We start from the raw sequence: 56182 nt of genomic DNA, 5'->3' as shown, positions 1-56182 counted from the left end.
ACCTCCTCGGGCAGCGGATACGCCGCTGGCCCGGCGATCGGCTACCCGTCCAACGCGGCCAGCGCACCCCGCAGTTCAGTTCGGAGGTGGGGGGCGGGACGGCGCGGGGCGCTCAGTCCTCACGCACCGCGGCCGGGTCCTCGCTCCGGTCCCGCCGCTGCTCCGGGCGGGCCGGGCGATGATCGTGGGGGCGTGGCCGGGTGGGTGGGGGGTGGTCGCGCCGAGGACCTGGCAGCGGGCGAGGCCGTGGTGGGCCCAGAGGGAGGCGGTCCAGGCGCAGAGGAGGGCGTCGATGAGGTCCTCGCGGTGCTTGTAGTCGACCGACTTCCGGGGTGAGGGCTCGGCGAGGAGCCGTCCGGAGTCCTCGTGTGAGTCGAGCAGAAGGGGCGGGCGGGCCGTGGCAAGGCCGTGCAGGCGCGCGATCAGGCCGTCGCACTCCCGCGCCCGCGCCTCCTGCCACACCGCGGCGGGTACACCCCTGAGCGGCCGCTTGTACCTCGGCCGCTCCTGGTCGTAGCCGAGCTCCGCCGCGCCGACCAAGGTGGTGTACGGATAGCACTCGGAGAAGAACCGGCCATCCGACGGGGGCCCGTCCCGGCCGTCGTCGTAAGTCCAGCCGGCCGCCTCCAGCCTCTTGCGCAGATCCAGCCCGGCCAATCGCGGAGACCCCTGGTTGGTGCTGTTCGCGCTGACCTTCCAGCGGCCGTACCGCTGCCCCACCTCGCGCTCGCAGAGGCGCTGACCAGTGGGGTTGTCGACGACCAGCGGGGCATCGACGAAGGCGAGGCCCGGTCTGCCGCCGGCCGTGCGGAGGATCCACTCCAGCGTCTCCTCGGTCCCGAACGTCCAACCGCAGTCGATCACCGTCCCCGTCCGGTCGATCGCGGCGACCCCCGTCTCGTTCGGCTTGGTCCCGCCCTGCTGCGCCCAGGCCAGATCGACGCCGATGAACAGTCCTGTCTCCATGAACCCGTACTACCGGAAATGACGAATCCCCGCGATCCGTGGAGGATCGCGGGGAATTCGGCTGGTGTCCGAGGGGGGACTTGAACCCCCACGCCCGATAAAGGGCACTAGCACCTCAAGCTAGCGCGTCTGCCATTCCGCCACCCGGACAGGGTGTGTGTCGGGCGGGGTGTTCCCCGCGGCGACAGAGACAACTCTACCAGGGGTTTGGGGTGGGGTTCACCTGTGTTTTCGGTGGTCAGGGGGGTGGGGGCCCCGCGGAGGGGCCCCCGGGCCGGAACGGCAGGGTCAGTCGCCGCAGCGTTCGCGCAGGGAGTGCAGGTGCGCGCTGGAGCGGCGGGCGAAGGAGAAGGAGTCGCCGGGGTTGTCGTGCTCGGCCTGCCAGTGGTGGTAGCGGCGGCCGCCGCGGGTGGCGGAGGTGACCTTGGAGAGGAAGCGCTTGTAGTCGATGTCGCCGTCGCCGACGTCGCTCATGCGGTAGCCGTCGCGGGTGGTCTCGTCGCGGACGCCGTCCTTGACGTGGAAGAGCGGGTAGCGCTTCGGCTGCTTGAGGACGTAGCGCAGCGGGTCGAAGGGGGCGGGGGTGCCGTCGACGCGCTTGCCGAAGCGGAACTGGCCGCAGTAGGCCCAGTAGATGTCCATCTCCAGGTAGACGAGGTCGGGGTCGGTCTCGGCGAGCAGCACGTCGTAGAGGCGGACCTTCGGCTTGTCGGTGGCGAAGGAGAACTCCTCGGCGTGGTTGTGCTGGTAGAACTTCATGCCGCGCGCCTTGGCGGCCGCGCCGTAGGTGTTGAAGTCCTCGGCGGCGCGCTTCCAGCCGTCGACGGTGGAGCCGTAGCGCCAGGGGCCCGACGCGGTGCCGATGTGCGGGAGGCCGAGGGCCTCGGCGTCGTCGAGGACCTTGGTGAGGTTCTGGGCGAAGCTGTAAGCGTTGGGGTTGCTGTCGTCGGCGTAGTTGACGTGGCTGCCGATCGGGGTGAGGCCGTTGTCCTTCGCGAGCTGCCTGATCTGCGCGAGGGTGATGGGGCCGGCCGAGCCCTGGGTGTAGCCGGCGAGCTCGATCTCGTCGTAGCCGTAGTGCCGGAGCTCGGCGAAGACCTTCGCGAAGCCGAGCGTGGAGACCTTGTCGCGGAGGCTGTAGAGCTGGATCCCGAGGCGGCCGGGCGGCAGGACGGGCTGGGTCCTCCCCCGCCCGCGGCCGCTGTCCGCGGCGGCGGTGCCCATGGAGAGCATGGCGGCCGCGGTGGCGCCGGCGGCGACCCCCAGGACGTTGCGGCGGCTCAGTCGGGCGGCGAGTTCGGGATCGTGCGGGGCGCGGCTCATGCGGTGCTTTCTCCCTGGATCGGATGGCAGTGCTGAACGGTGGCTTTCCTGGTCACGGGCGGATTGTCAGTGGCACGTGGTTCAGTGGAACCAGTCCCTCTCAAGGGCTCGCGGAAAGGCCCGCGAGGCTCAGGAGCAGGGCTTTCACATCGGTGGCCGCGACGCGGCCCTCGACGGCACGGGGGGTGGAGCAGAGGATGAGCGGACCGTCTTCGTCGCGCTCGGGCAGCCGGCCGTGGCTCCCCCGAATAGGCGACGGGTCGAGCGGTACGACGGCCATCCGGTAGCGCATGCCGAGCTTCTTGCGGGCCAGCGCCTTCGCCGCCTTGACCTTCACGTACGGGTCGCGGGGGTCCATGAACAGCTCGACGGGGTCGTAGCCGGGCTTGCGGTGGATCTCGACGAGCCGGGCGAAGTCGGGCGCCCGTTCGTCGTCGAGCCAGTAGTAGTACGTGAACCACGCGTCCGGGGCGGCGACGGCGACCAGCTCGCCGGAGCGGGGGTGGTCCAGGCCGTGGGCCTTCTTGCCCTCGTCGCCGAGGATCTCGCCGACGCCGTCGAGGCCGTCGAGCACCTCGCGGACGAGATCGAGGTCCTCGGGCCGGCGGACGTAGACGTGGGCGAGCTGGTGGTCGGCGACGGCGAAGGCGCGGGAGGTCATGGGGTCGAGGTACTCCATGCCGTCCTGGGTGTGGACCTCGACGAGGCCGGCCCGGCGCAGCGCCCGGTTGATGTCGACGGGGCGGTCCACGCGGGTGATGCCGTACTCGGAGAGGGCGACGACGGTCCGGCCCTCGCGGGCGGCGTCGGCGAGGAGCGGGGCGAGGGCCGCGTCGAGGTCGGCGGCGGCCCGGTGGGAGCGCGGGTCGTCGGGGCCGAAGCGCTGGAGGTCGTAGTCGAGGTGCGGGAGGTAGGTGAGGGCGAGGTCGGGGCGGCGGGTGTCGAGGAGGTGGCGGGTGGCGTCGATGATCCACTGCGAGGAGACGAGGTCGGCGCCGGGGCCCCAGAAGTGGAAGAGGGGGAACGTGCCGAGCTTGTCGGTGAGCTCGTCGTGGAGGGCGGGGGGCCGGGTGTAGCAGTCGGGTTCCTTGCGGCCGTCGGCGTAGTAGACGGGGCGCGGGGTGACGGTGAAGTCGGTGTCGGCGCCCATGGCGTACCACCAGCAGATGTTGGCGACGGTGTAGGCGGGGTGGGCGCGGCGGGCGGCGTCCCAGAGCTTGTCGCCCTCGACGAGGCCGTTGTGCTGCCGCCACAGCAGGACCTCGCCGAGGTCGCGGAAGTACCAGCCGTTGCCGACGATGCCGTGCTCGGAGGGGAGGGCGCCGGTGAGGAAGGTGGACTGGGCGGCGCAGGTGACGGCGGGCAGGACGGTGCCGAGGGCGGCCTGCGAGCCGGTGCGGCCGAGCGCGGTGAGGTGCGGCATGTGGGCGAGGAGCTGCGGGGTGAGGCCGACGACGTCGAGGACGAGGAGGGGGGTGGGGGCACCCGGGGCGGGGGCACGCGGGGCGGGGCGCGGGTCCCCGAACGGGTCCGCGGTCGGGTCCGTGGTCGCTTCCGTGGGGCTCATGGCAGCTCCTTCAGGCCGAGGTCGGTCAGCAGGTCGCGGGCGAGGGTGAGTTCGGCGGCGATGCCGTCGGCGAGCTGCGGCCGGGAGCGGGGGCGCAGGGCGGCGGGGAGGGCCTGCCAGGTGTAGGTCTCGACCTCCAGGTGGCGGGTGACCGGGTGCGGCCCGCCGACCAGGTGGGCCAGCACCTCGCGCAGGACGGGCAGCGTGGAGGTGAGCGGCGGGGCGGGGGGTGCGTGGAGGGGGACGTGGAAGTGGGAGCGCCAGGGGGTGGCGTCGGGGAGCGTGTCGGGGGTCAGCGCCTCGCCCAGGTCGTCGGTGCCGCGCAGCCCGGCCGCCGTGCGGGTGCGGGTCTGGTGGAGGAAGCGGGGCTCGTCGAAGGCGGCGAGCGCCTCGCGGACCTCGGGCAGGTGGGGGTGCTCGGCGTGCAGGGCGGCCGACAGCTGGATCTTGGGGACGGTGAGTCCGGCCGCGGCGACGGCGGCGAGTGCGGGGCCGGGGTCCTCGAAGGAGGTGGCGAGGTGGCAGGTGTCGACGCAGAGGCCGATCCGCGGGTGTCCGACGGCCGCGAGCGGGCCGAGGGCGTCGGCCGTGGTCTCGACGGTGCAGCCGGGTTCGGGTTCGAGGCCGACCCGGATGGACCGGCCGGTCAGTTCGGCGAGCGCGTCGAGCCGTTCGCCGAGGGTGCGAAGGGCGGTGTGCGCGCGGTCGGCGGACCGCTCGTCGTAGGGGGTGCGCCAGGCGAGCGGGAGGGTGGAGATGGTCCCCTCCGTGACGTCGTCGGGGAGCAGTCCGGCGAGGAGCCGGGCGAGGTCGGTGGTGTGCCGCAGGCGCTCGGGGTCGGTCCAGTCCGGCTTGTACACGCGGTACTTGACCTCGCCCGCGCCGAAGCCCTCGTACGGGAAGCCGTTGAGGGTGACGACCTCCAGGCCGCGCCGGTCGAGCTCGGTGCGCAGGCCGCGCAGGGCGGAGGGGTCGGTGACCAGCGCCCGGGCCGCGTCGCGGGCGAGCCAGAGGCCGATGCCGAGGCGGTCGCGGCCGAGGCGGCGGCGGACGGGCTCGCAGTGGTCGCGGAGCTGGGCGAGGACGCCGTCGAGGGTCTCGGCGGGGTGGACGTTGGTGCAGTAGGCGAGGTGGAGGGTGGTCCCGTCGGGGTGGCGGAAGCGCATGGGGGCCTCGCCTCACTCTCCGCCGCGGAGGATGGAGTTGCCCTCGTGGAGGGCGGGGGCGTCCGAAGCCGCGACATCGAGCCGGAGCCGGCCGCTGAGCCCGTAGAACTCCACCGGGTTGCGCCACAGCACCCGGTCGACCTCGTCGTCGGTGAAGCCCGCCTTGAGCATCGCGTCGCCGACCTTGCGGGTCTTCAGCGGGTCGCTCTTCCCCCAGTCGGCGGCCGAGTTGACGAGGACGCGCTCCGGGCCGTGCTCCAGGAGGATCGCGACCATCCGGTCCTCGTCCATCTTGGTGTCGGGGTAGACGGAGAACCCGAGCCACGCCCCGCTGTCGATCGCGGGGCCGACGGTCGTCTCGTTGAGGTGGTCGACCAGGACGCGGTCGACGGGCAGCGCGGACTCCCGGACCACGTCGAGGGTGCGGCGCAGGCCGGCGAGCTTGTCGCGGTGGGGGGTGTGGACGAGGGCGGGCAGGCCGTGGTCGGCGGCGAGCTGGAGCTGGGCGGCCAGCGCGTGGTCCTCGGCCGGGGTCATGGAGTCGTAGCCGATCTCGCCGACGGCGACGACGTTGTCCTTGACGAGGTAGCGGGGCAGGTCGGCGAGGACGGGGGTGCAGCGGGGGTCGTTCGCCTCCTTGGGGTTGAGGGCGAGGGTGCAGTGGTGCGCGATGCCGTACTGGGCGGCGCGGAACGGCTCCCAGCCGAGGATCGCGTCGAAGTAGTCGTGGAAGCTCGCCGGGGAGGTGCGCGGCTGGCCGAGCCAGAACGCGGGCTCCACCACGGCCCGCACCCCGGCCGCGTACATCGCCTCGTAGTCGTCGGTGGTGCGGGAGGTCATGTGGATGTGGGGGTCGAAGATGCGCATCAGGAAGCGGTCTCCTCGCGGGTTCCGGAGCCGGGGGCTCCGCTGACGGCCAGGACGTGGGGCAGGTCGTCGGGCACCGGGCGGCCGGCCGCGGTGCGCTCGGCGGCGAAGTCGGAGAGCATGCGCGCGAGTTCGGCGTCCCCGGCGGCGCGTCGGTCGAGGTCGGCGACGGCGGCGAGGCGGACCCCGGTGAACAGGCACTTCAGCACGGCGTGCCGCCAGGCGTGCGGGTCGAGGTGGGCGGCGGCGTAGGGGCCGACGGCGGCGGCGACGAGGGTGGTGTCGTTGGTGCGCAGGGCGTCCTCGACGAGCGGGACGGCGTCGGCGGTCGTGACGAGGGCGGGGAGCGCGGTGAGGACGGCGCGGCGCTCGGCGGGGGTGCCCTGGTGGTAGAGGGTGGTGAGCGTCGCGGGGTCGGGGCGGGCCTCGGCGAGGATCAGGACGCGGACGTCGTCCTCGAGCCGGGGGTCGGTGGCGCGGCCGGCCGCCGCGAAGGAGAGCTGCCAGGTGGGCAGGCCGACGGACGCCTCGGTGAGCGCGGCGTCCAGCCAGGAGACGGCCTTCTCGTCGAGGGCGGCCTCCACCTCCGCGCGCTGCTTCACCATGGCTGGGCTCCCTTCAGGAAGGCGATGGACGTGCGGGCCAGCTCGGGGCCCGCGTGCGAGTGGCGGGGCAGCTCGACGGTGGTCAGTCCCCGGTAACCGGTGGCCGCGAGGGCGTCGAGGACGGGCGGGAAGTCGATCTCGCCGTCGCCGAACGGCAGGTGCTCGTGGACGCCGCGCCGCATGTCCTCGATCTGCACGTGCCGGATCCAGGGGGCGGCCTCGCGGATCCGGTCCGCGGGGGCGGGCTCCTCGACGCACTGCAGGTGGCCGATGTCCAGGGTCAGGCCGAGGACGTCGGGGGGCGGGTCGCCGAGCAGCGCGCGCAGGTGGTGGAAGTCGGCGGTGGTGGCGAGGAGGTGGCCGGGCTCGGGCTCGACGGCGAGGGGTACGCGGGTGGCCTGCGCGGCCTCGACCACGGGCGTGAGGGACTCGGCGAGGCGCTTCCACGCCGTGTCGGTGTCCGTGCCGTCGGGTGTGACGCCGCTGAAGCAGTGCAGGGCGTGGGCGCCGAGGTCGGCGGCGACGCGGACGGCCTTCAGGAGCAGGTCGATACGGGTGGTGCGGGCGGCGGGGTCCTCGTCGAGGAGGGTCGGACCGTGCTTGCGGCGGGGGTCGAGGACGTAGCGGGCGCCGGTCTCGACGGTGGCGGTGAGGCCGTGGTCGTGCAGGAGCCGGGCGACGGCGGCCGTGCGGGCGGGGAGGTCGGGGGCGAGGGGGTCGAGGTGCATGTGGTCGAGGGTGAGGCCGATGCCGTCGTAGCCGAGGTCGGCGAGGAGGGACAGGGCGTCGGGGAGGCGCAGGTCGGTGAGGCCGTTGCTGCCGTAGGCGTAGCGGAGGGGGTGGGGGGAGGTCATGTGGCGCTCACCTTTCGGAACAGGCGGCGGGCGACGGGGGTGAGGGTGAGGAGGGCGGCGGCGGTCAGGGGGCGGCCGGAGCGGGCGGTGAGGGCGGCCTGGAGGGGGATGAGGGCGCGGATGCCTCCGCTGACGGCCTGCTGGGTGAGGTGGGGGGAGGGGTGGAGGGCGGCGTGGAGGTAGGGGCGGGCGGCGGTGGCGGTGTACAGCGCGGCGGTGGCGGCGGCTCCGTGGAGGGGGTTTACGAAGGAGGTCGCGGTCGTGCCGCGGGCCGTGGGGGGCGGGCCGAAGAGGGCCGTCGTCGTCTCACGCGCCGCGGGGGGCCTCGCGGTGACGGCGGCGATCGCGCCCGCCAGCACGAGGGCGGCGAGCGGGGTTCGCGAGGAGCCGCCGGTCGTCTCGTGGCGGGAGATCGCGGTCACCGCGAGGGTGTGGGCGGCGACGACCGCCGCCGTGCGGGCCGTCGGAGAACGGACGCCCCTGCCGGTGGCCGCCGCGCCCAGCACCACGTCCAGCCCCCGCGCCGCCCCCATCGCCGCCGGCCCCCATGCCGTCCGCTTCAACCCCAGGTCGTAAGCCCACACCGTCGCCGCCAGCGCGCCCGCCGTCACCGCCGCCGGGCGGCCCGCCCGGGAGGCGAGGGCGATACCGGCCGCCGTGAGCGCGCCCGCCGCGAGCAGGGCGGAGGTGGGGCGGACGCGGCCCGAGGGGAGGGGGCGGTGCGGGCGGTCCACCGCGTCCTCGGCGCGGTCGGCCCAGTCGTTGAGGGCCATGCCCGCCTCGTAGAGGCAGACGGACGCGGCCGCGGCGCAGAAGGTGCCGCGGTCGGGACGGAGGCCCACGGAGGCCGCGCCGGCGAGCGCGTCGCCGGGGACCGTCAGGATCGCCGGAACGCGGAGGAGTTCGAACCAGGCGCGGAGGCTCACGCGGGGGCCTCCCCGAGGCTCGCGGCGAAGGCGACGAGGGCCGCGTACTGCTCGCCGAGGGCCGCGGGGCCGCCGTCGGGGTCCTTGAAGTAGAAGCCGAGGGCGGGCAGCGGGCCGGTGAGGCCGGTCTCGTGGGCGCGGGCGAGGAGGCGGGCGAGGTCGAGGACGAGCGGGGCGGCGAGGGCGGAGTCGCAACCCTGCCAGGTGGTCTGGAGGGTCATGCGGGAGCCGAGGAAGCCGTCGAAGGCGATGTGGTCCCAGGCGGTCTTCCAGTCCCCCATCGCGGGGACCTCGTCGATGTGGACCTCGCCCTCGGGGGCCGTGCCGAGGGTGTCGGCGAGGACGCGTTCCTTGCCGGCGTTCTTCGCGGCGGCCGCGGCGGGGTCGGCGAGCGCGGCGCCGTCGCCGCCGCCGAGGAGGTTGGTCCCGGACCAGGCGCGGACGGTGAGGGCGCGCTGGGCGAACATCGGGCCGAGGACGGAACGGAGGAGGGTCTGGCCGGTCTTGCCGTCGCGGCCGGCGACGGGGACGGCGTACGGGCCGGCCAGGGCGGGGTGGTGGAGGCCCGTGGAGGGGGTGAAGTTGGCGTAGGCGGCGCCGGCGCGGAGGGCGGCGGCGGCGTAGAGGGAGCTGGTGGGGAGGCGGGGGGCGTCGGGGGCGGGGGCGGGTTCGGTGGAGCCGACGTTGATGACGACGCAGCGGGCGAGGGCGCGGCGTTCGACGAAGTCGGTGATGTCCTGGGCGAACGCGGCGATCAGGTCGTCGTCCGTGCGGGTGTCGCCGGCGGCGGGGCCGCCGGGGCGGATCTCCGCGTCGGCGGCGGCGAGTTCGGTCGCTACGGCGGCGGGGAGGCCGTGCGGGAGTACGCCGGAGGCGACGAGTTGTTCCGCGCGCTTGGGCAGCGGGCAGTTGGCCACGTCGTGGCCGCCGAAGACGAGGGACGAGAGGGGTGGGAGGTTCGCCCCGGCGAAGGGGGTGGTGGCCGTTGCCATGCCGGTGGGTGGGGCGAGGCCGGCGACGATGGCCGCGGAGCCGGCGACGGTGGTGGTGGCGACGGAGCCCCTGGCGCCGATCAGCCATATTCCGGTGGGTGGGGTCGGCATGGGGGCCTCCTGTCGTGGCGGTGGTGCGGGTGCGGTGGTGCGGGTCGTGGTCGCGGTGCGGTCGGTGGGCCCGCTTCGCGGGAGTCGCCCCCCCGGCCGCCCCTTCCCCAAGTCCCTCGGGCGGGCGCCGTTCCGCCTGCCGGCGGGTACCGGGCTCCGCCCGGTGGCCTCGAACTTCCCCAAGCTCTCGGCTTCGCTCGAGCAGGGGAGACCCCATCGCCGGGTTGCGGTTTTTTGCGGCTCGGGGCGGGGGATGGCTTGCGGCTCGGGTCAGGAGATGGGTTGCGGCTCGGAGCGGAAGCCGGGTTGCGGCTTGGGTCAGGAGAGGGCTTGCGGCTCGGGTCGGGAGACGGGTTTGCAGCTCGGGGCGGGAGATCGGTTGCGGCTCGGGCTGAGGAGGTGGCCGCCGGCCCCCCGTGCCGGCGGCGTGCGCGGGTGGCAGGCGTAGCCCGCCCGCCACCCGCCGGTGTCCGGCCGCTAGTCCAGTTCCCTCAACTGGATGTCGCGGAAGGACACCTGGTCACCGGCTCCGTGGTTCTGGAGGCCGATGTAGCCGTCGGTGAGGCTTCGTTCCGGGTCCTTGTTCGTGAAGTCGTTGATCTTGACTCCGTTGAGGAAGACCTGGAGGCGTTCGCCCTGGACGCGGATCTCGTAGGAGTTCCACTGGCCGGGCGGCCGGAGGACCTGGTCGCGGGCCTTGGTGTTCGCCGACTTGAAGGAGTAGACGGACCCGGTGGTGCGATCGGCCGCGTCGGTCGCGTCGATCTGGATCTCGTAGCCCTTGGTGACGGCCGACCAGGGGTCGTCGGAGGCGGGGAAGCCCACGAAGATCCCGGAGTTGTCGTCGCCGGCCATCTTCCAGTCCAGCTTCAGGGAGTACGACGAGAGCTCCTTCGCCTGGTACCAGAGGAGCCCCATGCCGCCCTCGCTGTGCAGCGCGCCGTCCTTGACGGAGAAGGTGCCGGGGCCGGCCTGCTTCCAGCCGTCGAGGGTGGCGCCGTTGAAGATCGGGCGGTGGCCGGTCTCGGGCCTGCAGTCGGACTTCACCAGGCCGGTGGCGTACTGGAGGCCGCCGAGGAGGTGCTGCCGGAAGGCGGGTTCGGCGTAGGACTCCTTGGTGTGGCCGCCGCCGGTGTAGAAGGCGCGGCCGCCCTGGTAGGTCTGGCACCAGGCGATCGGGTGGTCGCCCTTCATGGTGCCGCCGGTGTAGGTGGTCTCGTCGAGGGTGGCGAGGACCTTGGCCTGGTCACGGGGGTTGGTGCGGTAGTTGTACCACTCGTCGGTGCGCTCCCAGGCGTCGTCCAGGTGCGCGGTGGCGGGGTGGTCGTGGTCGTGGACGCGGACGGTGGCCTTCTGGATGGCCGGGTGGGAGTCGAAGTAGGCGCCGACGAGGCCGCCGTAGAACTCCCAGTCGTACTCGGTGTCGGCGGCGGCGTGGACACCGGCGTAGCCGCCTCCGCCGGCGACGTAGTCCTCGAAGGCCTTCTGCTGGGCGGCGTCGAGGACGTCGCCGGTGGTGGAGAGGAAGACGACGGCGTCGTACTTGGCCAGGTTGGTCGCGTTGAACTGCCCGGCCTCCTCGGTCGCGTCGACGGTGATGCCGGCGGGCGCGCCGATCTCCTTCAGGGCCGCGACGCCGGCCGGGATGGAGTCGTGGCGGAAGCCGGCGGTCTTCGAGAAGACGAGGACCCGCTTGCCGCCCTTGAAGGGCTCGGAGGAGAACTCGAAGTCGTCGAGGTCGTAGAGCGCGCCGTCGCCGCCCTTGAAGACGAGGAAGAGTTCCGTGGTCTTCCCGGGCAGGGCCCGCAGGGGCACGTCGACGTCCTGGAAGGTGTCCCAGCCGCCGGTCTGCGGGATGTACGCGGAGCCGTGCAGGGGGCCGGTGGGCGAGCCGGTGCGGATCTCCAGGTAGCCGCCGGCGCCGCCGGAGGAGACCCGGGCGGTGACCTTCTTCGCGCCCTTGAGGAGGTACGGCGTGAAGCTGATCCAGTCGCCGTCGCTGATGTCGCCGACGGTCTTGCCGCCGTTGGCCGTGCCCTTGTCGTAGGTCTTGATCCCCTGCTGGCGGCTGAAGTGCTCCGCCTGGCGGTGCTTGGGCTGCAGGATGATCTCGTCGTCGCTGGTCAGCGGGTCCTGCCCGCCGCCGCCGTTGTCGGTGTACTCGGCGTTGAGGACGCCGAAGACGTTGGCGTTGGGGTCGTGCTCGCCGTCGGAGGGGGCGGTGATGGTGCCCTCGCAGCCCTTGGCCTCGCTGAGGACGTGGCCGTGGCTGTCGTGGCCGAGGCTGTAGCGGACGGTGACCTTCGAGCAGTCGATCGTTCCGTCCTCGGGGTCGGTGACCGTCACCTTGAAGGGGATCGGGTCGCCGAACTTGAACAGCGTGCCGTCGCCGGGCGAGGTGACGGTGACCTTCGGCGCGGTGTTGCCGACGACGATCCGCACGTTCGCGGAGCCGCTGCGGCCGTCGGGGTCGGTGGCGGTGACGGTCGCGGTGTAGGTGCCGTCGGTGCGGTAGGTGTGGGAGGGGTTGGTGCCGGTGCCCTTCTTTCCGTCGCCGAAGTCCCAGGCGTAGGTGAGCGGGTCGCCGTCGGCGTCGGTGCCGGTGGCGGTGAACCTCACGCCCAGCGGGCTGGGCCCCGAGGTCTTGTCGGCCTTGGCCTCGACGGACGGGGAGCGGCCGCCGGTGGCGTTCTCGATGCGGTAGAGGCCGGAGTTGTCGTCGCCGCCGAACCAGGCGGTGCCGTAGTCCAGGACGTAGAGCGCGCCGTCCGGGCCGAAGGCCATGTCCATGATCTGGGTGCCGGTCCAGGGGAACGGGTTGATCTTGGAGACGGTGCCGTCGGCGCCGTGCTCGATGCGCTTGATCCAGCGGCGGCCGAACTCGCCGGCGAAGAAGTCGCCGTCGAACTCCTCAGGGAACTTCACCTCGGAGTCGAGGTCGGCGTCGTAGCGGTAGACGGGGCCGCCCATCGGGGACTCCGAGCCCTCGCCGAGCTCGGGGACGGAGCCGCCGTCGTAGGGGATCCACGCCTTCTGGGCGGGCGGGAGGTCGGTGAGGCCGGTGTTGTGCGGGGAGTTGTTCTTCGGGGCGGCGCAACTGAACGCCTCGCCCGAGGCCTTGGTGGCGAAGTCGTAGTCGACGTACGGCTCGTTGTTCCCGACGCAGTACGGCCAGCCGAAGTTGCCGGGCTCGGTGACGCGGGCGAACTCGACCTTGCCGGCCGGTCCGCGCTTGGCGTCCGCGGCGCCGGCGTCCGGGCCGTAGTCGCCGACGTAGACGGTGCCGGTGGGCTTGTCGACGCTGATCCGGAACGGGTTGCGGAAGCCCATCGCGTAGATCTCGGGGCGGGTCTTCTCGGTGCCGGGCGCGAAGAGGTTGCCGTCGGGGACGGTGTACGAGCCGTCCGCGGCGACCTTGATCCGCAGGATCTTGCCGCGCAGGTCGTTGGTGTTGCCCGAGGTGCGCTGGGCGTCGTAGGCCGGGTTGCGGTTCGGGCGCTCGTCGATCGGGGTGAAGCCGTCGGAGGCGAACGGGTTGGAATCGTCGCCGGTGGAGAGGTAGAGGTTGCCCTCGGCGTCGAAGTCGATGTCGCCGCCGACGTGGCAGCAGATGCCGCGGGTGGCGGGGACGTCGAGGACCTTCTTCTCGCTGGCGTTGTCGAGCGTCCCGTCGGCCTTCAGGGTGAACCGGGAGAGCCGGTTGACGCCGTCGAACGGCTCGAAGGTGCCGGCGGGTCCGTCGTTGGGCGCGTCCCCGGAGGGGGTGTCGAGCGGCGGGGCGTAGTACAGGTAGATCGCCCGGTTGGTGGCGAAGTCCGGGTCGACGCCGACGCCCTGGAGGCCTTCCTCGTCGTGCGAGTAGACGGGGATCTTGCCGGCGACGGTGGTGGTGCCGTTCTCGTCGGTCAGGCGGAGCTCGCCGTCGCGGGAGGTGTGCAGGACCTTGCGGTCGGGGAGCACGGCGAGCGACATCGGCTCGCCGACCTCCACCTCGCCCTTGGCGAGGGTGACCTGCTGGAAGTCCTCGGCGGCGGCGGGCGCCTCCGGGTCGTGGCCCGGGTGGCCGGGGTGGGCGGACACGGCCGGGGTGGCGAGGACGAGCGCGAGCCCGGTGAGGAGGGCGACGGCCCGGGCTCGGGTGGTACGGGTTCTCTTCCTGCTGTGCACGAAACTCCTCCGGGGTGGGGCCGGTGGTACGGGCGGGGCGGGATCGAACGGGTGGAACGGGTGCGGTGCACCGTGACACGTCGTGACGGAACGTGACGGGCGGATGCTGCGCGGGGACCGATCAGTGGGGTACAGGTGTGCGCCTCTGGGACGTTAGACCTGTTGATCCGAACCGGAAAGCCCTTGCGCAGGGATCGGGTTCAACTTTTTCCCGGCCCAGGACAAAGCCGGTTCCGGGCACGGCGGAGCGGCCCGGCGGCGGTTTCCCGCCGGGCTGCTCCAGGCCCCTGCTCCTCCCGGGGGGTCCGCTACTCGCCGCCCCCGAACGCCGCGTCGAACGACGTCGTGGGCCGCTCGAAGTCGAACGCCTTCAGCCTGGCGAGCGCCTCGGGCGCGCCCTGCAGGCGGTCCATGCCGGCGTCCTCCCACTCCACCGAGATCGGCCCGGTGTAGTCGATCGCGCCGAGCATCCGGAAGACGTCCTCCCAGGGCACGTCGCCGTGGCCCGCGGAGACGAAGTCCCAGCCGCGCCGCGGGTCGCCCCAGGGCAGGTGGGAGCCGAGCCGGCCGGTGCGGCCGTCGAGCCGCTTGCGGGCCTCCTTGCAGTCGACGTGGTAGATCCGGTCGCGGAAGTCCCAGAGGAAGCCGACCGGGTCGAGGTCCTGCCAGACGAAGTGGCTGGGGTCGAAGTTGAGCCCGAAGGCCGGCCGGTGGTCGACGGCCTCCAGGGCGCGCTGGGTGGTCCAGTAGTCGTAGGCGATCTCGGAGGGGTGCACCTCGTGGGCGAAGCGCACGCCCTCCGCGTCGAAGACGTCGAGGATCGGGTTCCACCGGTCGGCGAAGTCCTGGTAGCCGCGGTCGATCATGCCGGGGACGACCGGCGGGAACATCGCGACCAGGTGCCAGATCGCGGAGCCCGTGAAGCCGATGACGGTGTCGACGCCGAAGGCCGCGGCGGCCCGCGCGGTGTCGGCGATCTCGGCCGCGGCCCGCTGCCGTACGCCCTCGGCGTCCCCGTCGCCCCAGATGCGGGACGGCAGGATCGCCTGGTGGCGCTCGTCGATGATCGCGTCGCAGACGGCCTGGCCGACCAGGTGGTTGGAGATCGCCCAGCACTTCAGGCCGTACTTGTCGAGAAGCTGGTGCCGGGAGTCGAGGTAGGCGGGGTCGGCCAGCGCCTTGTCGACCTCGAAGTGGTCTCCCCAGCAGGCGAGTTCGAGGCCGTCGTAGCCGAAGTCGCGGGCGAGCCGGCAGACCTCCTCCAGGGGGAGGTCGGCCCACTGGCCGGTGAAGAGGGTGAAGCGGCGTGCCATGGCGGGCGGCCTCCTAGAGCGGCGGGACGGGGGTGTAGACGCTGTTCTTCTGGGCGCTCTCCTCGACGGCGGCGAGCACCCGCTGCACCTGGAGGCCGTCGGCGAAGGTCGGGGCGAGCGCCTTGCCGGCGGCGACGGCCTCGACCAGGTCGCGGGCCTGGTGGACGAAGGTGTGCTCGTAGCCGAGCCCGTGGCCCGGCGGCCACCAGGCCGCCAGGTAGGGGTGCTGGGGTTCGGTGACGAGGATGCGCCGGAAACCCGCCTCCGCCGGGTCGGTCGTGTGGTCGTGGAAGGCGAGCTCGTTGAGGCGTTCGAGGTCGAAGGCCAACGAGCCCCTCTCGCCGTTGAGTTCGAGCCGCAGCGCGTTCTTGCGGCCGGTGGCGAAGCGGGTGGCCTCGAAGGAGGCCAGCGCGCCCGAGGCGAGGCGGCCGGTGAACAGGGCGGCGTCGTCGACCGTGACCGGCCCCGTCCCGCTGCCCCCCTCCCCCGCGAGCCCCGCGGAGCTGCCGCTGAGCAGCGGCCGCTCCCGGACGAACGTCTCGGTGAGCGCGGCGACCCCGGTCAGGTGCTCACCGGTGAGGTACTGGGCCAGGTCGACGATGTGCGCGCCGAGGTCGCCGAGCGCACCGGAGCCCGCCTTGTCCTTCTCCAGCCGCCAGGTGAGCGGGAAGGCCGGGTCGACCAGCCAGTCCTGGAGGTAGGTGACGCGGACGTGCCGCAGGGCGCCGAGCCGCCCGGCCTCGACCAGGGTGCGGGCGTAGGCGAGGGCCGGCACCCTGCGGTAGTTGAACCCGACCATCGCGATCTGGCCGCGCGCCGCCGCCCGCTCGGCGGCCTCGACCATGGCCTCGGCCTCCTCCACGGTGTTGGCGAGCGGCTTCTCGCAGAGCACGTGCTTGCCGGCGTCCAGGGCCGCGATCGCGATCTCGGCGTGGGAGTCGCCGGGGGTGCAGATGTCGACGAGCTGCACGTCGTCGCGGGCGATCAGGGCCCGCCAGTCGGTCTCGGCCGCCGCCCAGCCGAGCCGGTCGGCGGCGGACCGGACGGCCGTGGCGTCCCGTCCGCACACCGCGGCCAGTCTCGGTTCGAGCGGCAGGTCGAAGACGCGCCCGGCGGTACGCCAGCCCTGGGAGTGGGCGGCGCCCATGAAGGCGTACCCGACCATTCCGACGCCCAACTGCTGTTTCCCGGTGGTCACTTCTGACATACGGCGTACTTCCTCCTCCTGGATACCGGACCCGTGCGGCGAGCGCCGCCGGCCTACTTGAAGCCGGTCGGCATGTACTCGTCGACGTTGGTCTTGTCCACGACCGCCGAGAACAGCGTGATGCTGGAGGGGATCTCGAACTCGGCCATGCCGCCGACGCCCTTGCTCTGGCCGAGGGCCCGGGCGAGGTCGATGGCGGAGGCGGCCATGGTCGGCGGGTAGAGGACGGTGGCCTTGAGCACGCCGCTGTCGGCCTTGATGAGGTCGAAGGCGGACTTCGCGCCGGCGCCGCCGACCATGAGGAAGTCGTCGCGGCCCGCCTGCTCGATGGCCCGCAGCGCGCCGACGCCCTGGTCGTCGTCGTGGTTCCACAGCGCGTCGAAGCTCTTCTGCGCCTGGAGCAGCTGGGCCATCTTGGCCTGGCCGGACTCGACGGTGAACTCCGCGGCCTGGCGGGCCACCTTGGTGATGTTGGGGAAGTTCTTCAGGGCGTCGTCGAAGCCCTGGGTGCGCTGGCGGGTCAGCTCCAGGCTGTCGATGCCGGCCAGCTCGACGACCTTGGCGCCCTTCTTGTCCTTGAGCTTCTCGCCGATGTAGAGCCCGGCGTTGAGGCCCATGCCGTAGTTGTCGCCGCCGATCCAGCAGCGGTAGGCCTGAGGGGAGTCGAAGACGCGGTCGAGGTTGATGACGGGGATGCCGGCCTGGGTGGCCTTGAGGCCGATCTGGGTCAGCGCCTTGCCGTCGGCGGGCAGGATGATCAGGACGTCGACCTTCTTGTTGATGAGGGTCTCGATCTGGCCGATCTGCGCCTGGGTGTCGTTGGAGCCCTCGGTGATGTCGAGGGTGACCTCGGAGTACTTCTCCGCGCGCTGCCGGGCGTTGACGTTGATCGCGTTGAGCCAGCCGTGGTCGGCCTGCGGGCCGGCGAAGCCGATGGTGACCGCCTTGCCGGGCTTGTCGTCGGCGGCGACCGGCTGGTTCTCGGGGGCCTTGTCCCCGTTCCCGGAGTCCTTCGGCTCGTTGGAGGTGCACCCGGCGAGCAGGGCGCCCGCGCCGACGGCGGCGGTGCCGAACAGGAGTCCCCGGCGGCTCGTGATCTCTGGCATCTCAGTGGGTCCCTTCACTGCTTCACTGCGAACTGGTGGAGGAGGTGCGGCGCTGGACCAGGACGGCGGCCACGATGATCGCGCCCTTGGCGATCTGCTGGACGTCGCTCTGGAGGTTGTTGAGGGCGAAGATGATGGTGATGGTGGTGAAGATCAGCACACCGAGGACCGAGCCGACGATGGTGCCGCGACCGCCGCTGAGGAGCGTCCCGCCGATGATGGCGGCGGCGATGGCGTCGAGTTCGTACAGGTTGCCGTTGGTGTTCTGGCCCGCTCCGGCGTGGACGGCGAGCATGAAGGCGGCGATGCCGCAGCAGAGGCCGGACAGGAGGTAGAGGTAGAGGCGCTGGCGGCGGACGTCGATCCCCGCGAGCCGGGCGGCCTCCGCGTTGCCGCCGACGGCGATGGTGCGGCGGCCGAAGGTGGTGCGGTTCAGGAGCAGCCAGCCGACGAGGGTGACCGCGGCGAAGATGATCACGAGCGGCGGGATGCCGAGGATGTAGCTCTCGCGCCGGCCGAGGTCGAGGACGGACTCGACGGTGACCATCTGGGTGGTGCCGCCGGTGATCATCAGGGCGAGGCCGCGGGCGGAGGCCAGCATCGCGAGGGTCGCGATGAAGGGGACCATCCCGCCGTAGGCGATGAGCACGCCGTTGACGAGTCCGCAGCCGAGGCCGACGAGGATCGCGGTGAGGAACATGCCCGCGAAGCCGTACTCCTGGGTGGCGACCGTCGTCGCCCACACGGAGGCGAGCGCGACGATCGCGCCGACGGACAGGTCGATGCCGCCGCTGGTGATGACGAGGGTCATCCCGACGGTGACCACGCCGATGACGGACGCCTGGACGAGGATGAGGCGCAGGGTGGAGCTGTCGAGGAACTGGTCGGGCTGGGTGATGCCGCCGATCAGGGCGAGGGCGGCGAGGACGCCGAGCAGCGAGAGGTTGCGGGCGTCGAGGCGCAGGCCGAGCGCGGGGCCCTTGCGCTCCGGCGGGGCCTTGGGGGCCGGGGCGCCGTCGGTGTCGCGCGGCTCCTTGGTGAGCCGGTCGGCGGCGGCCGGCGCGGGCTGCGTGGGCTGCGTCATGACGTCGGGCTTCCTTCCAGTACGAGGTCGAGTACGCGGTGTTCGTCCAGCTCGTGGGCGGGCGCCTCGTGGACGACCCGGCCCTCGCGCAGGACGAGCACCCGGTCGGCGAGGCCGAGGACCTCCGGCACCTCGCTGGAGACGAGGAGCACCGCGAGCCCCTCGTCGGCGAGCCGCCGCACCACGGCGTAGAGCTCGGCGCGGGCGCCGACGTCGACGCCGCGGGTGGGCTCGTCGAGGAGCAGCACCCGGCAGCCGCGCAGCAGCCAGCGGGCGAGGACGGCCTTCTGCTGGTTGCCGCCGGACAGGGTGCGGACGGGGGCGTCGGGGTTGTCGGGCCGCAGGGACAGCTCGCGGATGGCCGTGTGGGCGGCCCTGCGCTCGCCGGACCGGTCGAGCCAGCCGCCGCGGGAGAAGCGGCCGAGGGTGGAGACGGAGACGTTGCGGGTGACGGACTCCAGCATCAGCAGGCCCTGCGCCTTGCGCTCCTCGGGCGCGAGCCCGAGCCCGGCGTCGACGGCCGAGCGCACGCTTCCGGCGCGCAGGGCGCGGCCGCCCACGTAGACCTGGCCGGAACTGGGCTTGCGCGCGCCGTAGATGGTCTCCAGGATCTCCGAGCGCCCGGAGCCGACCAGACCCGCGAGTCCGACGATCTCGCCGGGGCGGATCTCCAGGTCCAGCGGCTCGAACTCGCCCTCGCGGGACAGGCCTTGGGTCCGCAGGACGGGCTCCTCGGCGCGCTCCCGGGCTGCGGGCCGCTCGGGGAAGACGTACTCGACGTTCCGCCCCGTCATCATCGCGACGATCTCCTTCGTCGGCGTCGACTCTGCGGGGAGTCCGACGGCGACGGCCCGGCCGTCCTTGAGGATGGTGACCCGGTCGCCGATGCGGCGGATCTCCTCCAGGCGGTGGGAGATGTAGACCACGGCGACCCCGTCGGCGGTGACGTCGTCGACGATCCGGAACAGGTTGTCGACCTCGTCCGGGTCGAGGGCCGCGGACGGCTCGTCCATCACGATCAGCCGGACGTCGTGGGAGAGCGCGCGGGCCATCGACACGATCTGCTGGTGCGCGGCGGAGAGGTCGCCGACGAGCCGGCCGGGGTCGATCTCCGGGTGCCCGAGCCGCTTGAGCAGCAGCCGCGCCTGCTCCCTGCCCTCGCGGCCCTTGACCACGAACCCGGCGGCGGTCGGCTCGTGGCCGAGGAAGATGTTGTCGGCGACGGTCAGCCCCTCGACCAGGTCGAGTTCCTGGTAGATGGTCGCGATCCCGAGCCGCATCGCCGCGATGGGGGACTTGAGCTGCACGGTCTCGCCCCGCCAGGTGATCGTCCCGTCGTCGGGCTGGTGCGCCCCGGCGAGGACCTTGATCAGGGTGGACTTGCCGGCCCCGTTCTGGCCGAGCAGGCAGTGCGTCTCCCCCGGCCTGACCTCGAGGTCGACGCCGTCGAGGGCGCGGACGCCGGGGAAGGACTTGGTGATGCCGGTCATCGTGAGCAGAGGTGTGTCGTCGGGCGCTGGTGCCATGGCGGTTCCCTCGGTACGGCTCGGGCGGGGCGGACGGAACGGGGGCGTGCGGTCGGTTCCGGGCAGGACGGAGCTCGGCGCGGCCCGTGCGCGGGACCGCGGCGCGAGTGGGGGGGGCGGGCCACCGCGCGAAGGGCTGGCGGTGCCGTCGAAGTGGCGCTGGGTGAGGACGGGTTACGGGTCGGCTCGCGGGAGCGGTGCGGCTCGTTCGGGGCGGACGGAGCGGGACGTGCGGTCGGGTGCGGCTCGGCGGGTGGCGCGGTTCAGGCGACGGTGCGGCTCGGACGACTGCGGCTCGGTACGGGCGGTGCGGGGTGCCGTGGTGCGGGGTGCGGATGGTGCGGCGTGCAGGTGGTGCGCGGTGCGGGTGTCACGTGGCGCGGGTGCCACGCGGTTCGTGCCGTGGTGCAAGTGGTGCGCGGTGCGGTTCAGGCGTGGTGCGGTGGTGCCACCGGCCGGTTCAGGCCGGCGAGAACAGGTGGTCGCTGATGAGCCGGGCCGCGCCCGTCACACCGGCGACCTGCCCCAACTCCCCGAGCACGATGGGCAGGTTGCCCGTCGCCAGGGGCAGGGACTGGCGGTAGACCTGGGTGCGGATCGCGGCGAGCAGGGTGTGGCCGAGGCCGGTCACCCCGCCGCCGATCACCACCAGGCCGGGGTTGAAGAAGGAGACCAGACCGGCGATCACCTGGCCGACGCTGTTGCCGCCGGCCCGGATCAGCTCGATCGAGGTGGGGTCGCCCGCCGCGGCGGCCACGGCCACGTCGGCGGAGGTGAGCAGGCCGCCGCGCTCCTTGCGCTGCGCCAGCTCGTCGGAGAGCCCGGCGGCGACCGCCGCCTCGGCGTCCCGCGCGAGCGCGGCGCCGCTGAAGTGGGCCTCCAGGCAGCCCTTGTTGCCGCAGTTGCAGAGCCGGCCGTCGGGGTCGACCTGGATGTGCCCGATGTCGCCGGCACTGCCGGTCGCGCCCCGGTGGACGTGGCCGTCGACCACGATGCCGCAGCCGATGCCGGTGCCGATCTTCACGCACAGGAAGTCGTTCACCGAGCGGGCGACACCGGCGTGCATCTCGCCGAGCGCCATCAGGTTCACGTCGTTGTCGACCATCACCGGGCAGCCGAGGTCCTGGCTGAGCGCCTCGCGGACGGGGAAGCCGTCCCAGCCCGGCATGATCGGCGGGGCCACGGGCACGCCCTCGGGGAAGCGGACCGGTCCGGGGACGCCGATGCCGGCCCCGTCGAACCCGCCCTCGGCGATCCCGGTGGCCTTCAGCTTCGCCGCCATCGCGAGGACCTGCTCGAAGACCGCGACCGGGCCCTCGCGGACGTCCATCGGGTGGTTCAGGTGGCCGAGGACCTCCAGCTCCGCGTTGGTGACGGCGACGTCGATCGACGTGGCGCCGATGTCGACGCCGAGGAACCGCAGGCTGGGCGCGAGGCGGATGTTGTGCGACCGCCGTCCGCCGCGCGAGGCGGCCAGCCCGTCGGCAACGACCAGGCCGGTCTCCAGCAGCCGGTCCACCTCCACGGCCAGCTTCGACCGCGACAGGTCGACCTGGTCGCCCAGCTGCGCCCGGGAGTTGGGACCGCCGTCGCGCAGCAGGCGGAGAAGACGCGCCTGGTGCGCGTTCGCGGGTCGAGCCGTCATGCGCCTCACGCGTCCCCTCCCGCCGTCATCGGCAGTTCCTGAGCTTTCGCAGGGGAACGTAGCAGCGGTTGTCGGCGCTGGGAAGAAGTTGCGTGGGAATCGCCTCCAACTTTTCCCACAGACAGGACAAAGACGGGGGCGCGAGAGCGGCTTCGAGCGTGCGCGGGCGCACGGCTCCCGCGCGCGGCGCGCGCCCTACGGGCAGGCCACGACCTGGCCCGCGTAGGAGAGGTTGCCGCCGAAGCCGAAGAGGAGGACGGGCGCGCCGGTCGGGATCTCGCCGCGTTCGACCAGCTTGGAGAGGGCGAGGGGGATCGACGCGGCGGAGGTGTTGCCCGAGTCGACGACGTCGCGCGCCACCACCGCGTTCACCGCGCCGATCCTCTTCGCCACCGGTTCGATGATCCGCAGGTTCGCCTGGTGCAGCACGACCCCCGCGAGCTCCTCCGGCGTAACCCCGGCCCGCTCGCACACCTTGCGCGCGATCGGCGGCAGCTGCGTCGTCGCCCAGCGGTAGACCGACTGCCCCTCCTGCGCGAACACCGGCGGGGTGCCCTCGATCCGCACGCAGTTCCCCATCTCCGGCACCGACCCCCACAGGACCGGCCCGATCCCCGCCTCGCCGCACGCCTCCACGACCGCCGCGCCCGCGCCGTCCCCGGTCAGCACGCACGTCGTGCGGTCCGTCCAGTCCGTGATCCCCGCCATCTTGTCCGCGCCGATCACCAGCGCGCGCGCCGACGAACCCGCCCGGATCGCGTGGTCCGCCGTCGCCAGCGCGTGCGTGAAGCCCGCGCACACCACGTTGAGGTCCATCACCGCCGGCGACGGCATCCCCAGCCGGGCCGCGACCCGGGCGGCCGTGTTCGGCGAGCGGTCGATGGCCGTCGACGTCGCCACGATCACCAGGTCCACGTCCGCGGCCGTCAGCCCCGCGTTCGCCAACGCCTTCGCCGCGGCGTGCGCGGCGAGCTCGTCCACCGGCTCGTCCGGCCCGGCGACGTGCCGCGTCCGGATGCCGACGCGGGTGCGGATCCATTCGTCGGTCGTGTCGACCAGCTTCGCCAGGTCCTCGTTCGTGATCACCTTGGCGGGCTGGTAGTGGCCGAGTGCGGCGATGCGTGAGCCGGTCATACCGAGCCCCCCTTGTGAGGTGTGGACGGGATGGATCTCCCAGTCTCGTCAGCGACCGGCGGGTAACGGGGCGCGACCCATGCCAATATTTGGGCGCGGCTGTTGTCGGTTCCCGACCGGGGGACGCACTTGCGTGCGGGTTTCCGTGGCGGGGCGGGGCCCAGGTACGGGTGTGGAGCCCCGCCTCCGAGGTAGGGGGAGGATGGGACGGGTCGGGGTCGTGGCGGAGAGGTGCGTGACATGGGTCGGGTGACGGAACGGCGGCGCGTCGTACGGATACGGGACGGCGCGGTCAGCACCCGTCCGGACACCCTCGTCGCCGAGGAGCCCCTGGAGATCCGCCTGAACGGCAGGCCCCTCGCCATCACCATGCGCACCCCGGGCGACGACTTCGCCCTCGCCGCCGGCTTCCTCGCCAGTGAAGGCGTCCTCGCCGCGCAGGACGACCTCCGGTCGATCACCTACTGCGCGGGCGCGACGGAGGACGGCGTCAACACCTACAACGTCGTCGACGTCCGCCTCGCGGACCACGTCCCCGTCCCCGACCTCACCCTGGAACGGAACGTCTACACCACCTCGTCCTGCGGCCTCTGCGGCAAGGCCAGCCTGGACGCGGTCCGCACCACCACCCGCTTCCCGCTCCACGACGACCCCCCGCTGCGCCTGACCCCCGCCCGGCTCTCGCTCCTCCCCGACCGCCTGCGCGCACACCAGCGCGTGTTCGACCGGACGGGCGGCCTCCACGCCGCCGCCCTCTTCGACGCGGACGGCGAACTCCTCGACGTCCGCGAGGACGTCGGCCGCCACAACGCCGTCGACAAGATCGTCGGCCGGGCGCTGCAGGACGGCCGGCTGCCGCTCGCCCGCTGCGTCCTGATGGTCTCCGGCCGCGCGTCGTTCGAGCTCGCGCAGAAGGCGGTGATGGCCGGCATCCCCGTCCTGGCCGCCGTCTCCGCCCCCTCCTCCCTCGCCGTCGACCTCGCCGCGGAGACCGGCCTCACCCTGGTCGGCTTCCTGCGCGGCACGTCGATGAACGTCTACGCGGGCGAGCACCGGATCGACCTCGGGGCGTGATCCGGGGCCCGCGTCCGTGCCGGCTCAGCGGCGGAAGCCGCTCGCGTCGAACGCGACCCGGATACGGGTGATCCGCCCGTCGACCACCCGCGTCCAGTTGGCGACCGGCACCGGGTCGGCGACGGTCGTGTGCAGCACGAACCAGGTCAGGACGTCGGCGCCGTCGGCGAAGACCTTCTTCACGTCGACCTTCGTCGTGATGCCCGCGAGCCCGGTGAAGCCCTTGACCGCCTCCTCGGCCCCGTCGGCCGTGCCGAGCGGGCCGACGAAGGTGACGTCGCCGGCGAGCAGGGCGCGGTAGGCGTCGATGTCCTTCGCCTGCCAGGCGGTGAAGTAGGCGGCGGCCACGTCGGCGGGGTTGCTCTGCTGTGTCGTCATGACTCCAGGCTCCGCGGGCCCGCGCCATAAGTCCAGGAGCTGGATCTGCTCCCGGCTAGCATCAGTGGTTATGGAGCTCCGGCAGCTGGAATACCTCGTCGCCGTCGCCGAGGAGGGCGGCTTCACCCGAGCCGCCGAGCGGCTGCACGTCGCCCAGCCGGGGATCAGCGCGCAGATCCGGAAGCTGGAGCGCGAGCTCGGTGAGGAGCTGCTCGACCGGGGCGGGCGGACGGTCGTGCCGACGGAGGCGGGCGCGGCGGTCCTGCCGTACGCGCGGGCCGCGCTGGCGGCGGTCCAGGGGGCGCGTGCGGCGGTCGAGGAGCTGACGGGCCTCGTGCGGGGGCAGGTGCGGATCGGGACCATCACCTCGCTGGGGCCGACCGTCGACCTGACCGGGCTGCTCGCCGCGTTCCACAAGGCGCATCCGGCCGTCGAGATCGGGCTCGTCGAGGACACCTCGGACCGGCTCGTGGAAGCGGTGCGGGCGGGGCGGCTGGACCTGGCGGTGGTGTCGGTGCCGGACGAGGCGGAGCCGCCACGGGGGGTCGCGTGGCGGGTGGTCTCGCGGGAGCGGTTGGTCGCGGCGGTGCGGCACGGGCATCCGCTGGCCGTCGGCGGCACGGTGCCGCTGGCCGGGCTCGTCGGGCATCCGCTGATGTGCCTGCCGCACGGGACGGGGCTGCGGACCGTGCTCGAGCGGGCGGTCGCCGCGGCGGGGCTCGACGTGCGGGTCGCGTTCGAGGCGGGGGACCCCGGGACGCTGGCGCGGTTGGCGGTGGAGGGGTTGGGGGTGGCGGTCGTGCCGGAGTCCCTCGCGCGGTGGCATGCGGACACGCTGCACACGTGCGTGCTGGTCGAGCCCGTGCTCCACGGCCGGCTCGCGCTCGCCTGGCGCGCGGAGGGCCCCGTCTCCCCCGCGGCCCACGCCCTCGCCCGCGCGGCCCGCACCCGCGTCCCCCCGGCCCCCTGACCGCGCCTGCAGGGGGCTCAGCCCTCCGCCGGGACTCCGGGCGACGGCTTCGGGGCCGGCGCCGGGACCTCGGCCAGTTCGGAGAGGGCGCCGCCGGGGGAGACCACCGGGTCCGGCGCGTCGCCCGCGGTGATCGTGCCGACCGACCCCGTCAGGGAGGCCACGCCGAGCAGGGCGACGAGGACCGCGCCCGCGCTGGCGGGAACGCGGGCCCGGCGGTGGCGGGGCCCCGGCGCCGGGGCGGGAGGGGCGGCGGGCCGAGGCGCGGAGGCGGCGGGGGTGGCGGGGGCCGGGGTGGCGGCCGCCGGCACCGCGGAGAGCGCCTGGGCGCACGCCTGCGCCGAGGGGCGGTCGTCGGCCTCCAGCGCGGTCATGGCGCGGAGCAGCCGGACGAGATCGGAGGGCACCCCCGCGGGGAAGGCCGGCGGCCGGTGCATCCGGGCGATCGCGGCCTCCAGGGGCGCCCCGTGGTACTCCAGCTCCCCCTTGAGGCATTCGAGGAGGACCAGCCCGAGCGCGTAGACGTCGGCCGCGGGCCCGGCGGGCTGCCCGCGGACCTGCTCGGGGGCGAGGTACGCCGCCGTGCCGATGAGCGGCCCGGTGGCGGTGCCGGCCAGCCCCGTACGGCGGTCGACGGTGCGGGAGATGCCGAAGTCGGCCAGATGGGGGCGGCCGTCCTCGTCGAGGAGGATGTTGGCGGGCTTGACGTCGCGGTGGACGACACCGGAGGCGTGGACGTGCGCGAGCGCGGAGGCGAGCGCGGCCCCGAGGGGGCGGACCTCGTCGGGTGTCAGCGGGCGTTGGAGGATGCGGCGGCGGAGGGTGGAGCCCTTGACGAGCTCCATCACGAGGTAGGGCTTGCCCTCGTCCTGCCGCCCTGAGTCGTGGACGGCGACGAGACCGGGGTGCCGGACGCGGGCGAGCAGCTCGGCCTCGTCGGTGAAGCGGCGCTCGGTCTCGCGGTCGGTGACGCGGTCGCCGCCGGGCCGGAAGATCTTGACGGCGACGGGCCTCCGCTGGCGGAGGTCGAAGCCCTCGTGCACGTCCGCGTCGCCGCCCTGCCCGATCAGCCGGTCGATCCGGTACCGGCCGCCGACGGTGTTCGCGGTGAGCCCCTGGTCGGGTCGCAGCGCCCACTGCCGGACCTTCACGTCACCACTCCCTGGTTCAGCCGTTCCGTTCCGCGCCCCCTCCGGGCGGCCACCGGCCGGCGGCCCCGAGCGCACGTGATCCGGCTGCCCCGGCGGGCGGCGGATATACCCGGGACCCGGGGAACGGCGGGCGGGCGAGCACCCGGGAGCGGGACGCGGAGGGGGTGCGGGGCGACGGTGACCAGCGGGTACGCGGGTGACGTCGGCGAGCGCGGAAAGTTCCTGACGAACCGTCAGACGCCGCCCTGCGAGGGCGACATCCCACGCGCCCCCATCCTTCCCGCGCCGAGCAGCGCGGCGAACCGCTCCCCCATCCGGCGGTACGCGTCCCCGTCCGGGTGCAGCCCGTCGGGCAGGCCGGCGGTGTCGTCCGGGCCGAGCAGCTCGCGCCCGTCGAGGTACGTCAGCGCCGGGTCCGACCCGGCCCGGGCCGCGACGAGCCGGGCCAGCTCCTCGCGCACGACGCCGAGGGTCAGCGCCCCGAGGGGGACCTCGCCGGGATCGCCGGTCGCCCGGACCCGGCCGGTGGCGGGGTCGACGGCGCCGGGTCCCGGGGTGTCCTCGAGGGCGGGGCAGGCGATCGGGGAGAGCACCACAAGCGGGGTGTCCAGGTGGCCCTCGCGGACGGTGTCGAGGAAACCGTGCACGGCGGGCAGGAAGGTGCGCAGCCGCATCGTCGCCCCGTCGACGACGTTGATGCCGATCTTCAGGGTGATCAGGTCGGCCGGGAGGTCGCGGATCGTGCGGGCGACGCAGGGGTCGAGCATGGCGTTGCCGGAGAAGCCGAGGCAGGTGAGGTCGAGGCCGGCGGCGGTGGCGGCGACGGCGGGCCAGGTGCCGGTGGGGCCGGCGGCCTCGACGCACTGGCTGACGGAGGAGCCGTAGTGCACCCAGCGCGGCCGGTCGGACTCCAGGGGCGGTGCGACCGGGGCGTCCGCGCTCAGCTCCACGAGATCGCAGACGGCCGACTGCGGCAGCCAGAGCCGTAGCTCCTTCTCCCCCGCCGGCAGCCCGCCGAAGCGGTAGGTGCCCGCCTCGCCCGGCACCGGCTCGACGCCGTCCCGGCCGGTGCGGCGCATGAGGTCGCCGCCGGTGACGGGGGTCCGGGTGTGCAGGCGGCCGTCGACCACCAGGTCGAACGCGGCGGGCAGCGGTCCGCGGCCCGGCTCGTCGACCCGCGTGGTGCGGACCCGCAGGGCGAGCGCGGTGGCCTCCGTGCGGAGGGCGAGCCGCACGCCGGCCGGCGCCTGCACGGCGAGTTCGAAGAACGGGTCCGTGATCTGCGGGCGGGTCCAGGCGGGCAGCCGGCGCGGCCGGGCGCCGCGCGGGGTCACGTCGAGGTCCTGGGCGCCCTCGACGCGCACCCGCGCGTCCGGAAACGTGACACGGACGGTCACCGCACTCCTCCTCCCGGCCCCCGGGCCACTCGACCACGCCGCTGGTCAGCACGGACTCCGACACCCGAAGCCTGCCCCCGTCACACGAACCCGACACAACCCATTGGTAACCTCCGCCCCGTGTCTGCCGACCTCTCCGTGCGCATACCCCGCCCCCTGCTCGCCGTGCTGCTCGCGCTGGTCTGTGCGGCCGCGCTGCTCGTGGCGTGGCCGGAGGACGAGGCGCCGTGGCAGGAGGACGACGCGCCGGAGGCGGCGGCGTGCGCGGGGCGGCAGATCGAGTCGTGGGAGCCCGAGCAGCGGGTGACGGACGAGTTCGCCCGCTACGGCAACGACGGGCTGCTGACCGACGACTGGACGGGCGGGGACGGCACCCACTCGGTGCGGCTGCCCGACGGGCGGGTCCTGTGGCTGTTCTCCGACACCTTCCTCGGCCCCGTCGGCCTGCCGCCGAACCTGCTCGGCCAGCGGCACCACTGGCGGTCCGCCGAGACCCCGCTGCTGCGCAACTCCGCGGTGCTCGCCGCCGCCGACGGCCGCCTGGAGCGGACCCTGCCCGCCCCGCTCTTCCCCGACCCGGCCCCCGACCAGTGGCGCTGGCCGGTCGCCGCCCGCGTCGAGGCCCGTGCACCGGGCTCGGCCGAGCAGGTCGTCCGCGTGCTGCTGTGGACGCGGGCGAAGAGCGACGGGCCGTGGATCTACGGCGTGCCGGTCGCCACCGAGGTCGCCACGCTCCGGCTGCCCGACCTCGCCCTGGAGGGCTTCAACAGGATCAGCGACCTCAGCCGCGTCGCCGACCCCCGCGAGCGGGTCCAGTACGGCACGACGGCGGTGTCGCACGACGGCTACACGTACGTCTTCGGCGGCAACGACGGCGCCATCCCCGACCGGCCGACGGCGAAGCTGCACGTGGCACGGGTGCCGGAGGGGCGGCTCGGCGACCTGCGGGCGTGGCGGTACTGGGACGGCGAGGACTGGGGCGGCAAGGCCGTGCCCGTCCTCGGCGACGGCCGCAACCGGGGCGTCTCCAGCGCGTTCTCGGTGGTGCGGCAGGGCGACACCTGGGTGCTGATCACCATGGCGGCGGGCCCGAAGGGGCTCACCGACGTCACCTCGTACTGGGCCTGCGCGCCGCAGGGGCCCTGGTACGGGCCCGGCAAGGAGCTCAGGCCGCCGCTGCCGCGGGACGAGGGCCCGGCCGAGGACGCCGCCGCGTACAACCCGCAGGTGCAGGAGGCGCTCGGCGGCGGTCCGGGCGTCGTGATCAGCTACGACGTCAACTGGCTGTCGAAGCAGCCGGCGGAGGCGACGGCCGCGCTCAGCCGGAACGTGGACCTGTACCGGCCGCGGTTCCTGCGGGTGCAGTTCGGGCCGGCGGAGAAGTGAGGTCCTCGGCCCCGCGTTCCGCGACCGCCTCGGGGTCGCGGGCGCGGCGGGCGGCGAGGACCGAGCACACCATGAGCTGCATCTGGTGGAACAGCATCAGCGGCAGCACGGCGAGCGAGGCGTGCGCGCCGAACAGGACGGTCGCCATCGGCAGCCCGGCCGCCAGCGACTTCTTCGACCCGGCGAACTGGATCGCCACCCGGTCCCCGCGCGGGAACCCGAGCCGCTTCGCCCCGTACCAGGTCAGGGATAGCATCAGCGCGAGCAGCACCGCCTCGACGCCGAGCAGCGCGAGCAGCCGCAGCGGCGTCACCTGGCTCCAGACGCCCTCCACCATGCCCAGGCTGAACGCGGTGTAGACGACGAGCAGGATGGACCCGCGGTCGACGAGCCCGAGCACCTTGCGGTGCCGGGTGACGAAGCCGCCCACCCAGCGCCGCAGCAGCTGCCCGGCGACGAACGGCGCGAGCAGCTGGAGCACGATCTTCAGCAGCGAGTCCGCCGAGAAGCCCGCCGCGCCGCCGATCAGCAGGGCGGCGAGCACCGGCGTGACCACGATGCCGGCGAGGGAGGAGAACGAGCCCGCGCAGATCGCGGCGGGCACGTTCCCGCGGGCGATCGACGTGAACGCGATCGACGACTGGATCGTCGACGGCACCAGGCACAGGAAGAGCAGTCCGCCGTACAGGGCGGGGGTCAGCAGCCAGGGCACGAGTCCGCGCGCGGCGAGGCCGAGCAGCGGGAAGACGACGAACGTGCAGGCCAGGACGGTCAGGTGCAGCCGCCAGTGCTTGAGCCCGTCCACGGCCTCGCGGGTCGACAGGCGCGCCCCGTAGAGGAAGAACAGCAGCGCCACCGCGCCCGTCGACGCCCACGACGCGACGTCGGCGACCGTGCCCCTGGCGGGCAGCAGCGCCGCCACCGCGACCGTCCCGAGCAGCAGCAGGACGTACGGTTCGATCGGCAGCCAGGACGGCATGCGGGGCGTGCGGGCTCTCATGCGGCCATCCTCCCCCGCACCCGTCCGATCGGGAAACCCACTCACCGCTCTGACTGCCATCACCTTTCGTGATGACCGCGCTAGATTGGGCGCCATGTACGACCCCACCCAGCTCCGCACGTTCCAGGCCGTCGCGCAGACCCTCAGCTTCACGCAGGCCGCGCACCGGCTCGGGCTGCGGCAGTCCACGGTCAGCCAGCAGGTGCGGCGGCTGGAGGCGGCCGCCGGGCGGACCCTGTTCACCCGGGACACCCACCGGGTCGAGCTGACCGAGGACGGCGAGGCCATGCTCGGCTTCGCCCGCACCATCCTGGGCGCGCACGAGCGGGCCGCGGCGTTCTTCGCGGGGCCGCGGCTGCAGGGGCGGCTGCGGTTCGGGGTCTCCGAGGACTTCGTCCTCACCCGCCTGCCCGAGCTCCTGGAGTCCTTCCGGCGGGACCACCCCGCGGTCGACCTGGAGCTCACCGTCGAGCTCTCCGGCACCCTCCACCGGCAACTCGCCGCGGGCCGGCTCGACCTCGTCCTCGCCAAGCGGGCGGCCCGCGAGACCCACGGCGAACTCGTCTGGCGCGACCGCCTCGTCTGGATCGGCGCGCCGGGCTTCCGCGTGCGGCCGCCGTCCGCCGAGCAGCCGCTCCCCCTCATCGCCTTCCCGCCGCCCGGCATCACCCGCGCCCGCGCCCTCGACGTCCTCGAACGCGCCGGCCTCCCCTGGCGCATCGCCTGCACCAGCTCCAGCCTCTCCGGCCTCGTCGCCGCCGCCCGCGCCGGCCTCGGCGTCATGGCCCACTCCCGCGGCCTCGTCCCGGCGGGCCTGGCCCCGCTCCCCGCGCGGGCGGGACTGCCCGACCTCGGCGAGGTCGACTTCGTGCTGATGCACGGTGAGCGCGGTGGCGCCCCGGCGGCGGCCCTCACCGCCGCGATCCTGGCGGGCGCGGACCGCCTCCACCGGGGGCAGTAGTCGGAAAAAAATCAGCCCGGCCGGCGTTTGAGGCCACCGGCCGGAGGCCGGTATCCGCGGCGCAGCCGCGAAACTCGCTGCCGCCGCCCAAGGCCCCCCGTCGCGAAACTCGCTGCCGCCGCCCAAGGCCCCCGCAACGGGTGCGACGCGATACCTCCCCGCCACCGTTACCGTGCGGTAGCGTCACCGGCGCTGCACGGAGCGTCGACACCGGGGAGGCCCGCCATGCGTGGCAGCACCACACCCCCGCTCCCGGCGGAGCCCTACCGCGGCGGCCTCGCCGACTCGGTCTTCGACCGCGCCGAGACCGCCCCCCACCACATCTCCCTCTCGCGCAGGACCGACGACGGCTGGCAGGACGTCACCGCCGCCGCCTTCCGCGACGAGGTCCTCGCCCTGGCGAAGGGCCTGCTCACCCACGGCGTCCGCTTCGGCGACCGCGTCGCCGTCATGTGCCGCACCCGCTACGAGTGGACCCTGTTCGACTTCGCCCTGTGGTCCCTGGGCGCCCAGGTCGTCCCGGTCTACCCCACCTCCTCCGCCGACCAGGTCCTGTGGATGCTCCACGACGCCGGCGTCACCGGCTGCCTGGTCGAGCACGAGGACCACGCCATGACCGTCGGATCGGTGATCGACCGCCTGCCCGCGCTACGCGCGTTGTGGCAGCTCGACGCCGGCGCGCTGCAGACGCTCTACGCGGACGGCGTCGAGGTCGACGACGACGCCGTCCTGCGCCACCGCCGGGCCGTCACCCCCGACGCGGTCGCCACCGTCATCTACACCTCCGGCACCACGGGCCGCCCCAAGGGCTGCCTGATCAGCCACGGCAACCTGATGTTCGAGGCGGACGCCCTGCTCGGCGGCTGGGAGACCGTCTTCCGCTCCCGCCCCGACGACGCCGCCACCCTCCTGTTCCTGCCGCTCGCGCACGTCTTCGGCCGGATGGTGCAGGTCGCCACCCTGCGCGGCGGGTTCAGGCTCGGCCACACCCCCGACCTGACCGCATCCGCGCTGCTCCCGGACCTCGCCTCGTTCCGGCCGACGTTCGTCCTCGCCGTCCCGCACGTCTTCGAGAAGATCTTCCAGACGGCCCGCCGCCGCGCCGAGACCGAGGGCAAGGCCGCCGTCTTCGAGCGCGCGGTCGACGTCGCCGTCCGGTACGCGGAGGCCGTCGAGGCGCGGGACGCCGGGCACGGCCCGGGGCCGGCGGCCGGGCTGCGGGTGCAGCACCAGCTGTTCGACAAGCTGGTCTACTCCCGGATCCGCGCCTCGCTGGGCGGCCTGGTGCGGCACGCCATGTCCGGCGGCTCGGCGATGGACCGCCGGCTCGGCCTGTTCTTCGCGGGCGCCGGCATCCACGTGTTCGAGGGGTACGGGCTGACGGAGACGACCGCCGCGGCGACGGCGAACCCGGTGTCGCAGACCCGGTTCGGCACCGTCGGCCGGCCGGTCCCGGGCACGTCCGTGCACATCGCGGACGACGGGGAGGTCTGGCTGAGCGGCCCGCACGTCTTCCAGGGGTACCTGAACGACTCCAAGGCCACCGACGCCGTCCTGCGCGACGGCTGGCTCGCGACCGGCGACCTCGGCGCGCTGGACGCCGACGGCTATCTGACGATCACCGGCCGCAAGAAGGAGGTGCTGATCACGTCGGGCGGCAAGACCGTCCAGCCGCAGGCCCTGGAGGACCGGGTGCGCAGCCATCCGCTGGTCGCGCAGTGCCTCGTCGTCGGCGACGACCGGCCCTACGTCGCCGCGCTGATCACCCTGGACCCCGACGCCGTCCACCACTGGCTGGGCATGCGCGGCGCGCCGCCGGTGTCGCCCGCCGAACTGGTGCGGGACGCGCAGCTGGAGACGGAGGTGCGGCGGGCCGTCATCGCCGCGAACACCCTGGTCTCCAAGGCCGAGTCCATCCGCACCTTCCGGATCCTGGCCCAGCCGTTCAGCGAGGAGCGCGGGCTCCTCACCCCGTCGCTGAAGCTGAAGCGCCGGGCCATCGAGGCGGCCTACGCCGACGAGGTGAACGCGCTGTACCGGGGTAGCGGTCAGGGTGTGCGGGCCGACGGCGTCCCGCGGGAATGCGTGCGGGACCGTGATCGTTGACGATGAACGCACCACACGACGACGTAAGGATCGACCCCTCGTGAGCAAGGCCCCCACGATCACCCTTAACAACGGCGTCCCGATGCCGCAGCTCGGCTTCGGTGTCTGGCAGGTGCCGGACGACGAGGCGCAGGCGACCGTGACCACCGCCCTGGAGGCGGGGTACCGCAGCATCGACACCGCCGCGATCTACGGCAACGAGAAGGGCACGGGGGCCGCGATCGCCTCCGCCGGCGTCCCGCGGGACGAGCTCTTCGTCACCACCAAGCTGTGGAACAGCGAGCAGGGGTACGACTCGACGCTCACCGCGTTCGACGCCTCGCTCGACAAGCTCGGCCTCGACTACGTGGACCTGTACCTCATCCACTGGCCGACCCCGGAGCGCGACCTGTACGTCGACACGTACCGCGCCTTCGAGAAGATCCTCGCCGACGGCCGCGCGAAGTCCATCGGCGTCTCCAACTTCCTGCCGGAGCACCTGGAGAAGCTGCTCGCGGAGACCTCCGTGGTCCCGGTGCTGAACCAGATCGAGCTGCACCCGCAGCTCCAGCAGGAGGAGTCCCGCGCGTACCACGCCGCACACGGCATCGCGACCGAGGCCTGGTCACCGCTCGGCTCCGGCAAGGGCCTGCTCGACGTCCCCGCGCTCGTCGCCGTCGCCCGCAAGCACGGCAAGACCCCCGCCCAGGTCGTCCTCCGCTGGCACCTGCAGCTCGGCAACGTCGTCATCCCCAAGTCGGTGACGCCGTCCCGCATCGCCGAGAACATCGACGTCTTCGACTTCGAACTCGACCCCGAGGACCTCGCCGCGATCACCGCCCTCGACGAGGACCGCCGCCTGGGCCCCCACCCGAACGAGTTCAACGGCGCCTGAACAGCGCCTTCCTGGCGCCGCGCCCTCGCCCGGCTCCGCCGACTCCCCCGCACCCGCCCCCGGTAGCACCGGCGGCGGGTGCGCCCGTTGCGCCGGAGCGGGCCCCGGCGGCGAGGTCAGCGCACGTCGTGGGCCGGGGCGATCGCCTCGACGCGGGTGGCGAGGGCGAAGTCGCGGTCGGTGATCGCGCCGTCCGCGGCGTGGGTGCGGACGGAGAGGGCGACGGAGTCGTAGCCGAGCGTCAGGTCGGAGTGGTGGTCGAGGTCGTCCTGGATCTGTGCGATGTGCAGGGTGAAGGCCGCCGCGGCGATGTGCGAGCCGAGGCGGTAGGAGCGGGTCAGGCTGCCGTCGTCGAGCGACCAGCCGGGGAGTTCGCGCAGGCGTTCCTCGACGTCCTTCGGGGTCAGCGGTTCGATGGGCATGGATCGACTCTCCTCGCGGTCGCGACGGCCCGGTTACCGTGCACGTATGACAACTCTCGCCCCGGACAGCTCCGTCGGGCCACTCCTGCGCACCTGGCGGGAGCGGCGCGGCCTCAGCCAGCTGGAGCTGTCGCTGCGCGCGGAGTCCTCCGCGCGGCACATCAGCTTCGTGGAGACCGGCCGCTCCCGGCCGAGCGAGGAGATGGTGCTGCGGCTCGCGGAGCATCTGGACGTGCCGATCCGGGAGCGCAACTCCCTTCTCCTGGCGGCCGGTTACGCGCCCCACTACGCCGAGACCCCGTTCGACTCCCCCGCGATGGAGCCGATCCGCGCTCACCTGGACGCGCTGCTGAAGGCGTACGAGCCGTACCCGGCGATGGTGGTCGACTCGCTGTACAACGTGATCGCGGTCAACGCGGGCGTGACCGTCCTGATGGACGGGGTCGCCCCGGAGCTGCTCGCGCCCCCGCTCAACGCGATGCGCCTCACCCTGCACCCCGGCGGGCTCGCGCCCCGGATCCGCAACATGCGCGAGTGGCGGGGCCACCTCCTCGCCCAGATGGAGCGGCAGATCGCCCTCGCCCGCTCCGACGCCCTGCGCGCGCTGTACGAGGAGGTCGCGGCCTACCCGGTGCCGGCGGACGACGACGGGGCCGACGGACCGGAACCGGGCGAGGCCGTGCCGTACTTCGCGCTGCCGATGCGGATCGAGCACCAGGGGCAGGTGCTGTCCTTCATCTCGACGATCGCCACGTTCAACACGCCGATGGACGTGACCGTCGCCGAGCTGGCCATCGAGACGCTGCTCCCGGCCGACCCGGCGACGGCGGACTTCCTGCACCGCGGGGGCGCTAGCTAGGGGTGTCCGGCGGATCCGGCCCGCCCGAGGGCAGCCTTTTGACCTGGGTGGGGCCGAGTGGTGGCTGATGCGTCGAGGTGCGAGGCGGAGGAGGGAAGCGACGCAGTGGGGTCTCCCCTGCTCGAGCGAAGCCGAGAGCTTGGGGAAGTCGTTGACCGACGACAACGCCGCGGATCGGCGGATCAGGCGCCACGACTGCGGGCAGGATCCGCCGGACACCCCCTAAGGGCGGCTCTCTGCCGCCACCCGCCGGGCGGCCGTGAACTGCAGCACCGCGAGCGCGCCGACGACGACCGCCTGCAGGACGCCGTAGGCCACGCCGACGGGCGTGGGGTCGAGCCGGAAGGCGAGGACGGCGAGGCTCGCGACGGCCCAGACGGCGTTGACGTCGACGACCGCGTGCACGGCGGCGAGCGGCGGCCGCCGGCGGGTGGACAGCCAGCCGACGAACCCGCCGAACAGCGTGAGGAACACGCCGACGGCGAGGACGGGCGCGGTCCCGTAGCCGAGGAAGTCGCCGATCGGGCCGGGGGCGACCACGAACGCGACGCCGGTCGCGGTCGTCGGACCGGCGTCCAGGAGGAGGTAGCGGCGGAGCAGGGCGGCCGGGGCGGTGGACGTGCGGGCGCGGGGGGCGAGCGGGGTCGCGGACACGGGGAATCAGCCTCCGTCGAGGTCGGACATGCTGGTCAGGGGCCGGATCCCGGGCGGAGTGCGCCGCCCGGAACCCGGTACGCACACTGTGCCGGGGCGGGGCGGCGGGGGTCGATTACCGCGGAGGTAATGCGGGCGCCACCGCCTGGCGTCAGCCGTCGGAAGCCACCCCGCGGGCGTCAGCCGTCGGAAGCCACCCCGCGGGCGTCAGCCCCCGGGCGTCAGCCCGCCCGGAAGTCAGCCCGCCCGGAAGTCAGCCCGCCCGGGCGTCACTCCGGGCATCACCCGTCGGGCGTGCGACCCAGCTCCGTCAGCAGTTGCTGGGTCTGCGCGACCAGCCCGCCGACCGCGGGGGCGACCTCCACGTCCTGCCGTACCAGGTGGTCCTTGAGCTGCCGGTGTGCCTCCCAGGCGCGGTCGAGCTCCCGCCCGCGGTGCGCCGACGACCAGGCCGGCGCCTCCCCGCCCGGCGCGGTGCGCGCCGGGGGCCCGAGGCCGCCGGGGTGCGACACGTCCACCGCGCAGACCTCCCCCGCGTGCCGGAGCAGCGCGGCGAGGGCGTACAGCACGGGGTCCGGCGCGGGGACGAGCCCCGGCCGCTCCCCCGCCGACTCCGCGAGCGTCACCGTCAGAGCGCGCAGCTGGTCGGTGACCCTGTCCCAGTGCGCGTCCCACCAGGTGGGCGGCAGCATGCCGGTGGGGCGGCGCATCCGGCGGCCGGGGTTGAAGCGGTAGCTCTCCTCGGTCCACTGCCGGGCGTGGCGCAGGTCGGTCAGCGCGCCGCCGAGCTGCCGGGTCCGGTCGTGCCAGGCGCGGGCCTGCTCGACGTCGTAGCCGGCGTCGATGTCGTCGGCCATCGTCGCGAGGAGCGACGCGCACGACTCGGGGAGCCGGCGCAGGTTCGCGCGGACGTCCCGCAGATGGACCGGCGGCAGGATCAGCGCGTTCACGGCGATGCCGATCACCGCGCCGATCAGGCACTCCAGGAGGCGGTGCAGGATGTCGTTCGCCGTGTACGAGCCGTACGCGAGGACGAACAGGGCGGTCGTGGGGGCGTAGACGCCGTTCGGGCCGAAGCGGGCGTAGTTGCCGAGGAACACCGTGAGCGGGACGGCGATCAGCATCGCCGTCATCGTGTCGCCCGTCAGCGCGGCCGCCCCGGCGGCGATCAGCGTGCCGGCGGCGATGACGGCGAGCTGCTGGACGCCGGAGCGCAGGGAGCGGTAGACGGTCGACTGCACGAGGATGACCGCGGTCCAGGGGGCCATCAGCGCCATCGGCGCGCCCCACCACCAGCCGGCGACCGCCCACGCGAGGACCGCGGCGCCGGCGGCCTTCAGCGACTGCGCGGTCAGGTCGCGCTCGGGCCCCGGCCGCGTCACCGCGCGCCGCACCGTCCCCCCGACGGCGGCGGCCTCCGCTCGTAGCCACCGCACCCATCGCACCGTACGCGCCTCCTTGATCGTCCCGGAGCGTCCGAGTGCCCCTGGCCTGCGGCGCGAAACCGGCGCGAGGCCGTGCGACGGACCACGGACACCGCTGCGGACCTCAGCACGTAGACACCGTCTACCGCATCCTGGTAGACACCGTCCATGACCGCTCCCGATCTCCGTACCCGCCTCGTCGAAGCCGGCGTCGCCCTCCTCGGGGCCGAGGGTCCGGACGCCCTGACGCTGCGCAGCATCGCCCGCCACGCCGGTGTCTCCCACGGCGCTCCCCGGCGGCACTTCCCCACCCACCGGGAGCTGCTGTCCGCCATCGCGCGGAAGGGTTTCGACGATCTCGCCGCCGCGGTCGGGCTCGCCCTGCGGGACGGCGGGACCCCCCGCGCCCGACTCGCCGCGCTGGCGACCGCGTACGTGGAGTTCGCGCGCGCCGAGCCGGGGATGTTCGCGCTGATGTTCCGGCACGACCTGCTGGCGAGCGGGACGCTCGGGCTGCGGGAGCGGAGCCTGCCGCTGTTCGGGGTGCTGGAGGAGGCGGTGGCGCAGAACGCCCCGGACGCGGCGCGGGACCCCGGGGTGACGGCCGCCGCGCTGTGGGCGAACCTGCACGGGATCGCGCAACTGTGGTCCTGGGGCAGCCTGCAGCTCGCGACGGAGCTCGACGACGTCGCCCCGCTCGTCGCGGCCGCGCTGGACGCGCACCTCGGCCCGGCGGACGGGGCCGGTTGGTGATCACGGAGAACCACCGGCGGTTGACGCTCGCCGGAAGCGTGGTCGGGGCGTCGGTCGTCGCGGTGGACGGGACGATGCTCACGATGGTGCAGCCGGAGCTGCGCCGGGAGCTGGGCGCGACGTTCGGCGAGGTGCAGTGGACGAGCACGGGGTACCTGATCGCCGTCGCGGCTCTGCTGGTGTTCGCGGGCCGGCTCGGCGACCGCCACGGCCACCGGCGGCTGTTCGGCTGGGGGATGCTCGGCTTCGCGCTGACCTCCGCGGGGATCGGCCTCGCGGACGGGATCGGCGAGGTCGTCGCGCTGCGGATCGCTCAGGGCGGGTGCGGGGCGCTGCTCCAGCCGGCCACGCTCGGCATGCTGCGGGCCGCGTTCCCGCCCGAACGGCTCGGGATGCCGATCGCGCTGCGGACGGGCGTGATCGCCGCGTCGGCGGCGGTCGGCCCGCTGGTCGGCGGGGCGGTGGCGGCGCAGTTCGGCTGGCGGTCGGTGTTCTTCCTGAACGTGCCGCTCGCCGCCGCCGTCGCGCTCGTCGCGCTGTGCGTGCGGGTGCCGGAGCCGAGGCCCGCGGGCCTCGTCCCACCGGACCTGCCCGGGGCCGTCCTGCTCGCCGTGGCGCTGGCCGGCTTGGTGCACACGGCGGTGGCGCTCCCTGACGGCGGATGGACGGCCGGGACCGTGCTCGTCGCCCTCGCGGCGACCGCCTCGGCCGTGGCGTTCGCCCGCCACGAGCGGCGCGCGGACGAGCCGCTGATCCCGCTCGACGTGCTGCGCTCGACGGACGTGACCTCGTCGCTCGGCCTGCTGGTCGCCGCCTCAGCGGCCCTGTTCGGGTCGCTGTTCCTCGGCACCTACCACCTCCAGGACGTCCTCGGCCTGGATCCGCTCGCCACCGGCCTGCACGCCGTCAGCGGCCCGGCGCTCATGCTGGCCGCCGCACCGCTCACCCCGGCGCTCTCCCGCCGGTTCGGGCCCCGGGCCACGGCCGTCGGCGGCTCGGCGCTGGTCACGGCGGGCGTGCTGCTCCTCGCCCGCCTCGACGCGGGCACCGCGCCGATCGCCCTGGGCTTCGCCCTGCTCGGCGCGGGCTTCGGGACGGTGATGGTCACCGCGACCGCGGTCCTCCTGCGGGCGGCGGACGTCTCGGCGGCCGGCGTCTCCGGCGGCCTGCAGCAGACCGCCCTCAACATCGGCCCGGTGCTCGGCATCGCCGTCGCCACGATGCTTACCACAGCGTCGGAGGGCCCCTTCGCCTCCGCGCTGCGCCCCGCCCTGGCCGCCCTCGCTGCCGTGGCGGTGGCGGGCGGCCTCCTGGCGTCGCGGATGCCGGGCCGCGCGTCCGCGCGAGCGGCCCGGCCTTCCGCGCCCCTCGCCGAGGGGCGCCGCTGACGGCCTCAGTCCGCGGGCTCGTCCGGCGGCGGCTGCTCGGGGTTGACCCCGCCCTGCGACGCGGCGTCGCGGCGGGGGCCGGTGCCGGACTCGTCCGTGTCGGGGACGTCGGCCGGTTCCGCGTCGTCGCCGGCGTCGTCCTCGGTCCGGTCGCCCTTCGGACCCTCCGCGGGGACGTCGAGCGGGTCGGGTCCCGGACCGGCCTGCTGGTCGGGCATGTCGCGCGGGATGGCCGCGTCGGGACCGTTCTCGCCGGGGCCGTAGGGACGGGGGTCGCCCATGGTGGTCCTGCCTTTCGCGTGCGGGTGCGTCCCCGTGCGGGTGACCGCCCGCGCGGCGTTCACACCTCCCGCACGATCACGGAACGACCCGGAAGTGCGTGGTCAGACGCCCGCCGTCGTCCAGGACGTGGAAGGCGAGCCCCGGCGGCTGCTCCCGCATCGCGGGCGCGTCGCCCTCCCAGGGCAGGCGCAGCGTCCAGGTGACACCGGGGGCGACGACGAGGGGGCGGCCGGCGAAGGTGGAGGCGGCGGGGGTGTGGGCGTGGCCCGTGAGGACGGCGGCGATCCGCGGGTGGTCGGCGAGCAGCGCGGCCAGTTCGTCGGCGTTCCCGAGCAGGGAGCCGTCGGGCAGGGGGTGGTGGAGGGCGACGGGCGGCTGGTGGAACGCCAGCAACGCACGCCTGCCGGCGGGGAGTTGCGCAAGGGCCGCACGCGTCCAGGCGAGGGTCTCGGCGTCCAGCAGGCCCTCGTCGCGGCCCGGGATCGTGGAGTCGAGCATCAGGATCGCGGTGTCGCCGATCTCGTACAGCCGGTCGATCGGCCCGTCCGCGGGCTCCTCTCCCAGCAGGCCCTTGCGGAAGGCGGCCCGGACGTCGTGGTTCCCGGGCCCCACGAGGACGGGGAACGGGGCGTCGAGGATCCGGGCGGCCTCCTCGTACTCGGCGATCGCCCCGTGGTCAGCGATGTCACCCGTGACCAGCACGGCGTCCACGGGGCGGGGCAGGGCGCGCAGGTAGTCCATCACCCGTTCCGCGCGCTCGGACGACCGGCCGCTCCCGTCGAGGTGCAGGTCGCTGATCTGGGCGAGAAGTGTCGTCACGCATCCCCCTAATGCTTGAGCGTCTTGTTTCCGTTAGGACCCTAGACTGCGGAGGCCACGGCGTTCAAGAGAGAGGCCCCACGGATGGACAGGGAAGACGCGCAGCCGCTCGCGCTGGCACTGGCGAGCACGATCCGGCACGACGGGGCGGGCGGGGTCGCGGACGATCTCGCCGACGTGGCCGGGCTGCGTGAATGGATGGGCGAGCAGGACGAGTTGGGGGCCCCGGACGCCACGGAGGAGTTGCGCGCGGAGGTGGTGCGCATCCGCGAGGCCGTCCGCGCCCTGTTCGCGCGTGCCGTCAGCCCCGCCCCGCCGAGTCCGGCGGACGCCCACCGGCTGCTGCCCGTCGGGGAGGCCCTGGCCAGGCTCAATGCGGCCGCCGCCCCCGAGCCGGTGGTTCCGGAGCTGAGCTGGCCGGCGGACGGCACTCCGTCCGTCCACCTGTCCGCGGTGCACCCCGGGACCGATCCCGGGGTGCGCCTCGTCGCACAACTCGCCCGTGCGGCAGCCGACTTCCTCGCCGGACCGCAGCGCGCGAGGCTGCGGGCCTGCACCGCACCGCGCTGCGTGCGGTACTACGTGCAGACCCACGGCCGGCAGGAGTGGTGCAGGGCGTCCTGCGGCAACCGCGCCCGGGTGGCCCGGCACGCCCGGCGGCAGCGGGAACGGACGGCTGGCGGTCAGGCGGGGACGGGCGGCGGTCAGGCGGGGGCGGGCGGGAAGGGGATCGCGGCGAGCGGAGGCAGGACGACCTCCTCCTCGTAGTCCAGGTGCGCGGTCAACTCGGTTACCAGTTGCGCGAGTTCGGATCGGAACCGCACCGGATCCGCGTGCTCGACGTCCGCCAGCAGCGCCACGAGGTCCGTCTGCAGCCGGGCGACGGTGACGTGCTCCGCACGCAACCGCTCGAAGGCGGGGGCCAGTTCAGGGTGCTGCCGGGCGAGCCCGGGGAACGCGTGCGCGTCCTCCGCCCGGTGGTGGAAGTCGAGGGTCTGGCAGAACGCCAGGCAGTGCTGCCGGATCCGCAGCCCGAGCGGCGGCGCGGAGGCGCCGGGCGTCCGGTGCGCGAAGTACGCCGCCACCTCGGCCTCGACATGGGCGAGTTCGGCCCGCAGCCAGTCGTGGACCGCGACCATCTTGTCGGCGAGGTTCGCCACCGGCTTCCGCGGCGCGTGCTCGGCCGGCTCCAGGACGACGACCGGCAGGACCCGGCTCGTCGCCTCCTGGTAGTCCCCGTACCCCGGCACGGCCGCCGTGACCTGCGCGAACAGCCGCTCCCGCGCCTCCCCCTCGGCGGGCACGGCGACCGCCTCGTACACCTCGGTGCCGATCTCCACCTCGACCAGCGGATGCGCGAGCAGGTTGTGGTACCAGGCCGGGTGCCGGTGCGCGCCCCCGGCCGAACCGATCACCATCGGCAGCCCCCGTTCCGCGTCCCGCACGTATCCGAGCGGCACGGTGTGCCGCTTCCCCGAGCGGGCCCCGGTGGTCGTGAGCAGCAGCAGATCACCCCCTTCGAAGGGGCCGCCGACCCGGCCGGCACGGGCGCGGAACTCGTCGATCACGGACTGGTTGAACGATGCGGGCATACGGATCCCCGGGAAGTAGGCGCGCGTGAGCCGCGCGAAGAAGAACGAAAGTGGAAAGACGGCAGCGGTCCGCACGTCGGACGGGCTGCGGGAAGACGCGGAACGCGGCTCAGCAGGCTCGGAGAAGCCTGGCCGCGGAGTATGAACTCATGGCGTGGTCCTTCAGGTACGGCGCTCGCCCGGTGTCCGGCCCGCCCACATCTCTTCGGCCGGCACCACGTGGCGCGCCCACATCACAACAGGGCCCGCGCGCGGCTGTCAACACACTTCGGCGGGCCGCCCCCGGGGAGGGACGGCCCGCCGGGGTGACGCGTGGTCAGGCGAGGTTCGCCGTCAGGGTGATCTCCGTGCCGGACAGGGCCTGGGAGACGGGGCAGTTGGCCTTGGCGTCCTCGGCGGCCTTGGTGAAGTCGGCGGCGTCGAGGCCGGGGACGGCGCCGGTGACGGTGAGGTGGATGCCGGTGATGCCGGTGCCGGGCTGGAAGGTGACGTCGGCCTTGGTCTCCAGGCGGGTGGGCGGGGTGCCGGCGCCGCTGAGGCCGTGGGAGAGGGCCATCGAGAAGCAGCTGGAGTGCGCGGCGGCGATGAGCTCCTCGGGGCTGGTCTTGCCGTTGGCCTGCTCGGCGCGGGACGGCCAGGAGACCGGGTACTCGCCGATGCCGGACGAGTCGAGGGTGACGACGCCGTTGCCCTCGGTCAGGTTGCCGTCCCAGACGGTGTGGGCGGTGCGCGTGGTGGCCACGGTGGTTCCTTTCGGATGCGGTTGCGGGGACTCGGTCAGAAAGCTACCGGTTCACGCCCCGTCAGGCGCTGCTCCACGGCGCCACGTCGCGTGTGCGGTCCGACGCGTGCGGGACGGCGGGCGACGACCGGCCGGGACCGGACCCGAAGGGCCCCCGCACCGCCCGGAGCGAACCGTGAGCCCCCCCGACCCGCCGGCACCGGACCGTGAACCCCCGGACCGCCCGCATCAGGCCGTACGCTCCCGGACCGTCCGCGCCGCCGCCCCCGGTTCGCGGCCCGCGTCGCGGGAGGCGCGGGGGTCGGGGGCCGCGCCGCGCCCGTCCGCGCCCGCCGTGTTTCCCAGCGGCGCCGCGATCGGCACCTGCGGCCCGTGCTCCTCGCGCAGCCACCGCCGCAGCACCCGGTGCACCTGCTCCGCGCCGACGAGCTCGCCGCCGTCGGCCACGGGAGGCGACAGCTCCAGCGGCGAGAGCAGGAACGCGTGCGACTGCTCACCGCCGAGCCCGCCGTGCGAGCCGATCTGCTCCTCGAAGGCGAGGACCTCGCCGGTGGCGGGCTCGTAGGCGGAGTTGACCATGATGTCGGCGGTGTGCGGGAAGGTGTGGGTGCGGCGGACCGCCTCGACCGCACCGGGGCCGAAGTCGGCGAGCGGGCCCGGGTTCTCCTCCAGCTCGGCGAGCGGGATCTCCGCGCCGTTCGCGCCGAGGACGACCCCGCCGTGCTCCTCGCTGCGGACCAGCAGGAAGCCGATGCCGGGGTGGTTGGCGAGGGTGGAGAGCAGCGCCGGGTGGCGGTGGTCGATCTCCTCGCGGGTCAGCCGCGCGTACGGGTTCGGCAGGTCGGCCGCGGCGGGGAACGAGATCAGGCCGAGGTTGCCGGAGGCGAGCACGACGGGTTCGGAGTCGGAGAGCACGGCCGGCCGCAGCGACCCGCCGGCCTCCTCGACCGGCCGGTGCAGCGCCGCCCGCACCGCGCTGCGCGCCTCGGCGCCGCTGTGCGTGCGCCGCGCCCTGCGCGGGACGGGGAGCCCGCACCCGGCCCGCACCAGGTCGCGCAGGGTGAGCCCGTAGCGGGCGGCGAAGGTCTCGCCGGGGCTCTGCCCGTGGTCCGACAGGAGCACGAGCCGGTACGGGCGCGGGGTGTGCTCGGCGACCTTCGCGATGAGCGCGACCGAGCGGTCGATCCGGGTCAGGACCTGCTCGGCGTCCCGGCTGCGCGGGCCCGAGTGGTGCGCGACCTCGTCGTATGCGACGAGGTCGGCGTAGACCGCGCTGCGGCCGGCGAGCATGTCGCCCATGACGGCGGCGACGACGACGTCCCGCTCGACGACGGTCGCGAAGGCGCGGATGAACGGGTAGAGCCCGCCGCGCCCGACCCGCGGCCGCTGGTGGCGCACGAGCACCCGCACGTACTGGCCGATCTCGCGGCAGACCTCGGCGACGAACGACATCGCCGTGCGGACGGCGTTGCCCGGGTCGGAGAAGTACGCGAAGTACCCGGCCCGCGAGCGGTTGTCGGGGCCGCGGCGGGCGGCGATGGACAGCACCAGGGCGAGCTGGTCGGCGCCGCCGCTGAAGAGGTTGCCGCGGCTGGCGCCGTCGAGGGTGAGCAGCCCGCCGTCCCCGGTCCGCTCGATGGCCCGGCGCTGCAGCTCGGCGGCGCTGGCCGGCCGGTTGCAGACCATCACCTCGCCGGTCTCCTTCTCGTACCAGCGGAAGGCGGGGACGTCGAAGTTGCTGCCGTGCAGGATGCCGAGCTGGCTGGCGCCGGTCTGGCTGGACCAGTCGGTGCGCCAGGGGGTGAGCCGGTGGGTGGTGTGCAGGAGCCCCGCGACGGCGGGCATGAGACCGGAGTCGACGCCGTGTCGCAGGACGTCGTGGCCGACGCCGTCGAGCTGCAGGAAGACCGTCGCCGGGGCCTCGGCCGGCGCGTTCTTCTCGCCGTGCCGGCGCCGCCGGCGGTCGGCGAGCCGGTGGAGGCGGCGGCGGTAGGCGCTGTCGTCGCGGACGGCGAGCGCGGTGGAGGTGGCGGAGGCGACGGCGGACATGACGGCGGCGACGAGCACCGCGGTCTCGGGGTTCGACTCGCCGCGCCCGTCGGGGATCGCCCACAGCGCGAGGAGCAGCAGCGAGCCGTTGAGGAAGAACACCAGCAGGCCGATGACGAGCGCCGGCACGAACAGCAGCACCCGGACGAGCAGCGGCCAGACCAGCGCGCTGAGCAGTCCGAACGCGCCCGCGCCCCACGCGGTGGTGAACGCGACCCGGGTCAGGCTGTCGTTGTCGTCCTGGAGCCGGAAGTCCGGCAGCAGGGCGGCCATGGCGAGCAGGGTCGCCGAGGACACCGCCCACACCGCCACCACCCGCACCAGAGTGCCGGTGGCCCGCCGCCATCGCGCGTCCCTCACGCCGTTCCTCACCTCTGTGTCCCACGCCCGCGGACCCCCGCCGGGTCCCGTTTCAGCCTGCCATACGGCCTCTGTCCCGATCGGTGCACCGCACGCCTCGGTCAGGCGACGGGCAGGCGTTCGACCTGCGGCGCGAGTCCCTGGGCGGCGCGGTCAGCAGCCGTCGTAGCCGGCCGTCGGCATCGAGAGGCGGCGGTGGACCCCCGCCTTGTCGGCCGCCGCGTACGCCGGTTCGGGCCGGGCGGCGCTCTCCCAGCGGACCCCGCGCGCCGCGCACACGGCGGTGAAGTCCGCGACGGAGGTCACCGCGCGGGCCAGCACGCGCTCGCCGGGCACGACGAACAGGTCGACGGCGCCGGCCTCGACATCGGCCCACAGGGCCGGGTGGGCGGGGTCGAGGCCGTAGCACTGGAGTTGCCGGACCACCGTGTGGCCGTGCTCCGCGGCCCAGCGGTCGCACATCGCCTGCTGGGCGCGGGTGTCGACGAGGAACGGCTCCGCGTCCAGTTCCTCCAGGGGCGTGAGACTGCAGATCGAGGCAACCCGCAGGTCATGTACGTCTCCGCCGTTCGCCCTACCGTCCACGACCGCTCTCCCCGCTCCCGCGCCGCCGGCCCTCGGCCATGTGCCCGGAGCCGACCCTACTCCGGGCACCGCGGCCGTAGGCTCGTACCCATGAGCTCGATGGAGGAGGCTCCCCGTGGCGCTTGAGGTCACCTGGTGGGGCCACGCGACCTGCACCGTGGAGGACTCCGGGGTGCGGGTGCTGACCGATCCGCTGTTCGCGCGCCGGTTCGCGCACCTGCGCCGGCGGCGCGGCGACCTGCCGCCGGCGCAGGCCGCGGTGGCCGACGTCGTGCTCGTCTCGCACCTGCACTCCGACCACCTCCACCTGCCGTCGCTGGCGAAGCTCGCGGACGGCACCCGGCTGCTCGTGCCGCGCGGCACCCCGCGCGCGGTGCCGGGGCTGCGCCGCGCGGCGGCGAGGCTGGCGGTCACCGAGGTCGCCCCGGGCGACGAGGTGAAGGCGGGGGACGTGGTCATCCGCGTCGTCCCCGCCCTGCACGACGGCCGCCGGCTGCCGATGGGCCCGCACCGCTGCCCGGCGCTCGGCTACGTCGTGCACGGCTCGCACGACACCTACTTCGCCGGGGACACCGGCCTGTTCGACGACATGGCCGGCGAGGTCGGCCGGGTCGACATGGCGCTGCTCCCGGTCGGCGGCTGGGGCCCGTACCTCGGCCCGGGCCATCTCGACGCGACCCGCGCCGCCGAGGCGCTGGTGGCGCTCCGCCCCCGGGCGGCGATCCCGATCCACTACGGGACGTACTGGCCGGTGGGCATGGACGCCGTCCGGCCGCACGAGTTCCACACACCGGGCGAGGAGTTCGCCCGGAAGGCGTCGATCCTGGCGCCGGAGGTGACGGTGCACCGTCTCGAGCACTGCCGGAGCGTACGGCCGGAGGCCGCCAGGTGATCACCGCGATGGTGACGACCCTCCCCACCGCGTCCACCCAGCAGGCGGTCGGCTACCCGACGCTCTTCCTGCTGGTGACGGCCGGGGCGCTGGTACCGGTCGTGCCGACGGGCGCGCTGGTGAGCGGGGCGGCGGTGGTCGCCCTGCACCAGGGGGCGCCGCTGTCGATGCTGCTGGTGTTCCTGGTCGCGGCGACGGCGGCGTTCGTCGGGGACATCACCCTGTACTGGCTCGGTCGCCGGGGGGTGATGTCGGAGCACGGTTCGCGCTGGCTGGAGGGGCTGCGCAAGCGGGCCCCCCAGGAGCGCCTGGAGAAGGCGCAGGCGAAGTTGGAGGACCACAAGATCTCGGTCCTGGTCCTGTCCCGGCTCGTCCCGGCCGGGCGGATCCCGGTGATGCTGGCGTGCCTGCTGGCGAAGATGCCGACCTCGCGCTTCGTCCGCGGGAACCTGCCCGCCTGCCTGGCCTGGGCGGCCGCCTACCAGCTGATCGGCGTCCTCAGCGGTTCGCTTTTCGCCGAGCCGTGGGAGGGCGTGGCGCTCGCGATCGTCCTGACGCTGCTGGTCAGCGGGGTGCCGGCGCTGTGGCGGCGGATACGGCGGCGGACGCACGGGGAGCGGGCGAGCGAGGCGCACGTCTGACCGGAGGCGCCTCGGGGAGCGGCGCGCGCCGGAACCGCGCGCCCGCCCGCCTCACAGCACCGCCGACGCCCCCACCGCCAGGTCCCACAGGTCCTCCGGCGGGCGGCCGGAGCGCCGCCAGGCCTCGCGGACCCGGTGCAGCGGCTCCATGACCGGCTCGGCGGAGAGCAGGAACGTCGCCCAGTGCATGGGCGCCATCCGGCGGGCGCCGAGGTCCTCGGTCGCGCGCACCGCCTCCTCGGGGTTGGTGTGCACGTCCTTGAGCCACCAGCGCGGCTCGTACGCGCCGATCGGCATCAGCGCGAGGTCGATCCCGGGGTGGCGGGCGCCGATCTCCGCGAACCAGTGCCCGTACCCGGTGTCCCCGGCGAAGTAGACCTTCCGGCCGCGCGGGTCGGTGAGCACCCAGCCGCCCCACAGGGTGCGGCAGGTGTCGGTGAGGCCGCGCTTGGACCAGTGGTGGGACGGGACGAAGTCGAGGCGCACGCCGCGCAGGGTGACGCCCTCCCACCAGTCCAGCTCGGTGACGCGGGTGAAGCGCCGCCGGTGGAACCAGCGGGCGAGCCCGGCGGGGACGAAGACGGGGGTGTCCCTGGGCAGCCGGCGCAGGGTGGGCGCGTCGAGGTGGTCGTAGTGGTTGTGGCTGATGACGACGGCGTCGACGCGGGGCAGTGCGGACCACGCCACGCCGACCGGGGTGACGCGGGCGGGGGTGCCGAAGATCCGCCGCGACCAGACCGGGTCGGTCAGGACGGTGAGGCCGCCGATCCGCACCACCCAGCTGGCGTGCCCGGCCCAGGTCACGGCGACGGTGTCGGCACCGGCCTCGGGCAGCGGGCCCGGGGCGAACGGGAGGTGCGGGATCTCGCGCAGGTCGGCGGGGGCGGGGCGGCCGGCCCCCTCGCGGGTGAAGCGGGCCAGGGCGCGCAGGCCGGGCAGCGGGGTGGTGAGCCGGTCGGCGAAGGAGCGGGGCCAGCGGCGGGGGGTCGAGAAGGCGGGGTCGGTGCGGCCCGGGGCGGTGGCGGGCCGGAGGCGGCCGCTCGGGGCCGGGGCCGTCGTCTCCGGGCGCGCCGCCGCGAGGGGCTGGTCCGTCCGGTCCGTCATCGAGGGGTCTCCGTCCCGTGGGCGCCGGCTCCGGGCACGTCCAGGGCCGTCTCGATCCGGTGCATCGCGTGTGCCACGTGCGGCAGGTGGAGCGGGTCCTTCGCGTGGAGGGACTCCAGGCGGTCCTCGGGGGTTGCTCCGAGCAGCGGGCCGGTGGAGAGCCGGACCCGCAGCGCGCCGATCGCGTCGCCGAAGCGGTGGCCGCCGGGGGCGGGCATGCCGAGCCGCTCGGTGAGGTGGGTCTCCAGTTCGGGGGCGTCGGTGACGCCGAGCCGGGCGAGGCCGGGGCGCAGCGCATCGAGGTCGGCGTAGAGGTGCCGGCCGGCCCGCGGCGGCCGGGCGAGGCCGCCGGCGGCGAGGACGGTGCGGTGGAGGGCGGCGGCGAGCGTGCCGTGGAGCCGGGCGGCGGCCTCGGCGCGGGCGACGACCTCGGGCGGCTCGTCGAGCGCGTACGCGGCCGCCGCGGCGACGGGGGTGGCGACGGTCGCGCGCAGCGCCGTCAGGACGTCGAGCGCGCGGGAGCGGAGCCGGGCGCCGAGGGCGGTGGCGGGGAAGAGGGCGACGGCGGCGGGCCAGCCGGGCGGGGTGAGCGAGCCGACGAGGTCGGTGAGGACGGTGACGTGCTCGGGGAACATCTCGGCGGGCCCGATGAGGACGGTCCCGCCGGTGGGCGGGGCGGTGTCGCGCGCGTCGTGGGGCGCGGACGGGGCCGGGTGCAGCGTGTCGCGCCACGTCTCGTCGCTCACCAGGTGCAGCCCCTCCCCCGCGGCCACCCGCACCGTCTCGTACAGCGCCTCCGGCGGGGGGACGGTCGCGGTCGGGTCGTCGGCGACGGAGAGCAGCAGCAGCCGCGGGTCGCCGCCCTCCGCCCTGACCCGGCGGACCGTCTCCAGCAGGGCGTACGGGTCGGGTATGCCGCCGCACTCGGCGGGGGTGGGGACGGTCCAGGCGCGGCGGCCCTGGAGCCGCAGCTGCGGCGCCCACCAGGCCGGGCACGGGCGGGGCAGCAGCACGTCCCCGCCGACGGCGGCGGTGACCGCGTGCAGCAGTGCGGAGGCGCCAGGTGCGGCGGCGACGTGCCCGGGGTCGGTCGGCAGTCCCCGCCGCGCCCAGTGGCCGGCGGCCGCGGCGAGCAGGCCGTCCCCGCCGCCCACGGGCTCCTCGCCCGCGCCGCCGGCCGCCGCGGCGACGACCGCGGCCAGCTCCGGCAGTACCGGGAGACCGAGCTCCGGCGCGGACGGCCCGTAGCGCACCGGCCCGTGGTCGGGGACCTCGGCGGCGGGTTCGCCGGAGCCGGGTGCGACCCGGGCCGTGTTCCGCATGCCTGCCTCCGTCCGCAGCGACCGGCCGCGCACAGCCCGCGCCTTTCGTACCGCTTCGTCCCGACTACTGACCTTTATACGTTCGGCGGACGCCACGGGCGACTTCCGGGACGGGCGGACCTCCGCCACCGGGGCGGCCCCCGGCGCCCGGCCGCCCGCACCGCACGGGGCCGGCCGCCCTCGGTGCGGGCGGCCGGCGGGTGGCGGCTCGGTGCGGCGGGCCGGGCGGGGCGGTGGCTCGGCCCGCCAGGTCAGGCGGCGTCGGCGAGGATGTCGTCGCGGATCTTCGCGCAGCAGCGGGTGATCAGGCGGGAGACGTGCATCTGGGAGATGCCGAGGTCCTCGGCGATGCGGCTCTGGGTCATGTCGCGGAAGAACCGCATGTAGAGGATGGTCTGCTCGCGTTCGGGGAGCGCCCGCAGGCGGGGCTTGACGGCCTCGCGGTCGATGACGGTGTCGAGCCGCCCGTCGGGGCCGCCGAGGGTGCGGCTGAGCGAGTAGCCGTCGTCGCTGCCGGGGAGCTCCGCGTCGAGGGAGAGCGCGGTGTAGCTCTCCAGCGCCTCGATGCCCGTCTGCACCTCCTCCTCGGTCATGTTGGCCGTCTCGGCGATCTCGGCGCGGGTGGGCGCCCGGCCGGGGATGGACCCGGCGAGCTCCTGCTGGGCGAACCTGACCCGGTTGCGCAGGTCCTGCACCCGGCGCGGGACGTGCAGCGTCCAGGTGTGGTCGCGGAAGTGGCGCTTGATCTCGCCGGTGACGGTCGGCACGGCGTAGCTCTCGAAGGCGTGGCCGCGGGCCGGGTCGTAGCGGTCGACGGCCTTGACCAGGCCGAGCGCGGCGACCTGGCGCAGGTCGTCGAGGGCCTCGCCGCGGTTGCGGAAGCGGGTGGCGAGCCGGTGCGCCATCGGCAGCCACTCGCCGACGAGCCGCTGGCGCAGCGCGTCGCGCTCCGGTCCCCCGGGCAGGGTGGCCAGGCGTACGAAGTCCGCCGCGCTGTCGGGGGCGTCGAGGTGGTCGCCCTTGCGGGGCTTGGGGGTCGCGGCGGCCGTGGCCCGCACGCGCTCGGTGCGGACCGGGGCCGGTGTGGTGCGTACGGCGACCGGGCGTTCGGGGATGGCGATGGCCATTCTGATCGGACTCCTCGGCAGGGTCTGGGGACGGACCGGCCGGCGTCACCTGCGGGAGTGTGCGCGGACCGGGAAGTGCCGGCGACGACTTGCTGTCGTCGCGGCGTGCCTGCAGTCCGAAGCACGTAAGGTCGCGTGCCCTGCATCCCCGGCGGCAAACGGGTGATTCGCGAAAGCCGCTCAGAGGGCCGGTGTGGCGCCCGGGACGGTCGGCCGCCGCGTGCGGGCATGGGTCGGGCGCATCGGGAAACCGGGCAGGGACCCGACGTGTACGACCCGAGGAGGAACGACATGGCCACCAAGGTCGCCGACCGGATCCTGGAACGGCTGCGGGAATGGGGTGTCGAGCAGGTCTTCGGCTACCCCGGCGACGGCATCAACGGCCTGCTCGCCGCCTGGGAGCGCGCCGGCGACACCCCGCGCTTCGTGCAGGCCCGGCACGAGGAGATGTCCGCGTTCCAGGCCGTGGGGTACGCCAAGTTCTCCGGCCGCCTCGGGGTGTGCGTCGCGACCTCCGGGCCGGGCGCGATCCACCTCCTGAACGGGCTGTACGACGCGAAGCTCGACCACGTCCCGGTCGTCGCGATCATCGGCCAGACCGCGCGGACGGCGATGGGCGGCTCGTACCAGCAGGAGGTCGACCTGCACGCGCTGTTCAAGGACGTCGCCTCCGACTTCCTGGAGACGGTCACCGTCCCCGAGCAGCTGCCGAACGTCCTCGACCGGGCGATCCGCACCGCCTGCGCCCGCCGCGCCCCCACGGCCGTGATCGTTCCCGCGGACGTGCAGGAGCTGGCCTACGAGGCCCCGTCGCACGCCTTCAAGATGGTCCCCTCCAGCCTCGGCCTCGGCGAGTCCACCGCCGTCCCCTCCGACGCGTCGCTGCAGCGCGCCGCCGACCTGCTGAACGCCGGCGACAAGGTGGCGATCCTGGTCGGCCAGGGCGCGGCCGGGGCCCGCGCCGAGGTGGAGGAGATCGCGGAGCTGCTCGGCGCGGGCGTCGCGAAGGCGCTGCTCGGCAAGGACGTCCTCAGCGACGACCTGCCCTACGTCACCGGCTCGATCGGCCTGCTCGGCACCCGCCCGTCCTACGAGCTGATGCAGGGCTGCGACACGCTCCTGACGATCGGCTCCAGCTTCCCGTACTCGCAGTTCCTGCCGAAGTACGGCTCCGCGCGGGGCGTCCAGATCGACCTCGACCCGCACATGATCGGCATGCGCTACTCCTACGAGGTCAACCTCGTCGGCGACGCCCGCGCCACCCTGCGCCGGCTCCTGCCGCTGCTGCGGCGCAACGAGGGCCGGGAGTGGCACGAGGAGACGGTCGCCGCGGTCGCCCGCTGGCGGGAGGTCAACGGCCGGCGGGCCCGGCTCTCCGCGGATCCGGTCAACCCGGAGTACGTCGCCGCCGCGCTCGACCCGCTGCTCCCCGCGAACGCGATGATCACCGCCGACTCCGGCTCCGTCACCAACTGGTACGCCCGCCACCTCACCCTGCGCCCCGGCATGAACGCGTCCCTCTCCGGCACGCTCGCCACGATGGGCTGCGCGGTCCCCTACGCGATCGGCGCGAAGTTCGCCCACCCCGACCGCCCGGCGATCGCGCTCGTCGGCGACGGGGCGATGCAGATGAACGGGCTCGCGGAGCTCATCACCGCGGCGAAGTACCGCGACCGCTGGACCGATCCCCGCCTCGTCGTCGGCGTCTGGAACAACCAGGACCTCAACCAGGTCACCTGGGAGCTGCGCGCCATGGGCGGCTCCCCCTCCTTCCACCCCTCCCAGCACCTCCCCGACGTCTCCTACGCCGCCTTCGCCCGCTCCCTCGGCCTCACCGGCATCCGCGTCGACAAGCCCGAGGACGTCGAACCCGCCTGGCGCGAGGCCCTCTCCGCCGACGGCCCCGCCCTCGTCGAGTTCCGCACCGACCCCGACGTGCCCCCCATCCCGCCCCACGCCACGTGGGACCAGATCGAGTCCATGGCGCAGTCGATCCTGCGGGGCGACAAGAACGCGGGGGGCGTGATCAGGCAGGGCATCAAGGCGAAGGCCCAGGAGTGGTTGCCGACCTCTCCCAGCCCGGCCGACGACTGAGGCCGAAAGAGCCCGGAACGGGCGAAAAAGAACGGCCCGGCCGGCGCCTGAGGCCGCGCGGCCGCAGGCCGTGCACCGCGGCGCAGCCGCGAGACCCCGCCGCCGGCCGCCCAAGGCCCCCGCATGGACCACCCCGCAAGGGGTACTCCGCCCCAACCGGAGAAACCCGCACGAAAGGACCCGCAAAAATGCGCATCGCATTCCTCGTCGCCCCCGAAGGCATCGAGCAGGTCGAGCTCACGGAACCCTGGCAGGCCGTCCTCGACGCCGGCGGCACCCCCGTCCTGGTCTCCACCGACACCGGCTCCGTCCAGGCCTTCAACCACCTCGACAAGGCCGACACCTTCCCCGTCGACAAGACCGTCACCGAGGTCACCGCGACCGACTTCGACGGCCTCGTCCTGCCCGGCGGCGTCGCCAACCCCGACGCCCTGCGGCTGGACGAGGACGCCGTCGCGTTCGCGAAGGGCTTCTTCGACGCCGGCCTGCCCGTCGCGGCGATCTGCCACGCCCCCTGGACCCTCATCGAGGCGGACGTGCTGCGCGGCCGGACGCTCACCTCGTGGCCGAGCCTGCGCACGGACATCACCAACGCCGGCGGCACCTGGGTCGACGAGCAGGTGAAGGTCTGCACGGGCGGCCCCAACACCCTGGTCACCAGCCGCAAGCCGGACGACCTGAAGGCGTTCAACGAGGCGGCGACGGCCGCGTTCACGGGCCGCTCCTGAACCCTTCAAGGCCTTGCCCAAGGTCTTGCCCACCCGTGACCGTCGGCACGTTGCCCGTGCGCCGGTCACGGGTAGACGCGGGCCATGAACGCCACTGACGACCTGCCCGTGCCGCCGCCGATCGCCGCCACCGGCCCCTTCCGGGCCCGGATCAGCTCCCTGGACCGCCGGCTGTTCGACGGGGTGGCGGGCCGTCACTGGCCGGGCGCCGAACGCCTCCTGCCCCGGCTCAGCCACAGCGCCAACCACGGGCTGCTGTGGTTCGGCGCCGCCGCGGCGATCGCCGCGACCGGTTCACCGCGGGCCCGGCGCGCCGCCGTCCGCGGGGCCGCCTCGCTCGCGCTGGCCTCGGCGACGGTCAACACCCTCGGCAAGCGCTCGGTGCGCCGCACCCGCCCGGTGCTCGACGCCGTGCCGGTCATCCGGCAGCTCAAGCGGCAGCCGATCACCACCTCGTTCCCCTCCGGGCACTCCGCCTCCGCCGCCGCCTTCGCCACGGGCGTGGCGCTGGAGCACCGCGGCTGGGGCGCGGCCGTCGCGCCGGTCGCGGCCGCGGTGGCACTGTCCCGCGTCTACACCGGGGCGCACTACCCCGGCGACGTCCTGGCCGGCGTGGCGATCGGCGCGGGCGCGGCGTACGCGGTCCGCGGCCTGGTGCCCACCCGGGACCAGCTGCCGGCCCCCGGCCGTCCCCGGGCGGACATACCCGCGCTCCCGGGCGGCGAGGGGCTCGTCATGGTCGCCAACTCCGCCTCGAAGACCTCGGAGCGGGCGGACCTGCTGCGCGCACTGCTCCCGCAGGCCGAGATCGTGGTGAGCCCGCCCGAGGAGGTCGCCGACGCGCTGGAGAAGGCCGCGGACCGGGCCAGGGTGCTCGGCGTCTGCGGCGGCGACGGGACGGTGAACACGGCCGCCGGAGTCGCCCTGCGGCACGACGTCCCGCTCGCCGTCCTGCCCGGCGGGACGCTCAACCACTTCGCCTACGACCTCGGCATCGAGGAGGCCCGCGACCTCGCCCGCGCGGTCGAGGCGGGCGACGGCGTCTCCGTCGATCTCGGCCGCTTCCGCACCGGCGAGGTCGAGGGCTACTTCCTCAACACGTTCAGCCTGGGCGTGTACCCCGCGCTCGTCCACGAGCGCGCCCGCTTCTCGGACCGGGTCGGCGGCTGGCCGGCGGACGTGCTCGCCGCCTGGCGGGTGCTGCGCTCCGAGCACCCGCTGGAGGCGGAGTTCGAGGGCCGGCGCAGGCCGCTGTGGCTGCTGTTCGCGGGCAACAGCATGTACCACCGGATGGGCCTGACCCCCGGCCGCCGCTACGACCTCGCCGACGGGCTGCTCGACGTGCGGGTGGTGCACGGCGGCCGCCGCCCCGGCGCGCGGCTGATCGGCGCGGCGCTCTCGGGCCCGCTCAGCCGCTCCCCGTTCCACGCCGCGCTGAAGCTGCGCCGGGTGCGGATCGACGGCATCGAGCCGGGCACCCCGCTCGCGTACGACGGCGAGGTGACGCGCATCCACGGCAGCCTGACGGTAGACAAGCTGCCGGAGGCCCTGTCGGTCTACCGCCCGCTGTCCACATAGCGAAACAGGGGTCTCATGAAGCGGGATTCTGTGGCTACGGTACGACCATGACCACCGGAGAGACGGCCGTCTACACCCACGGCCACCACGCGTCCGTCCTGCGCTCCCACACCTGGCGCACAGCCGCCAACTCCGCCGCGTACCTGATCGGCGAACTCCGCCCGCACCAGCGGGTGCTGGACGTCGGCTGCGGCCCCGGCACCATCACCGCGGACCTGGCGGCGCTGGTGCCCGAGGGCTCGGTGACCGGCCTGGAGCACGCCGCCGGCGTCCTCGACCAGGCGCGGGCGGTGGCGGCCGAACGCGGCCTCGGCAACGTCGAGTTCACCACCGGGGACGTCCACGCGCTGGACTTCCCCGACGGCTCGTTCGACGTCGTCCACGCCCACCAGGTGCTCCAGCACGTCGGCGACCCGGTGCGGGCCCTGAGCGAGATGCGGCGGGTGTGCGCGCCGGGCGGTCTCGTCGCCGCGCGGGACTCCGACTACGCGGCCATGGTCTGGTACCCGCAGCCGCCCGCCCTGGACGAGTGGCTGGACCTCTACCGCCGCGTCGCCCGCGCCAACGGCGGTGAGCCGGACGCCGGCCGCCGGCTCACCGCGTGGGCCCGCGCGGCCGGGCTCCGGGACGTCACCGCGACCTCCTCGACCTGGACCTTCCACACCCCGGACGAACGCGCCTGGTGGAGCAGCCTCTGGGCCGACCGCACGACCGCCTCGTCCTACGCCGACATCGCTCTGGACGGCGGCCACACGACCCGCGAGCAGTTGGCGCGGATCGCGGACGCCTGGCGGGCATGGGGCGCGGAGGACGACGCCTGGTTCACGGTCCTGCACGCGGAGATCCTCTGCCGCGTCTGACGTGACGGCGGCGCAGGGGTGCCGCGCCGCTGCCCGCGCCCGGGGCGCCCC

The 56182-nt window shown here is 74.3% G+C and carries 48 protein-coding genes, 1 tRNA gene and 1 pseudogene; 16 read left to right on the top strand and 34 right to left on the bottom strand.

The window, feature by feature from the left end:
- Nucleotides 1-75: 75 nt before the first annotated feature.
- The 18 genes from ACFWEG_RS02860 to ACFWEG_RS02775 all read right to left on the bottom strand — a co-directional run bounded on the left by ACFWEG_RS02860 (nucleotide 76) and on the right by ACFWEG_RS02775 (nucleotide 22559).
- Entirely contained in the window at nucleotides 76-966 is an 891-nt protein-coding gene (locus ACFWEG_RS02860) for a DUF429 domain-containing protein (RefSeq protein ID WP_387208460.1), read from the bottom strand.
- A 62-nt stretch (nucleotides 967-1028) separates the two neighbouring features.
- Nucleotides 1029-1116, bottom strand: a tRNA-Leu gene (locus ACFWEG_RS02855).
- Between the two features lie 138 nt (nucleotides 1117-1254).
- On the bottom strand, nucleotides 1255-2289 hold the full coding sequence (locus ACFWEG_RS02850) for a sugar phosphate isomerase/epimerase family protein (RefSeq protein WP_387208458.1): 1035 nt from the start codon (nucleotides 2287-2289) through the stop codon (nucleotides 1255-1257).
- Nucleotides 2290-2389: 100 nt separating this feature from the next.
- The gene (locus ACFWEG_RS02845; RefSeq protein ID WP_387208456.1) at nucleotides 2390-3856 is read right to left on the bottom strand and encodes an alkaline phosphatase family protein; all 1467 of its coding nucleotides are present in this window, start codon (nucleotides 3854-3856) and stop codon (nucleotides 2390-2392) included.
- Nucleotides 3853-5022 carry a metabolite traffic protein EboE gene (gene eboE / locus ACFWEG_RS02840; RefSeq protein ID WP_387208454.1) on the bottom strand — a complete coding sequence of 390 codons (1170 nt, stop codon included), beginning with the start codon at nucleotides 5020-5022 and terminating at the stop codon, nucleotides 3853-3855. Before eboE ends, ACFWEG_RS02845 begins: the two co-directional genes overlap by 4 nt.
- A 12-nt stretch (nucleotides 5023-5034) precedes the next feature.
- Nucleotides 5035-5889, bottom strand: coding sequence for a TatD family hydrolase (locus tag ACFWEG_RS02835; protein ID WP_387208452.1), 855 nt, complete (start codon nucleotides 5887-5889; stop codon nucleotides 5035-5037).
- Nucleotides 5889-6494, bottom strand: a complete 606-nt coding sequence (locus ACFWEG_RS02830; RefSeq protein WP_387208450.1) for an EboA domain-containing protein — start codon at nucleotides 6492-6494, stop codon at nucleotides 5889-5891. Before ACFWEG_RS02830 ends, ACFWEG_RS02835 begins: the two co-directional genes overlap by 1 nt.
- Nucleotides 6488-7348 (bottom strand): sugar phosphate isomerase/epimerase family protein, encoded by an 861-nt coding sequence (locus ACFWEG_RS02825; RefSeq protein ID WP_387208448.1) that lies wholly within the window; start codon nucleotides 7346-7348, stop codon nucleotides 6488-6490. Before ACFWEG_RS02825 ends, ACFWEG_RS02830 begins: the two co-directional genes overlap by 7 nt.
- Nucleotides 7345-8274 carry an SCO3242 family prenyltransferase gene (locus tag ACFWEG_RS02820; protein ID WP_387208446.1) on the bottom strand — a complete coding sequence of 310 codons (930 nt, stop codon included), beginning with the start codon at nucleotides 8272-8274 and terminating at the stop codon, nucleotides 7345-7347. The genes ACFWEG_RS02825 and ACFWEG_RS02820 overlap by 4 nt, the downstream gene beginning before the upstream one ends.
- A complete protein-coding gene (locus ACFWEG_RS02815; protein ID WP_387208444.1) occupies nucleotides 8271-9377 on the bottom strand; it encodes an inositol-3-phosphate synthase in 1107 nt (368 codons plus the stop codon). Before ACFWEG_RS02815 ends, ACFWEG_RS02820 begins: the two co-directional genes overlap by 4 nt.
- 477 nt (nucleotides 9378-9854) lie before the next feature.
- A complete protein-coding gene (locus ACFWEG_RS02810) occupies nucleotides 9855-13544 on the bottom strand; it encodes a ThuA domain-containing protein (RefSeq protein WP_387208442.1) in 3690 nt (1229 codons plus the stop codon).
- A 308-nt stretch (nucleotides 13545-13852) separates the two neighbouring features.
- Complete coding sequence (locus ACFWEG_RS02805) at nucleotides 13853-14857, bottom strand: sugar phosphate isomerase/epimerase family protein (RefSeq protein ID WP_387208440.1); 1005 nt, start codon at nucleotides 14855-14857, stop codon at nucleotides 13853-13855.
- Between the two features lie 13 nt (nucleotides 14858-14870).
- Nucleotides 14871-16064, bottom strand: coding sequence for a Gfo/Idh/MocA family protein (locus ACFWEG_RS02800; protein WP_387208438.1), 1194 nt, complete (start codon nucleotides 16062-16064; stop codon nucleotides 14871-14873).
- Nucleotides 16065-16117: 53 nt separating this feature from the next.
- Nucleotides 16118-17170, bottom strand: coding sequence for a substrate-binding domain-containing protein (locus ACFWEG_RS02795; RefSeq protein ID WP_387208436.1), 1053 nt, complete (start codon nucleotides 17168-17170; stop codon nucleotides 16118-16120).
- A 22-nt stretch (nucleotides 17171-17192) separates the two neighbouring features.
- Nucleotides 17193-18254: an ABC transporter permease gene (locus tag ACFWEG_RS02790; RefSeq protein ID WP_387208434.1), complete on the bottom strand. Its 1062-nt coding sequence runs from the start codon at nucleotides 18252-18254 to the stop codon at nucleotides 17193-17195.
- Nucleotides 18251-19780, bottom strand: coding sequence for a sugar ABC transporter ATP-binding protein (locus tag ACFWEG_RS02785; RefSeq protein ID WP_387208432.1), 1530 nt, complete (start codon nucleotides 19778-19780; stop codon nucleotides 18251-18253). Before ACFWEG_RS02785 ends, ACFWEG_RS02790 begins: the two co-directional genes overlap by 4 nt.
- A gap of 460 nt (nucleotides 19781-20240) precedes the next feature.
- Nucleotides 20241-21425, bottom strand: a complete 1185-nt coding sequence (locus tag ACFWEG_RS02780) for an ROK family protein (RefSeq protein WP_387208430.1) — start codon at nucleotides 21423-21425, stop codon at nucleotides 20241-20243.
- A gap of 195 nt (nucleotides 21426-21620) precedes the next feature.
- A complete protein-coding gene (locus ACFWEG_RS02775; protein ID WP_387208428.1) occupies nucleotides 21621-22559 on the bottom strand; it encodes a beta-ketoacyl-ACP synthase III in 939 nt (312 codons plus the stop codon).
- Between the two features lie 240 nt (nucleotides 22560-22799).
- On the opposite strand from ACFWEG_RS02775, the gene fdhD reads away from it, so the two are divergent.
- The gene (gene fdhD / locus ACFWEG_RS02770) at nucleotides 22800-23633 is read left to right on the top strand and encodes a formate dehydrogenase accessory sulfurtransferase FdhD (protein ID WP_387208426.1); all 834 of its coding nucleotides are present in this window, start codon (nucleotides 22800-22802) and stop codon (nucleotides 23631-23633) included.
- Between the two features lie 24 nt (nucleotides 23634-23657).
- Here the strand turns inward: fdhD and ACFWEG_RS02765 are convergent, their stop codons facing one another.
- On the bottom strand, nucleotides 23658-24011 hold the full coding sequence (locus ACFWEG_RS02765; protein WP_387208424.1) for a nuclear transport factor 2 family protein: 354 nt from the start codon (nucleotides 24009-24011) through the stop codon (nucleotides 23658-23660).
- 70 nt (nucleotides 24012-24081) lie between these two features.
- Between ACFWEG_RS02765 and ACFWEG_RS02760 the strand changes: the two genes are divergently transcribed.
- Nucleotides 24082-24981: a LysR family transcriptional regulator gene (locus ACFWEG_RS02760; RefSeq protein WP_387208422.1), complete on the top strand. Its 900-nt coding sequence runs from the start codon at nucleotides 24082-24084 to the stop codon at nucleotides 24979-24981.
- Between the two features lie 17 nt (nucleotides 24982-24998).
- Here ACFWEG_RS02760 and ACFWEG_RS02755 read toward each other — a convergent pair whose 3' ends face one another.
- On the bottom strand, nucleotides 24999-26132 hold the full coding sequence (locus tag ACFWEG_RS02755; protein WP_387208420.1) for a serine/threonine-protein kinase: 1134 nt from the start codon (nucleotides 26130-26132) through the stop codon (nucleotides 24999-25001).
- A gap of 233 nt (nucleotides 26133-26365) precedes the next feature.
- Complete coding sequence (locus tag ACFWEG_RS02750; protein ID WP_387208418.1) at nucleotides 26366-27529, bottom strand: lipase; 1164 nt, start codon at nucleotides 27527-27529, stop codon at nucleotides 26366-26368.
- 120 nt (nucleotides 27530-27649) lie between these two features.
- On the opposite strand from ACFWEG_RS02750, the gene ACFWEG_RS02745 reads away from it, so the two are divergent.
- Complete coding sequence (locus ACFWEG_RS02745; RefSeq protein WP_387208416.1) at nucleotides 27650-28915, top strand: DUF4185 domain-containing protein; 1266 nt, start codon at nucleotides 27650-27652, stop codon at nucleotides 28913-28915.
- Here the strand turns inward: ACFWEG_RS02745 and ACFWEG_RS02740 are convergent.
- Nucleotides 28848-29915 (bottom strand): bile acid:sodium symporter family protein, encoded by a 1068-nt coding sequence (locus tag ACFWEG_RS02740; protein WP_387208414.1) that lies wholly within the window; start codon nucleotides 29913-29915, stop codon nucleotides 28848-28850. The two genes, ACFWEG_RS02745 and ACFWEG_RS02740, sit on opposite strands and share 68 nt — an antisense overlap.
- Before the next feature lie 85 nt (nucleotides 29916-30000).
- Here ACFWEG_RS02740 and ACFWEG_RS02735 point away from each other — a divergent pair, with 85 nt between their 5' ends.
- From ACFWEG_RS02735 to ACFWEG_RS02725, 3 genes and pseudogenes are all read left to right on the top strand, one after another.
- Nucleotides 30001-30876: a LysR substrate-binding domain-containing protein gene (locus ACFWEG_RS02735; protein ID WP_387208412.1), complete on the top strand. Its 876-nt coding sequence runs from the start codon at nucleotides 30001-30003 to the stop codon at nucleotides 30874-30876.
- 225 nt (nucleotides 30877-31101) lie between these two features.
- A pseudogene (locus ACFWEG_RS02730) lies at nucleotides 31102-32916 on the top strand (AMP-dependent synthetase/ligase); the annotation flags it as partial.
- Between the two features lie 106 nt (nucleotides 32917-33022).
- The gene (locus ACFWEG_RS02725) at nucleotides 33023-33856 is read left to right on the top strand and encodes an aldo/keto reductase (protein WP_387208410.1); all 834 of its coding nucleotides are present in this window, start codon (nucleotides 33023-33025) and stop codon (nucleotides 33854-33856) included.
- 116 nt (nucleotides 33857-33972) lie between these two features.
- Here the strand turns inward: ACFWEG_RS02725 and ACFWEG_RS02720 are convergent, their stop codons facing one another.
- Nucleotides 33973-34278: a 4a-hydroxytetrahydrobiopterin dehydratase gene (locus ACFWEG_RS02720; protein WP_387208408.1), complete on the bottom strand. Its 306-nt coding sequence runs from the start codon at nucleotides 34276-34278 to the stop codon at nucleotides 33973-33975.
- Nucleotides 34279-34324: 46 nt separating this feature from the next.
- On the opposite strand from ACFWEG_RS02720, the gene ACFWEG_RS02715 reads away from it, so the two are divergent.
- A complete protein-coding gene (locus tag ACFWEG_RS02715) occupies nucleotides 34325-35137 on the top strand; it encodes a helix-turn-helix domain-containing protein (protein ID WP_387208406.1) in 813 nt (270 codons plus the stop codon).
- A 222-nt stretch (nucleotides 35138-35359) separates the two neighbouring features.
- On the opposite strand, the gene ACFWEG_RS02710 is transcribed toward ACFWEG_RS02715, so the two are convergent.
- Nucleotides 35360-35791: a hypothetical protein gene (locus ACFWEG_RS02710; RefSeq protein ID WP_387208404.1), complete on the bottom strand. Its 432-nt coding sequence runs from the start codon at nucleotides 35789-35791 to the stop codon at nucleotides 35360-35362.
- 281 nt (nucleotides 35792-36072) lie between these two features.
- Nucleotides 36073-37227 carry an aromatic acid exporter family protein gene (locus tag ACFWEG_RS02705; RefSeq protein WP_387208402.1) on the bottom strand — a complete coding sequence of 385 codons (1155 nt, stop codon included), beginning with the start codon at nucleotides 37225-37227 and terminating at the stop codon, nucleotides 36073-36075.
- A gap of 156 nt (nucleotides 37228-37383) precedes the next feature.
- On the opposite strand from ACFWEG_RS02705, the gene ACFWEG_RS02700 reads away from it, so the two are divergent.
- Both ACFWEG_RS02700 and ACFWEG_RS02695 read left to right on the top strand, forming a co-directional pair.
- Nucleotides 37384-37968, top strand: a complete 585-nt coding sequence (locus ACFWEG_RS02700) for a TetR/AcrR family transcriptional regulator (protein WP_387208400.1) — start codon at nucleotides 37384-37386, stop codon at nucleotides 37966-37968.
- Nucleotides 37965-39356, top strand: coding sequence for an MFS transporter (locus tag ACFWEG_RS02695; RefSeq protein WP_387208398.1), 1392 nt, complete (start codon nucleotides 37965-37967; stop codon nucleotides 39354-39356). The genes ACFWEG_RS02700 and ACFWEG_RS02695 overlap by 4 nt, the downstream gene beginning before the upstream one ends.
- A 5-nt stretch (nucleotides 39357-39361) precedes the next feature.
- Here the strand turns inward: ACFWEG_RS02695 and ACFWEG_RS02690 are convergent, their stop codons facing one another.
- Nucleotides 39362-39637, bottom strand: coding sequence for a hypothetical protein (locus ACFWEG_RS02690; protein ID WP_387208396.1), 276 nt, complete (start codon nucleotides 39635-39637; stop codon nucleotides 39362-39364).
- A gap of 76 nt (nucleotides 39638-39713) precedes the next feature.
- Nucleotides 39714-40457 (bottom strand): metallophosphoesterase, encoded by a 744-nt coding sequence (locus tag ACFWEG_RS02685; RefSeq protein ID WP_387208394.1) that lies wholly within the window; start codon nucleotides 40455-40457, stop codon nucleotides 39714-39716.
- An 84-nt stretch (nucleotides 40458-40541) separates the two neighbouring features.
- Here ACFWEG_RS02685 and ACFWEG_RS02680 point away from each other — a divergent pair, with 84 nt between their 5' ends.
- On the top strand, nucleotides 40542-41225 hold the full coding sequence (locus tag ACFWEG_RS02680) for a CGNR zinc finger domain-containing protein (protein ID WP_387208392.1): 684 nt from the start codon (nucleotides 40542-40544) through the stop codon (nucleotides 41223-41225).
- Here the strand turns inward: ACFWEG_RS02680 and ACFWEG_RS02675 are convergent.
- The 4 genes from ACFWEG_RS02675 to ACFWEG_RS02660 form a co-directional block, all read right to left on the bottom strand.
- Complete coding sequence (locus tag ACFWEG_RS02675) at nucleotides 41162-42049, bottom strand: nitroreductase/quinone reductase family protein (RefSeq protein ID WP_387208390.1); 888 nt, start codon at nucleotides 42047-42049, stop codon at nucleotides 41162-41164. The genes ACFWEG_RS02680 and ACFWEG_RS02675 overlap by 64 nt on opposite strands.
- A gap of 316 nt (nucleotides 42050-42365) precedes the next feature.
- Nucleotides 42366-42791: an OsmC family protein gene (locus ACFWEG_RS02670; RefSeq protein ID WP_387208388.1), complete on the bottom strand. Its 426-nt coding sequence runs from the start codon at nucleotides 42789-42791 to the stop codon at nucleotides 42366-42368.
- Between the two features lie 228 nt (nucleotides 42792-43019).
- A complete protein-coding gene (locus ACFWEG_RS02665) occupies nucleotides 43020-45200 on the bottom strand; it encodes a phage holin family protein (RefSeq protein WP_387208386.1) in 2181 nt (726 codons plus the stop codon).
- Between the two features lie 153 nt (nucleotides 45201-45353).
- Entirely contained in the window at nucleotides 45354-45785 is a 432-nt protein-coding gene (locus ACFWEG_RS02660; RefSeq protein ID WP_387208384.1) for a hypothetical protein, read from the bottom strand.
- Nucleotides 45786-45900: 115 nt separating this feature from the next.
- On the opposite strand from ACFWEG_RS02660, the gene ACFWEG_RS02655 reads away from it, so the two are divergent.
- Entirely contained in the window at nucleotides 45901-46677 is a 777-nt protein-coding gene (locus ACFWEG_RS02655; RefSeq protein WP_387208382.1) for an MBL fold metallo-hydrolase, read from the top strand.
- Nucleotides 46678-46685: 8 nt separating this feature from the next.
- Nucleotides 46686-47318, top strand: coding sequence for a DedA family protein (locus tag ACFWEG_RS02650; protein WP_387208380.1), 633 nt, complete (start codon nucleotides 46686-46688; stop codon nucleotides 47316-47318).
- A gap of 51 nt (nucleotides 47319-47369) precedes the next feature.
- On the opposite strand, the gene ACFWEG_RS02645 is transcribed toward ACFWEG_RS02650, so the two are convergent.
- From ACFWEG_RS02645 to ACFWEG_RS02635, 3 genes are all read right to left on the bottom strand, one after another.
- Nucleotides 47370-48422 (bottom strand): MBL fold metallo-hydrolase, encoded by a 1053-nt coding sequence (locus ACFWEG_RS02645; protein ID WP_387208378.1) that lies wholly within the window; start codon nucleotides 48420-48422, stop codon nucleotides 47370-47372.
- Nucleotides 48419-49744 (bottom strand): aminotransferase class I/II-fold pyridoxal phosphate-dependent enzyme, encoded by a 1326-nt coding sequence (locus tag ACFWEG_RS02640; protein ID WP_387208376.1) that lies wholly within the window; start codon nucleotides 49742-49744, stop codon nucleotides 48419-48421. Before ACFWEG_RS02640 ends, ACFWEG_RS02645 begins: the two co-directional genes overlap by 4 nt.
- Nucleotides 49745-49995: 251 nt before the next feature.
- Nucleotides 49996-50871: an RNA polymerase sigma factor SigF gene (locus ACFWEG_RS02635; protein WP_387208374.1), complete on the bottom strand. Its 876-nt coding sequence runs from the start codon at nucleotides 50869-50871 to the stop codon at nucleotides 49996-49998.
- A 291-nt stretch (nucleotides 50872-51162) separates the two neighbouring features.
- Between ACFWEG_RS02635 and ACFWEG_RS02630 the strand changes: the two genes are divergently transcribed.
- The 4 genes from ACFWEG_RS02630 to ACFWEG_RS02615 all read left to right on the top strand — a co-directional run bounded on the left by ACFWEG_RS02630 (nucleotide 51163) and on the right by ACFWEG_RS02615 (nucleotide 56131).
- Complete coding sequence (locus tag ACFWEG_RS02630; protein WP_387208372.1) at nucleotides 51163-52965, top strand: thiamine pyrophosphate-requiring protein; 1803 nt, start codon at nucleotides 51163-51165, stop codon at nucleotides 52963-52965.
- A 188-nt stretch (nucleotides 52966-53153) separates the two neighbouring features.
- Nucleotides 53154-53693, top strand: a complete 540-nt coding sequence (locus ACFWEG_RS02625) for a type 1 glutamine amidotransferase domain-containing protein (RefSeq protein ID WP_387208370.1) — start codon at nucleotides 53154-53156, stop codon at nucleotides 53691-53693.
- Between the two features lie 84 nt (nucleotides 53694-53777).
- Nucleotides 53778-55271: a bifunctional phosphatase PAP2/diacylglycerol kinase family protein gene (locus tag ACFWEG_RS02620; RefSeq protein ID WP_387208368.1), complete on the top strand. Its 1494-nt coding sequence runs from the start codon at nucleotides 53778-53780 to the stop codon at nucleotides 55269-55271.
- 47 nt (nucleotides 55272-55318) lie between these two features.
- Entirely contained in the window at nucleotides 55319-56131 is an 813-nt protein-coding gene (locus ACFWEG_RS02615) for a methyltransferase domain-containing protein (protein ID WP_387208366.1), read from the top strand.
- Nucleotides 56132-56182 lie beyond the last annotated feature (51 nt).

Source organism: Streptomyces sp. NPDC060194, from assembly GCF_042728285.1.
Classification (GTDB): domain Bacteria; phylum Actinomycetota; class Actinomycetes; order Streptomycetales; family Streptomycetaceae; genus Streptomyces.
The sequence above is the reverse complement of the archived record's forward strand: the minus strand, read 5'-3'. Positions and strand labels throughout refer to the sequence as shown.

Bases quoted from the DNA above. Each gene is read 5' to 3' on its own strand.
- ACFWEG_RS02625 (WP_387208370.1), top strand. From the start codon at position 53,154: ATGCGCATCGCATTCCTCGTCGCCCCCGAAGGCATCGAGCAGGTCGAG.
- ACFWEG_RS02675 (WP_387208390.1), bottom strand. From the start codon at position 42,049: ATGCCCGCATCGTTCAACCAGTCCGTGATCGACGAGTTCCGCGCCCGT.
- ACFWEG_RS02845 (WP_387208456.1), bottom strand. From the start codon at position 3,856: ATGAGCCCCACGGAAGCGACCACGGACCCGACCGCGGACCCGTTCGGG.
- fdhD (WP_387208426.1), top strand. From the start codon at position 22,800: ATGGGTCGGGTGACGGAACGGCGGCGCGTCGTACGGATACGGGACGGC.
- ACFWEG_RS02615 (WP_387208366.1), top strand. From the start codon at position 55,319: ATGACCACCGGAGAGACGGCCGTCTACACCCACGGCCACCACGCGTCC.
- ACFWEG_RS02815 (WP_387208444.1), bottom strand. From the start codon at position 9,377: ATGCCGACCCCACCCACCGGAATATGGCTGATCGGCGCCAGGGGCTCC.
- ACFWEG_RS02805 (WP_387208440.1), bottom strand. From the start codon at position 14,857: ATGGCACGCCGCTTCACCCTCTTCACCGGCCAGTGGGCCGACCTCCCC.
- ACFWEG_RS02680 (WP_387208392.1), top strand. From the start codon at position 40,542: ATGGACAGGGAAGACGCGCAGCCGCTCGCGCTGGCACTGGCGAGCACG.
- ACFWEG_RS02700 (WP_387208400.1), top strand. From the start codon at position 37,384: ATGACCGCTCCCGATCTCCGTACCCGCCTCGTCGAAGCCGGCGTCGCC.
- ACFWEG_RS02620 (WP_387208368.1), top strand. From the start codon at position 53,778: ATGAACGCCACTGACGACCTGCCCGTGCCGCCGCCGATCGCCGCCACC.
- ACFWEG_RS02650 (WP_387208380.1), top strand. From the start codon at position 46,686: ATGGTGACGACCCTCCCCACCGCGTCCACCCAGCAGGCGGTCGGCTAC.
- ACFWEG_RS02780 (WP_387208430.1), bottom strand. From the start codon at position 21,425: ATGACGGCTCGACCCGCGAACGCGCACCAGGCGCGTCTTCTCCGCCTG.
- ACFWEG_RS02640 (WP_387208376.1), bottom strand. From the start codon at position 49,744: ATGCGGAACACGGCCCGGGTCGCACCCGGCTCCGGCGAACCCGCCGCC.
- ACFWEG_RS02645 (WP_387208378.1), bottom strand. From the start codon at position 48,422: ATGACGGACCGGACGGACCAGCCCCTCGCGGCGGCGCGCCCGGAGACG.
- ACFWEG_RS02630 (WP_387208372.1), top strand. From the start codon at position 51,163: ATGGCCACCAAGGTCGCCGACCGGATCCTGGAACGGCTGCGGGAATGG.
- ACFWEG_RS02850 (WP_387208458.1), bottom strand. From the start codon at position 2,289: ATGAGCCGCGCCCCGCACGATCCCGAACTCGCCGCCCGACTGAGCCGC.
- ACFWEG_RS02800 (WP_387208438.1), bottom strand. From the start codon at position 16,064: ATGTCAGAAGTGACCACCGGGAAACAGCAGTTGGGCGTCGGAATGGTC.
- ACFWEG_RS02765 (WP_387208424.1), bottom strand. From the start codon at position 24,011: ATGACGACACAGCAGAGCAACCCCGCCGACGTGGCCGCCGCCTACTTC.
- ACFWEG_RS02690 (WP_387208396.1), bottom strand. From the start codon at position 39,637: ATGGGCGACCCCCGTCCCTACGGCCCCGGCGAGAACGGTCCCGACGCG.
- ACFWEG_RS02740 (WP_387208414.1), bottom strand. From the start codon at position 29,915: ATGAGAGCCCGCACGCCCCGCATGCCGTCCTGGCTGCCGATCGAACCG.
- ACFWEG_RS02720 (WP_387208408.1), bottom strand. From the start codon at position 34,278: ATGCCCATCGAACCGCTGACCCCGAAGGACGTCGAGGAACGCCTGCGC.
- ACFWEG_RS02785 (WP_387208432.1), bottom strand. From the start codon at position 19,780: ATGGCACCAGCGCCCGACGACACACCTCTGCTCACGATGACCGGCATC.
- ACFWEG_RS02795 (WP_387208436.1), bottom strand. From the start codon at position 17,170: ATGCCAGAGATCACGAGCCGCCGGGGACTCCTGTTCGGCACCGCCGCC.
- ACFWEG_RS02860 (WP_387208460.1), bottom strand. From the start codon at position 966: ATGGAGACAGGACTGTTCATCGGCGTCGATCTGGCCTGGGCGCAGCAG.
- eboE (WP_387208454.1), bottom strand. From the start codon at position 5,022: ATGCGCTTCCGCCACCCCGACGGGACCACCCTCCACCTCGCCTACTGC.
- ACFWEG_RS02830 (WP_387208450.1), bottom strand. From the start codon at position 6,494: ATGGTGAAGCAGCGCGCGGAGGTGGAGGCCGCCCTCGACGAGAAGGCC.
- ACFWEG_RS02760 (WP_387208422.1), top strand. From the start codon at position 24,082: ATGGAGCTCCGGCAGCTGGAATACCTCGTCGCCGTCGCCGAGGAGGGC.
- ACFWEG_RS02635 (WP_387208374.1), bottom strand. From the start codon at position 50,871: ATGGCCATCGCCATCCCCGAACGCCCGGTCGCCGTACGCACCACACCG.
- ACFWEG_RS02715 (WP_387208406.1), top strand. From the start codon at position 34,325: ATGACAACTCTCGCCCCGGACAGCTCCGTCGGGCCACTCCTGCGCACC.
- ACFWEG_RS02775 (WP_387208428.1), bottom strand. From the start codon at position 22,559: ATGACCGGCTCACGCATCGCCGCACTCGGCCACTACCAGCCCGCCAAG.
- ACFWEG_RS02825 (WP_387208448.1), bottom strand. From the start codon at position 7,348: ATGACCTCCCCCCACCCCCTCCGCTACGCCTACGGCAGCAACGGCCTC.
- ACFWEG_RS02835 (WP_387208452.1), bottom strand. From the start codon at position 5,889: ATGCGCATCTTCGACCCCCACATCCACATGACCTCCCGCACCACCGAC.
- ACFWEG_RS02790 (WP_387208434.1), bottom strand. From the start codon at position 18,254: ATGACGCAGCCCACGCAGCCCGCGCCGGCCGCCGCCGACCGGCTCACC.